This is a genomic window from Nocardia bovistercoris, from assembly GCF_015674855.1.
GTDB lineage: Bacteria > Actinomycetota > Actinomycetes > Mycobacteriales > Mycobacteriaceae > Nocardia > Nocardia bovistercoris.
The window spans coordinates 173,015-230,685 of sequence record NZ_JADMLG010000012.1 but is presented as its reverse complement, the minus strand read 5'-3'; the positions used below and the strand labels follow the sequence as shown (position 1 = coordinate 230,685).

General features: G+C 68.8%; 53 protein-coding genes (2 of these 53 running past the window's edge). 18 read left to right on the top strand and 35 right to left on the bottom strand.

Going from position 1 to position 57,671, the window contains the following annotated elements; all coding sequences use genetic code 11:
• From IT779_RS26700 to IT779_RS26680, 5 genes are all read right to left on the bottom strand, one after another.
• Positions 1 to 7,607, bottom strand: the 5' portion of a protein-coding gene (locus IT779_RS26700; RefSeq protein ID WP_196152176.1) for a non-ribosomal peptide synthetase. Its footprint begins 6,061 nt before the window's first position; the window shows 7,607 of its 13,668 coding nt (coding positions 1–7,607); its start codon is at positions 7,605 to 7,607; its stop codon lies off the left edge, out of view.
• 365 nt (positions 7,608 to 7,972) lie between these two features.
• The gene (gene lnt, locus IT779_RS26695) at positions 7,973 to 9,559 is read right to left on the bottom strand and encodes an apolipoprotein N-acyltransferase (protein ID WP_232542114.1); all 1,587 of its coding nucleotides are present in this window, start codon (positions 9,557 to 9,559) and stop codon (positions 7,973 to 7,975) included.
• A 367-nt stretch (positions 9,560 to 9,926) separates the two neighbouring features.
• Positions 9,927 to 11,525 (bottom strand): amidohydrolase, encoded by a 1,599-nt coding sequence (locus IT779_RS26690; protein ID WP_196152174.1) that lies wholly within the window; start codon positions 11,523 to 11,525, stop codon positions 9,927 to 9,929.
• A gap of 647 nt (positions 11,526 to 12,172) precedes the next feature.
• A complete protein-coding gene (locus IT779_RS26685) occupies positions 12,173 to 12,673 on the bottom strand; it encodes an FxsA family protein (protein WP_196152173.1) in 501 nt (166 codons plus the stop codon).
• A gap of 94 nt (positions 12,674 to 12,767) precedes the next feature.
• Positions 12,768 to 13,427: a response regulator gene (locus IT779_RS26680; RefSeq protein WP_196152172.1), complete on the bottom strand. Its 660-nt coding sequence runs from the start codon at positions 13,425 to 13,427 to the stop codon at positions 12,768 to 12,770.
• Between the two features lie 328 nt (positions 13,428 to 13,755).
• On the opposite strand from IT779_RS26680, the gene IT779_RS26675 reads away from it, so the two are divergent.
• Positions 13,756 to 14,601: a DUF4132 domain-containing protein gene (locus IT779_RS26675; protein ID WP_196152171.1), complete on the top strand. Its 846-nt coding sequence runs from the start codon at positions 13,756 to 13,758 to the stop codon at positions 14,599 to 14,601.
• Positions 14,602 to 14,612: 11 nt separating this feature from the next.
• On the opposite strand, the gene IT779_RS26670 is transcribed toward IT779_RS26675, so the two are convergent.
• Positions 14,613 to 15,785 (bottom strand): sensor histidine kinase, encoded by a 1,173-nt coding sequence (locus IT779_RS26670; RefSeq protein ID WP_332838975.1) that lies wholly within the window; start codon positions 15,783 to 15,785, stop codon positions 14,613 to 14,615.
• A gap of 77 nt (positions 15,786 to 15,862) precedes the next feature.
• Here IT779_RS26670 and IT779_RS26665 point away from each other — a divergent pair, with 77 nt between their 5' ends.
• Complete coding sequence (locus IT779_RS26665; RefSeq protein ID WP_196152169.1) at positions 15,863 to 16,630, top strand: sulfite exporter TauE/SafE family protein; 768 nt, start codon at positions 15,863 to 15,865, stop codon at positions 16,628 to 16,630.
• Positions 16,631 to 16,634: 4 nt separating this feature from the next.
• Here IT779_RS26665 and IT779_RS26660 read toward each other — a convergent pair whose 3' ends face one another.
• On the bottom strand, positions 16,635 to 17,270 hold the full coding sequence (locus tag IT779_RS26660) for a TetR/AcrR family transcriptional regulator (RefSeq protein ID WP_332838974.1): 636 nt from the start codon (positions 17,268 to 17,270) through the stop codon (positions 16,635 to 16,637).
• 102 nt (positions 17,271 to 17,372) lie between these two features.
• Here IT779_RS26660 and IT779_RS26655 point away from each other — a divergent pair, with 102 nt between their 5' ends.
• Together IT779_RS26655 and IT779_RS26650 are read left to right on the top strand one after the other, a co-directional pair.
• Positions 17,373 to 18,914: a TldD/PmbA family protein gene (locus IT779_RS26655; protein WP_196152167.1), complete on the top strand. Its 1,542-nt coding sequence runs from the start codon at positions 17,373 to 17,375 to the stop codon at positions 18,912 to 18,914.
• Positions 18,911 to 20,317: a metallopeptidase TldD-related protein gene (locus IT779_RS26650; RefSeq protein ID WP_408637797.1), complete on the top strand. Its 1,407-nt coding sequence runs from the start codon at positions 18,911 to 18,913 to the stop codon at positions 20,315 to 20,317. Before IT779_RS26655 ends, IT779_RS26650 begins: the two co-directional genes overlap by 4 nt.
• 19 nt (positions 20,318 to 20,336) lie before the next feature.
• On the opposite strand, the gene IT779_RS26645 is transcribed toward IT779_RS26650, so the two are convergent.
• From IT779_RS26645 to IT779_RS26635, 3 genes are all read right to left on the bottom strand, one after another.
• Entirely contained in the window at positions 20,337 to 20,852 is a 516-nt protein-coding gene (locus IT779_RS26645) for a DUF4333 domain-containing protein (RefSeq protein ID WP_196152166.1), read from the bottom strand.
• A gap of 166 nt (positions 20,853 to 21,018) precedes the next feature.
• The gene (locus tag IT779_RS26640) at positions 21,019 to 21,402 is read right to left on the bottom strand and encodes a PPOX class F420-dependent oxidoreductase (RefSeq protein ID WP_196152165.1); all 384 of its coding nucleotides are present in this window, start codon (positions 21,400 to 21,402) and stop codon (positions 21,019 to 21,021) included.
• A 34-nt stretch (positions 21,403 to 21,436) separates the two neighbouring features.
• Complete coding sequence (locus IT779_RS26635; protein ID WP_196152164.1) at positions 21,437 to 21,985, bottom strand: PadR family transcriptional regulator; 549 nt, start codon at positions 21,983 to 21,985, stop codon at positions 21,437 to 21,439.
• A gap of 115 nt (positions 21,986 to 22,100) precedes the next feature.
• Here IT779_RS26635 and IT779_RS26630 point away from each other — a divergent pair, with 115 nt between their 5' ends.
• Complete coding sequence (locus IT779_RS26630) at positions 22,101 to 22,832, top strand: VOC family protein (protein WP_196152163.1); 732 nt, start codon at positions 22,101 to 22,103, stop codon at positions 22,830 to 22,832.
• A gap of 80 nt (positions 22,833 to 22,912) precedes the next feature.
• Here the strand turns inward: IT779_RS26630 and map are convergent, their stop codons facing one another.
• On the bottom strand, positions 22,913 to 23,683 hold the full coding sequence (gene map / locus IT779_RS26625) for a type I methionyl aminopeptidase (RefSeq protein WP_196152162.1): 771 nt from the start codon (positions 23,681 to 23,683) through the stop codon (positions 22,913 to 22,915).
• Positions 23,684 to 23,758: 75 nt separating this feature from the next.
• Between map and IT779_RS26620 the strand changes: the two genes are divergently transcribed.
• Positions 23,759 to 24,022, top strand: a complete 264-nt coding sequence (locus tag IT779_RS26620; protein ID WP_196152161.1) for a helix-turn-helix transcriptional regulator — start codon at positions 23,759 to 23,761, stop codon at positions 24,020 to 24,022.
• 7 nt (positions 24,023 to 24,029) lie between these two features.
• Here IT779_RS26620 and IT779_RS26615 read toward each other — a convergent pair whose 3' ends face one another.
• From IT779_RS26615 to IT779_RS26585, 7 genes are all read right to left on the bottom strand, one after another.
• Complete coding sequence (locus tag IT779_RS26615) at positions 24,030 to 24,407, bottom strand: PPOX class F420-dependent oxidoreductase (RefSeq protein ID WP_196152160.1); 378 nt, start codon at positions 24,405 to 24,407, stop codon at positions 24,030 to 24,032.
• A 101-nt stretch (positions 24,408 to 24,508) separates the two neighbouring features.
• A complete protein-coding gene (locus IT779_RS26610; protein WP_196152159.1) occupies positions 24,509 to 24,865 on the bottom strand; it encodes a hypothetical protein in 357 nt (118 codons plus the stop codon).
• 341 nt (positions 24,866 to 25,206) lie between these two features.
• Positions 25,207 to 26,259, bottom strand: coding sequence for a hypothetical protein (locus tag IT779_RS26605; protein ID WP_196152158.1), 1,053 nt, complete (start codon positions 26,257 to 26,259; stop codon positions 25,207 to 25,209).
• Positions 26,256 to 27,425 carry a sensor histidine kinase gene (locus IT779_RS26600; RefSeq protein WP_196152157.1) on the bottom strand — a complete coding sequence of 390 codons (1,170 nt, stop codon included), beginning with the start codon at positions 27,423 to 27,425 and terminating at the stop codon, positions 26,256 to 26,258. The genes IT779_RS26605 and IT779_RS26600 overlap by 4 nt, the downstream gene beginning before the upstream one ends.
• Positions 27,426 to 27,440: 15 nt before the next feature.
• Positions 27,441 to 28,100 (bottom strand): LuxR C-terminal-related transcriptional regulator, encoded by a 660-nt coding sequence (locus tag IT779_RS26595; RefSeq protein WP_196152156.1) that lies wholly within the window; start codon positions 28,098 to 28,100, stop codon positions 27,441 to 27,443.
• 189 nt (positions 28,101 to 28,289) lie between these two features.
• Positions 28,290 to 30,542 carry a tetratricopeptide repeat protein gene (locus IT779_RS38905; RefSeq protein WP_196152155.1) on the bottom strand — a complete coding sequence of 751 codons (2,253 nt, stop codon included), beginning with the start codon at positions 30,540 to 30,542 and terminating at the stop codon, positions 28,290 to 28,292.
• Positions 30,497 to 31,012: a hypothetical protein gene (locus IT779_RS26585; protein WP_196152154.1), complete on the bottom strand. Its 516-nt coding sequence runs from the start codon at positions 31,010 to 31,012 to the stop codon at positions 30,497 to 30,499. Before IT779_RS26585 ends, IT779_RS38905 begins: the two co-directional genes overlap by 46 nt.
• 373 nt (positions 31,013 to 31,385) lie before the next feature.
• Between IT779_RS26585 and IT779_RS26580 the strand changes: the two genes are divergently transcribed.
• On the top strand, positions 31,386 to 31,730 hold the full coding sequence (locus tag IT779_RS26580; protein WP_196152153.1) for a lipase family protein: 345 nt from the start codon (positions 31,386 to 31,388) through the stop codon (positions 31,728 to 31,730).
• Between the two features lie 48 nt (positions 31,731 to 31,778).
• Complete coding sequence (locus IT779_RS26575) at positions 31,779 to 31,916, top strand: esterase/lipase family protein (protein WP_196152152.1); 138 nt, start codon at positions 31,779 to 31,781, stop codon at positions 31,914 to 31,916.
• 58 nt (positions 31,917 to 31,974) lie between these two features.
• Here IT779_RS26575 and IT779_RS26570 read toward each other — a convergent pair whose 3' ends face one another.
• The 12 genes from IT779_RS26570 to IT779_RS26515 form a co-directional block, all read right to left on the bottom strand.
• Entirely contained in the window at positions 31,975 to 33,204 is a 1,230-nt protein-coding gene (locus IT779_RS26570; RefSeq protein ID WP_196152151.1) for a PucR family transcriptional regulator, read from the bottom strand.
• A gap of 386 nt (positions 33,205 to 33,590) precedes the next feature.
• Positions 33,591 to 34,247, bottom strand: a complete 657-nt coding sequence (locus tag IT779_RS26565) for a DUF305 domain-containing protein (RefSeq protein WP_196152150.1) — start codon at positions 34,245 to 34,247, stop codon at positions 33,591 to 33,593.
• Complete coding sequence (locus tag IT779_RS26560) at positions 34,244 to 35,806, bottom strand: LVIVD repeat-containing protein (protein ID WP_232542113.1); 1,563 nt, start codon at positions 35,804 to 35,806, stop codon at positions 34,244 to 34,246. The genes IT779_RS26565 and IT779_RS26560 overlap by 4 nt, the downstream gene beginning before the upstream one ends.
• A 264-nt stretch (positions 35,807 to 36,070) precedes the next feature.
• A complete protein-coding gene (locus IT779_RS26555; RefSeq protein ID WP_196152149.1) occupies positions 36,071 to 36,865 on the bottom strand; it encodes an IclR family transcriptional regulator in 795 nt (264 codons plus the stop codon).
• Positions 36,866 to 37,001: 136 nt separating this feature from the next.
• Entirely contained in the window at positions 37,002 to 37,460 is a 459-nt protein-coding gene (locus IT779_RS26550) for a hypothetical protein (RefSeq protein ID WP_196152148.1), read from the bottom strand.
• Positions 37,457 to 39,055 (bottom strand): AMP-binding protein, encoded by a 1,599-nt coding sequence (locus IT779_RS26545; RefSeq protein ID WP_196152147.1) that lies wholly within the window; start codon positions 39,053 to 39,055, stop codon positions 37,457 to 37,459. The genes IT779_RS26550 and IT779_RS26545 overlap by 4 nt, the downstream gene beginning before the upstream one ends.
• Positions 39,056 to 39,087: 32 nt before the next feature.
• Complete coding sequence (gene hcaB, locus IT779_RS26540; RefSeq protein ID WP_196152146.1) at positions 39,088 to 39,921, bottom strand: 3-(cis-5,6-dihydroxycyclohexa-1,3-dien-1-yl)propanoate dehydrogenase; 834 nt, start codon at positions 39,919 to 39,921, stop codon at positions 39,088 to 39,090.
• Positions 39,918 to 40,781, bottom strand: coding sequence for an alpha/beta fold hydrolase (locus IT779_RS26535; RefSeq protein ID WP_196152238.1), 864 nt, complete (start codon positions 40,779 to 40,781; stop codon positions 39,918 to 39,920). Before IT779_RS26535 ends, hcaB begins: the two co-directional genes overlap by 4 nt.
• A gap of 46 nt (positions 40,782 to 40,827) precedes the next feature.
• Complete coding sequence (locus tag IT779_RS26530) at positions 40,828 to 41,394, bottom strand: 3-phenylpropionate/cinnamic acid dioxygenase subunit beta (protein ID WP_196152145.1); 567 nt, start codon at positions 41,392 to 41,394, stop codon at positions 40,828 to 40,830.
• Positions 41,395 to 41,434: 40 nt separating this feature from the next.
• Positions 41,435 to 42,646, bottom strand: a complete 1,212-nt coding sequence (locus IT779_RS26525; protein ID WP_196152237.1) for an NAD(P)/FAD-dependent oxidoreductase — start codon at positions 42,644 to 42,646, stop codon at positions 41,435 to 41,437.
• Complete coding sequence (locus tag IT779_RS26520; RefSeq protein WP_232542112.1) at positions 42,646 to 42,984, bottom strand: non-heme iron oxygenase ferredoxin subunit; 339 nt, start codon at positions 42,982 to 42,984, stop codon at positions 42,646 to 42,648. The genes IT779_RS26525 and IT779_RS26520 overlap by 1 nt, the downstream gene beginning before the upstream one ends.
• Positions 42,981 to 44,150 (bottom strand): aromatic ring-hydroxylating dioxygenase subunit alpha, encoded by a 1,170-nt coding sequence (locus tag IT779_RS26515; protein WP_196152236.1) that lies wholly within the window; start codon positions 44,148 to 44,150, stop codon positions 42,981 to 42,983. Before IT779_RS26515 ends, IT779_RS26520 begins: the two co-directional genes overlap by 4 nt.
• A gap of 287 nt (positions 44,151 to 44,437) precedes the next feature.
• Here IT779_RS26515 and IT779_RS26510 point away from each other — a divergent pair, with 287 nt between their 5' ends.
• The 7 genes from IT779_RS26510 (at position 44,438) to IT779_RS26480 (ending at position 50,174) form a co-directional block, all read left to right on the top strand.
• Entirely contained in the window at positions 44,438 to 45,421 is a 984-nt protein-coding gene (locus tag IT779_RS26510; RefSeq protein WP_196152144.1) for a zinc-binding dehydrogenase, read from the top strand.
• Positions 45,422 to 45,447: 26 nt separating this feature from the next.
• Positions 45,448 to 46,386: a 3-carboxyethylcatechol 2,3-dioxygenase gene (locus IT779_RS26505; RefSeq protein WP_196152143.1), complete on the top strand. Its 939-nt coding sequence runs from the start codon at positions 45,448 to 45,450 to the stop codon at positions 46,384 to 46,386.
• 19 nt (positions 46,387 to 46,405) lie between these two features.
• Entirely contained in the window at positions 46,406 to 47,218 is an 813-nt protein-coding gene (locus IT779_RS26500; RefSeq protein ID WP_196152142.1) for a 2-keto-4-pentenoate hydratase, read from the top strand.
• Positions 47,215 to 48,180: an acetaldehyde dehydrogenase (acetylating) gene (locus tag IT779_RS26495; protein WP_196152141.1), complete on the top strand. Its 966-nt coding sequence runs from the start codon at positions 47,215 to 47,217 to the stop codon at positions 48,178 to 48,180. Before IT779_RS26500 ends, IT779_RS26495 begins: the two co-directional genes overlap by 4 nt.
• Positions 48,177 to 49,223 (top strand): 4-hydroxy-2-oxovalerate aldolase, encoded by a 1,047-nt coding sequence (gene dmpG / locus IT779_RS26490; protein WP_196152140.1) that lies wholly within the window; start codon positions 48,177 to 48,179, stop codon positions 49,221 to 49,223. The genes IT779_RS26495 and dmpG overlap by 4 nt, the downstream gene beginning before the upstream one ends.
• A 55-nt stretch (positions 49,224 to 49,278) precedes the next feature.
• Complete coding sequence (locus tag IT779_RS26485) at positions 49,279 to 49,923, top strand: helix-turn-helix domain-containing protein (protein WP_196152139.1); 645 nt, start codon at positions 49,279 to 49,281, stop codon at positions 49,921 to 49,923.
• Between the two features lie 86 nt (positions 49,924 to 50,009).
• On the top strand, positions 50,010 to 50,174 hold the full coding sequence (locus IT779_RS26480; protein ID WP_232542111.1) for a hypothetical protein: 165 nt from the start codon (positions 50,010 to 50,012) through the stop codon (positions 50,172 to 50,174).
• Between the two features lie 65 nt (positions 50,175 to 50,239).
• On the opposite strand, the gene IT779_RS26475 is transcribed toward IT779_RS26480, so the two are convergent.
• Complete coding sequence (locus IT779_RS26475) at positions 50,240 to 51,109, bottom strand: alpha/beta fold hydrolase (RefSeq protein WP_196152138.1); 870 nt, start codon at positions 51,107 to 51,109, stop codon at positions 50,240 to 50,242.
• Between the two features lie 293 nt (positions 51,110 to 51,402).
• Here IT779_RS26475 and IT779_RS26470 point away from each other — a divergent pair, with 293 nt between their 5' ends.
• Positions 51,403 to 52,956 (top strand): class I adenylate-forming enzyme family protein, encoded by a 1,554-nt coding sequence (locus IT779_RS26470; RefSeq protein ID WP_196152137.1) that lies wholly within the window; start codon positions 51,403 to 51,405, stop codon positions 52,954 to 52,956.
• Positions 52,957 to 53,077: 121 nt separating this feature from the next.
• On the opposite strand, the gene IT779_RS38900 is transcribed toward IT779_RS26470, so the two are convergent.
• The 3 genes from IT779_RS38900 to IT779_RS26455 form a co-directional block, all read right to left on the bottom strand.
• Positions 53,078 to 53,698, bottom strand: coding sequence for a YdeI/OmpD-associated family protein (locus tag IT779_RS38900; protein ID WP_196152136.1), 621 nt, complete (start codon positions 53,696 to 53,698; stop codon positions 53,078 to 53,080).
• 163 nt (positions 53,699 to 53,861) lie between these two features.
• Complete coding sequence (locus tag IT779_RS26460) at positions 53,862 to 54,182, bottom strand: hypothetical protein (protein ID WP_196152135.1); 321 nt, start codon at positions 54,180 to 54,182, stop codon at positions 53,862 to 53,864.
• Positions 54,183 to 54,362: 180 nt separating this feature from the next.
• Entirely contained in the window at positions 54,363 to 54,521 is a 159-nt protein-coding gene (locus tag IT779_RS26455) for a hypothetical protein (RefSeq protein ID WP_196152134.1), read from the bottom strand.
• 136 nt (positions 54,522 to 54,657) lie between these two features.
• Here IT779_RS26455 and IT779_RS26450 point away from each other — a divergent pair, with 136 nt between their 5' ends.
• The gene (locus tag IT779_RS26450; protein ID WP_196152133.1) at positions 54,658 to 54,894 is read left to right on the top strand and encodes a hypothetical protein; all 237 of its coding nucleotides are present in this window, start codon (positions 54,658 to 54,660) and stop codon (positions 54,892 to 54,894) included.
• A 600-nt stretch (positions 54,895 to 55,494) separates the two neighbouring features.
• On the opposite strand, the gene IT779_RS26445 is transcribed toward IT779_RS26450, so the two are convergent.
• Positions 55,495 to 56,958, bottom strand: coding sequence for an MFS transporter (locus IT779_RS26445; protein ID WP_332838972.1), 1,464 nt, complete (start codon positions 56,956 to 56,958; stop codon positions 55,495 to 55,497).
• Positions 56,959 to 57,012: 54 nt separating this feature from the next.
• Here IT779_RS26445 and IT779_RS26440 point away from each other — a divergent pair, with 54 nt between their 5' ends.
• Positions 57,013 to 57,671: the 5' portion of a TetR/AcrR family transcriptional regulator gene (locus IT779_RS26440; RefSeq protein WP_196152132.1), read on the top strand. The gene runs 88 nt beyond the window's last position; 659 of the gene's 747 nt are visible here — the first part of the coding sequence; the start codon lies at positions 57,013 to 57,015; its stop codon lies beyond the right edge, outside the window.

Genomic DNA, 57,671 nt, shown 5'->3' with positions numbered 1-57,671 from the left:
GGCGCCGAGACCGCGCCCGAATTCGTCACGCGCAGTTCGAGATCGAACTTCGCCAGCGCGATATCCAGTTCCTCGGCGCGCAATTCGAGTCCGGGCAGGCGCAGCGCGGGAGCGGGCTCCTCCTGCACGGTCAGCGCCACCTGGAACAGCGGAGGGCGGTTGGCGCCGCGGCCGCGGTGGCCGAGTTCGTCCACGACGCGCTCGAAGGGCAGGTCGGCGTGGGCGAGCGCGGCCAGTTCGGTGTCGCGGTCGGCGCGCAGCAGCGTCGCGAAGGAGGCGTCGGGATCCACGTCCGACCGCAGGGCCAGCGTATTGACGAACATGCCGACCAATTCGTCGAGCTGGGTGTCCGAGCGGCCCGCCACCGGCGTGCCGATGACGATGTCGCGTCCGCCGGTGACCGCGCGCAACAGCACCGCCAGCGCCGAACGCAGCACCATGAACATGCTCACGCCATGCTCGCGCGCGAGCAGGCCGAGGGTGTCGCGTGTGTCGCCGGGCACCTCGAAGCGCACCGATGCCGCGGTGTGGGCCGGGTGTTCGGGGCGCGGCCGATCGAAGGGCAGCGGCAGTTCCTCGGGCGCGTCGGCCAGCGCCGCGCGCCAGTACTCGAGCTGGGTGGCCGCGACGCTCGTCGGATCGGATTCCGCGCCGAGGCAGGCCCGCTGCCACAGCCCGAAGTCGGCGTACTGCACCGGAAGCGGCGCCCACATCGGGGCCGCCCCCTCGTGCCGCGCGGCGTAGGCGACGGCGAGATCGCGGGTCAGCGGCGCCAGCGACCAGCCGTCCGCGGCGATGTGGTGCAGCACGATGCCGAGGCGGTAGTGGTCGGATCCGGTGCACAGCAACGAGATACGCAGCGGCGTCGATTTGGTGAGGTCGAATCCGCGGCGCGCCGTCACGCGCAGCGCCCGCTCGGCGCCCGCCTCGTCGGTCTCCACGACCGTGAGACCGGGCACGGCCGCCGCGGTGGGCAGCACCACCTGGCTCGGGCCGTCGGCGTCCTCGGGGAACACCGTGCGCAGCACCTCGTGCCGGTCGACCAGGTCGGTGATCGCGGCCGTGAGCGCCTCGACATCCAGATCGCCGTCGATTCGAATCGCGAAAGCGACGTTGTAGGCGCTCGATTCGGGTGACAATCGATTCAGGAACCACAGTCGCTGCTGCGGCAGCGACAAGGGGAGACGTCCCGGACGCGGGGTGTGCACCGCCAGCGCCACCCGCCGCGTCCGGGGCGCTTCCACTATCCGTTCGGCCACGCCCGCCACGGTCGGCGCCTCGAAGAGTTCCCGCACCGGCAGGTCGACGCCGAATTCGGCGTGCAGCGCCGCCGCGAGCCTGGTGGCGAGCAGGGAGTTGCCGCCGATGTCGAAGAAGCTGTCCTCCACGCCCGCGACCGGGCGACCGAGCACCTCGCCGAACACCGCGGCCACCCGCCGCTCGGCCTCCGACCGCGGCGCGCGGGACGCGGCGCGCGCGGTGAACACCGGTTCCGGCAACGCTTTCCGGTCGATCTTGCCCGCGGGCGTGACCGGCATCGTGTCCAGCACGGTGATCGAGGCGGGCACCATGTAGCCGGGCAGCCGCAGACGCGCCGATTCGGCGACCTCCGCCGGATCGATGTCGTGGTCGCCGGTGAGGTAGGCGGCCAGCCTCGGCTGACCGTGCTCGTCGGTGTGCACGACGGTCAGCGCGAAACTCACGCCGGGATGCGCGCGCAGCGCGTGGTCGATCTCGCTGAGTTCGATGCGGAAGCCGCGGATCTTCACCTGGTCGTCGGCGCGGCCGAGGAAACGCAGTCCGTGCACGCGGTCGAGGACCACGAGATCGCCGGTGCGGTACATGCGCTCGCCGCGCCTGCCGTGCGGATTGGCCGGGAAACGCTGCGCGGTCATGGCGTGCCTGCCGAGGTAGCCGCGCGCGACGCCGGGACCGGAGACGTACAGCTCGCCCGGAGTTCCCGGCGGCACCGGGCGTAAGCGCGAGTCGAGCACGAACAGCCGCATGCCGCGCACCGGAACGCCCAGCGGCACCGGACGTCCCGCCTGCATGGGATGGGAGGCGGTGATCGCGACCGTGGCCTCGGACGGACCGTACATATTGTGGATGCGGTGGCGCATCGACCAGGTGCGCACCAGTTCCGCCGAGCACGCCTCACCGCCGACGATCACGGTCTCGAGGTGGTCGAGTCCGACATCGGGCACGGTGGCCAGCGCGGCGGGGGTGATGAAGGCGTGGGTGACGCGCTCCTCGCGCAGGATGCGCGCGAGTTCGGCGCCGCCGTAGACGCCCGACGGCACGACGACCATGGTCGCGCCCGCCGCGAATCCGAGCAGCAGCTCGAGCACCGACGCGTCGAAGCTCGGCGACGAGAAGTGCAGGGTGCGCGCGGAATCGGTGACCCCGAACAGGTAGGTCTGCTCGTGTGCCAGGGAGATCAGTCCGCCGTGGGTCACCACAACGGCCTTGGGCTTGCCGGTCGATCCCGAGGTGTAGATCAGATACGCCGGGTGGCCGATACGCAGCGGATGGTGGCGTTCGGCGTCGGTGACCGGTCCGCTGCCGACACCGGCCAGTTCCGCGGCGAGTTCGCGGGTGCCGAGCACCAGCCAGTCGACCTGGCTCTTGCGGTGGCGGCCCTGGACGGCGGGCCAGGCGGGCATCGCGGTGAGGCAGTCGGGCACGGTCAGGCCGAGCATCGCGCCGGAGTCGGCGATCATGTGCCCGATCCGGTCGGAAGGGTAGCCGGGGTCGACGGGCACGTAGGCGGCGCCCGACTTGGCGACCGCCCAGATGGCGAGGACGGAGTCGAGTCCGCGCGGCAGCGCGACCGCGACCACGACTTCCGGCCCCGCACCGTGCTCGATCAGCACCCGCGCCAGCGCGTTGGACCGCTCGTCGAGCTCACGGTAGGTGGTGCCGCGGCCGCGGTAGCGCACGGCGATCGTGTCGGGCACGCGTTCGGCGGTGTCGGCGAGCATCCGGGCCAGGGTCAGTGGCGGTTCGGCGGGCGAGCCCGCGAACGGGACCAGCTTGCCGGATTCGCGCGCGTCGAGGATGTCGACATCGCCGACCGGGGTCTGCGGCGATGCCACCACCGCGTCCAGGATCGTCAGGAATCGGCGCGCGAAGGTCTCCACCGTCCGATGGTCGAAGACGTCACGGGCGTAACCGAATTCGGCGTGCATCGGGCCGCCGTCCGGATCGTCGTGCAGTTCCAGCTGGAGATCGAACTTCGCCTGCGCGGCGTTCAGGTCGATGACTTCGGTGCGCACGGCGGGCAGTGCGATCCTCAGCTCGGGGACGCGGTCGTAGGACAGCATCACCTGGAACAGCGGGTGGCGGGCGCCGGACCGTTCCGGGTTGACCGCCTCGACCAGGCGCTCGAACGGCACGTCGGCGTTGGCGAAGGCGTTCAGGTCGGTTTCGCGGATCGCGTCGAGCATCCGGTCGAAGCCCGAGGCCGGGTCGACCTCGGTGCGCAGGACGAGGGTGTTGACGAACATGCCGACCAGTTCGTCCAGTGCCGGATCGGAGCGCCCCGCGATGGGCGTGCCGATGGTGATATCGGTGGTTCCGCACAGGCGCGAGAGCAGCGCGGCCAGCGTCGCGTGCAGCACCATGAACATGCTGACGCCCTTGGCCGCGGCGAGTTCGGCCGCCGCGCGGCGGGTTTCGGCGGAGATCGCGAACTCGACACGGCCGCCGTCGGTACTGCGGCGCATCGGGCGCGGACGGTCGAGCGGCAGGTCGAGCTGATCGGGCAGGCCGGTCAACTCGGCGCGCCAGTAGGTCAACTGGCGACTCAGCGCGCTGGCCGGATCGGACTCCTCGCCCAGCAGCTCCCGCTGCCACAGCGCGAAATCCGCGTACTGCACCGGCAGCGGCACCCAGCGCGGCGCCGAACCCGCGGCGCGCGCCGTCACCGCCGTCATCAGATCGCGGGCCAGCGGGGCGATCGACCAGCCGTCGCCGACGATATGGTGCAGCACCACCGCGAACAGGTGGCTGTCGGGCCCGGTCCGGTACAGCGCCACCCGAATCGGCGCCTGCTTGCGCAGATCGAACTCGTAGCAGGCGAATTCGGTGGCCGCCGCGACCGCGTCGCCGCCCGCCACCTCGACCGGTTCCAAGGTCAGCGGGATCTCGGCGGCCGGGTGGATCAGCTGATACGGTCCCTCGGCCGTCTCCGGGAATGTGGTGCGCAGACTCTCGTGGCGGGCGATCACGTCGAAGAGCCCGGCGCGCAACGCCTCCAGGTCGAGCGGCCCCTCGAGACGCACCGCCAGCGGCATGTTGTAGGCGGCGGCGTGCTCGGCGAACCGGTTCAGGATCCACAGGCGCTGCTGGGCCAGCGACAGCGGTATCCGCTCCGGGCGCAGCGCGGGCGCGAGTCGCGGCGACGCGGTGTCGACGGCGAGGTCGGCGAAGCGCTCGGCCACCGTGGCCACATCGCCTGCTTCGAACAGGTCGCGGATGGTCAGGCCGGTCGCGAAGGTCGCGTTGACGCGCGCGACCGCGCGCGCCGCGATCAGCGAGTTGCCGCCGAGATCGAAGAAACTGTCGCCGATGCCGATTTCGGCTTCGGCCAGGTCGAGCACCTCGGCGAAGATCGCGACCAGCGCCCGCTCGATCTCGGTGCGCGGCGCCTCGGCGACCCGGTGCGAGCGCAGCACGCCCGTCGGGGCGGGCAGCGCCTTGCGGTCGATCTTGCCGTTGGAGCTCAGCGGCAGTTCGGCGAGTTCGATCAGCGCCGCGGGCACCATGTAGCCGGGCAGCGTCGCGCGCAGCGCGTTGAGCAGCGCGGCGGTGTCCACCGAGGCGGGCGCACCGGGAGCGGGCACCACGTAGGCGACCAGTTCGTCGCCCTTGCGGCCCGCGTGCGCCACGCAGACCGCGCGCGCCACCGATGGATCGGAGAGCAGCGCGGACTCGATTTCGCCGAGCTCGATGCGCAGGCCGCGGATCTTGACCTGGAAATCGGTGCGCCCCAAGTACTCCAGGACACCGCGCGCGCAATCCGCGCCGACCCGCCAGCGCGCCAGATCACCGGTGCGGTACATCCGGGCGCCGGGGGTGAACGGGTCGGCGACGAACCGGTCGGCGGTCAGGCGCGGCTGTCCGAGATAGCCGCGCGCCAACTGCACGCCGGACAGGTACAGCTCCCCCACCGCGCCGGGCGCCACCGGATGCAGCCGGGAGTCGAGCACGTAGGTCCTGGTGTTCCAGACCGGCGAGCCGATCGGGACGGTGAGGGCGTCGGGCGGGCACGGCCAGTAGGTGACGTCGACGGCGGCCTCGGTGGGACCGTACAGATTGTGCAGTTCGGCGCCGCCGAGAGCGGCGTGGAAGTCGCGCACGGTGATCGACGGCAGCGCCTCACCGCTGCAGAACACCCGGCGCAGCCGCAGGCAGGCGGCGGTGTCGGCGTCGTCGAGGAACATCGAGAGCATCGACGGCACGAAATGCGCGGTGGTGATGCCGCGTTCGGCGATCATGCAGGCCAGGTAGACCGGGTCGCGGTGGCCGTCGTGTTCGGCGACGACGAGCCTCGCCCCGACCTGCAGCGGCCAGAAGAACTCCCAGACCGACACGTCGAAGGTGGCGGGCGTTTTCTGGAGGACGGCGTCGGTGGCGTCGAGCGGATACTCGTGCTGCATCCAGCGCAGCCGGTTCACGATCGCGCGGTGGGTGACCCCGACCCCCTTGGGTCTGCCCGTCGACCCGGAGGTGAACAGCACGTAGGCCAGATTGTCGCCGTGCAGCGGCGCGCGGCGTTCGGCGTCGACGAGCGGCGACGGATCGAATCCGGTGAGGTCGAGGGTGTCCAGCGCCAGCGTGGCGGCGCGCGGCGGCGCCGTCGACCCGTCGCGCGCGGCGGTGAGTACGCAGACCGGGCGGGCCTGGGCCAGGATGCCGTCCACGCGGTCGGCCGGATGGTCGGTGTCCAACGGCAGATAGGCCGCGCCCGCCTTGACGATCGCGTACATGCCGACGACGAGTTCCACGCTGCGCCGCAGATACAGGCCGACGACGGCGTCCGGGCCCGCGCCGCGCGCGACGAGCAGGCGCGCGAGCCGGTTGGACCACTCGTCGAGTTCGCGATAGGTGAGCGCCTCGTCCTCGAATTCGAGGGCGATGGCGTCGGGGCATTCGACGGCGCGTTCGGCGAACAGCGAGACCAGGGTGGCCGGATCGACCGGCCGGTCGGTGGCGTTCCAGCGATGCAGGACCAGGGTGCGCTCGGCGTCGGTGATGGCGTCCATGGTCAGCGCCCGGGTATCGGGCGCGGCGCCGAGGAACCTGTGCAGGAAGTCGACGAAGCGGCCGTGGTGGACGTCGACCTCGGATTCGGTGTAGAGCGTCGGATTCGCCTCGAAGTCGACGTGGATGCGCCCGCCCTCGCCGTTGTAGATATTGACCGACAGATCCTCGACCGGGCCGGTGGCCAGCAGATGCAGCGAGCCGACGATGCTGCCGAACCGCACCTCGTTGTGGAACAGCATGATGTTGACCATCGGGCCGAAGAATCCGCGCGCGTCACGCGAGTAGCCGCAGTCGCGGCGGATGTCGTCGTGCCGGTAGCGCTGATGCCGCAGCGCGCCGGTGATCTGGAGTTCGGCGTGCCTGACCACGTCGGCGACGGTGGTGTGCTCGTCGAATCGCACCCGGATCGGCACCACATTGGAGACCACGCCCGCCGAGCGCCGCAGGGCCACCGTGGTGCGGGCGGAGACCGGAAGGCTGAGCACGACGTCGGACTCGCCGGTCACCGAACGCACGTAGCAGGCCAGCGCCGCGACGATCAGGGTCGAGGTGTGCGTGCCGTGCGCTGCGGTGACCTCGGACATGGCGGCGTCGAGCGTGTCGTCGAGGACGCCGCCGACGAGCCTGCGCCCGCTCTCGGCGCCGGTGGCGGGCGCGGTGACGCCCGCCAGCGACTTCGGCCCGCCCGCGCCGTCGAGTTGTTCCATCCAGTAGTCGCGGTCGCCGATGAAGCGCGTGGAATTCCGGTAGGTGGACTCGTTGGCGTAGATGTCGGCCAGCGGCGTGGCGCGCGAGACGGACGGTTCACGCCGGTCCTCGAGCGCGGTGTAGATCTCGGCGGTGCGATTCATCCCGTTCATCGCGGCGTAGCCGTCGAGCAGGATGTGGTGGGCGCGGCCGTACCAGATGTAGGCGGCGTCACCGATGCGCAGCACCACATTGGTGATGAGCGGATCGTGCTCGAGGTCGAACGGTGATCCGGCGTGCTCGTTCATCCAGCGCATCGCGGCGGCGCGCGGGTCGGGTTCGCCGCGCAGGTCGACGCGGCCCCAGCCGGGGCGCCGCGTCGGGTCGACGACCTGGTGCGGCACCCCGTCGATCTCGAGCAGCCGCAGGTGGCCGATCTGGGATTCGGCGCCGTAACGCTCGATGGCGTACAGCAGCCGCCCGACGTCGAGGGCGCCGTGGATCTCCACGTACTGGGCGATGGTCAGCGGCACGTCGGGACGGATCCGCTGGGCGTACCACAGGGCTGTCTGCGCGGGTGAGAGTGCGAAGGGCTGCGGGGTGAACTCATCGGGTGAGCATTGGTCTACACGATCGGTGGCCAATGAACTCATCTAGAAACTCCGTTCTGCCGCAGTCGACGCAACTCCCCGAGCACCACCACGACGGTGCGCACGCGCCAGCCGTAGGACCTGATCCACGCCCTATGATTCGGAGCCTCACTCACCGCGGATGGCCGGCGTTTTGGTTTTGTTTCACTTCGAACGGCATCGACAGAACGACAGATTCGACGGCAACATCTCTGCAAACAAAAGGTCAGCGGCAGGATGATGCCCGGAAGTGCGTCGATAGCGCAGAGTCAAGCAGGATCGAGAAGTAGCAACTATCTAGCGAACACTGTGTGGACGGGTAGTTACAGCCCGTTAGGGGGTGGACCCGGCGAAGAACAGACCGATGTTCGGTTGAATTGTGACGATTCCTACCGTGGGCCCGCAGTCGTGGCTTCGGGAGTGAATTCGGCGGCGCCTGCCCGGTCGCGCCGCCTTCGCCACCGTCGCGACAGCGCGAACACCAGTGCGGCGCCGGTCAGCATAACGGACACCACCTCCGGCGCCTGCCCGATCCTGGTCGCCACCGTCGTGTCGTGGCGCAGCGGCAATTCGGCGACCAGCGCGGCGGGCACGAACTGTGGGGTCTGCTGCCGGACCGCGCCGTCGGCGGTGATGATCGCGCTCACACCGGTGGTCGCGGCCACGACGAGCGCCCTGCCGTGCTCCACCGCGCGCACCCGCGACATCGCGAGCTGCTGATAGGTCATCTCGCTGTCGCCGAAGGTCGCGTTGTTGGTCGGCACGGTGAGCAACTGTGCGCCCGCCGCCATCGAATCCCGGAAGGCGCGATCGAAGGCCACCTCGTAACAGGTCGCGACGCCGATGTCGACGCCCGCCGCGCGGACCGTGCCGTCGCCGTCGCCCGGCACGAAATAGCCCGCTTTATCCGCGTAGTCGGAGAACAGCCGGAAGAAGCCGCGCATCGGCAGGTATTCGCCGAAGGGCTGGATGATCTTCTTGTCGTGGCGGTCCCCCGGACCCGCCGCGCCGTCCCACACGATCACCGAATTGGTCGTGGTCCGGTCCCCGTTCACCAACACCGCGCCGACCAGGATCGGCGCGCCGACACGCTGCGACGCCTCGGTGATCAGCGCCGCGGCGTCGGCATTGCGCAGCGGATCGATATCGGAGGAGTTCTCGGGCCAGATCACCACATCGGGCCGCTCCACCCGCCCCTCGGCCACCGCCCGCGCCAATTCCTCGGTGCGCCGGACATGGTTGTCGAGCACCGCCCGCCGCTGCGCGTTGAACTCGAGCCCGAGACGCGGCACGCTGCCCTGAATCGCGGCAACCCGAATCATCGACTCCCCCGCCCCCGGCTCGGGCAGCGCCGCGCGCAACAGCACACCGCTCACCGGCAGCGCGACCAGCGTGAGCGCGGCCGCAACGAGCACCGCTCTCCCGGTCCGCCACACCCCACGCACGGCGAGTCGCTCGACCAGCGCCGCCCCCGCGGTCCCGGTCAACGCGACCGTGAAACCGATCAGAACCGGACCGCCGAGCACCGCGTGCGACAGATACCAGCCATCGGCCTGCCCGAACGCCACCCGCCCCCAAGGAAATCCGCCGAACGGCACGCTGGAGCGCAGCCATTCGCCGGTGACCCAGGCCAGCGCGATCCACACCGGCCACCCCGGCAACCGCCCGACCAACCGGGCCAGCACACCGAAAAGCCCGATGAACACCGCACAGGCGGTGGACAGCGCGATCCACGGCAACGGCCCGACATAGATCCCGGTCCACGGCAGCAACGGCAGAAAGAACCCGAGCCCGGCCACCATCCCGTAACCGAAACCCCCACGCAGCCGATCACCCCCGCGCAACACCAACGTGAGCACCGCGATCCCGAGCGGAGCCAGGAACCAGTACGGACGCGGCGGAAAACTCCCGAACAACAACATCCCCGCCACCAGCGCCCCGACCAACCGCACCGACACCGGACGACGCTCGACCATCGCACGCCACCACGACACAGCGGAGTTCGACGCGGCCGGACTCGTCGCACCGGCGTTCGACGCAGCCGAATCCGAAGCAGTGGGATCCAGAGCCGACTTCGTCGCAACCGAGTCCGACGCAGCGGAACTCGACGTGACCGTATCCGACCCAGCGGAGGTCATCGCCGCGGGGCCCGACGCGGCAAGGTTCGACGCCGGCGAGTCCGACCCAGCGGAACCCACCACGGCAGAACCCGACACAGCCACGCCCGACACAGCCGAATCCGACCCAGCGGAACCCACCACAGCAGAACCCGACGCGGCGAGGTTCGACGCCGTCGTGGCCGATGCGGCGGAGTTGGTCGGGGCCGGGTTCGAGCCGGCGGAATCAGGCTTCATGGATGACGGCTCCGCGGTGGACGGTGCGCAGGCACTTCGGTAGGGGGGCGTCGTCCGACAGCGACGGCAGTCCCGGTACGCGGGAGCGCGGGTCGGTCGACCAGCGTTGGACGGCGTCGGCGGCCGCGGCCACGACCAGCTCGCCCGCGTCCCACACCGCGTAGGACGCGGGGGCGCCCGGGGTCAAGGTGCCCGACACGCCGTCGCGCACGCCGCCCGCGCGCCAACCGCCTCGGGTGGCGGCGGCGAAGGCGGCGCGCGGTGAGAGTCCGCTGCCCGCGCTGCGGTGCCGGACCGCCGCACGGATCGCCGCCCACGGATGCAGGGCGGTGACCGGGGCGTCCGAGCCGATGGCCAGGGGGATTCCCGCGGCCGCCATGGCCGCGAACGGGTTCATCGCGGCGGCCCGCTCGGCGCCCAGGCGCGCGGCGTACATGCCGTCCGCACCGCCCCACGCGGCGTCGAAACCGGGCTGCACGCTCGCGATGACGCCCAGCGCGGCGAGCCTCGCGATCTGCCCGCCGTCGAGCATTTCGGCGTGTTCGACCCGGTGACCGCGCGCGGCGACCGCGGGTCCGCCGAGTTCGGCGGCGGCGCGTTCGAATCCGGCCACGGCGGCGTCCATCGCCGCGTCGCCGATGACGTGGAACCCGGCCTGCACCCCGGCCTCGGTGCAGGCGCGGACGTGGGTGGCGATCGCATCGACGTCGAGATAGCCGAGTCCGCTGCCGGACCCGTCGACGTAGGGTTCGCGCAGCCACGCCGTGTGCGAGCCGAGGGAGCCGTCGACGAACAGGTCGCCCGCGAGGCCGTCGACGCCGAGTTCGGCGATCAGTTCCCGCGCCAGGTCGGCGGTGTGCACCGCCTCACCCCAGTAGGTCCGCACCTCGACCCCGTGTTCGAAGGCGCGCAGTTCGGCGAGGTCGACGCGGCCGGAGATGTCGGGTCCGGCGCACTCGTGCACCGCCGCGACCCCGTGCGCGGCGGCCGCGTCGAGTGCGGCGCGGCGCGCGCGGTCGCGCTGCCCGAGTCCGATGGCGGCCAGCGCGGCGGCGCGCACCAGGTGGTGCGCCGCCGCCCGCACCGGTTCCCCGCGCGTGTACCCGGTGGCCGCGCCGAGTTCGGGCACCGCGTCGAGCAGGGCCGAGGACGCCACCGCCGAATGCACGTCGACCCGCGCGAGGTAGACGTGCCGGTCCGGCCCGGCGGCCGCGTCGATCTCGTCGACCGTCGGCGGTCGGCCTTCCGGCCAGCGCGTCTCGTCCCATCCGTCGCCGAGGATCGCGCCGTCGGGGTGCGCGGCGGCGTAGGCGCGCACCGCGTCGAGGCAGTCGCGCAGGGATGTCGCCCGCGCCAGGTCTAGTCCGGTCAGCCGCAGCCCGAGCGCGGTCACGTGCACGTGCGGGTCGACGAACGCGGGGGCGACGAACGCGCCGTCCAGATCGATGATCTCGGCGCCGGGATGCAGCGCCCGTCCCGGCTTCTCGGCTCCCAGCCAGACCACCGTTCCGTCGGTGACCGCCATCGCGGTCGCATCGGGTGCGCTCGAACTGTAGAAGCGGCCGCCGATCAACAACTGGGTACCCACGGAGCACCAGTCTGCCGTATCGGTGCCCGCACCGGTTCGGCGCGGTGATCCGCTCCTTTCGTGCCGGAGGCGACGGCGCCGCTCCTGGCCTCGGCGATGTCGCAACCGAACTCGCCCGCGCTCGAACGCATGCGGGCGGACAGCACATGCATCGGCGCCCCGCTCGGCGGCAGCCAGTGCGCGTGACGTCAGGTGCGGCGGGTTCGACTTCGCCTTCAGGACAGGCATTCGGGACCCACTCGTGTCCATTCGCGACGCCGCCATCCGCTACTCCGAGATCGCGGCCCTGGGTATCCGCGGCAGCGTCGCAACGATCCGTCTCGCCTTCAGGACAGGCAGTCGGGACCCACCAGTGTCCATTCGCGACGCCGCCATCCGCTACTCCGAGATCGCGGCCCTGGGTATCCGCGGCAGCGTCGCAACGATCCGTCTCGCCTTCAGGACAGGCAGTCGGGACCCACCAGTGTCCATTCGCGACGCCGCCATCCGCTACTCCGAGATCGCGGCCCTGGTTTCCGCGGCAGCGTCGCAACGATCCGTCGACACCGGCGTACCAGCGGACCGGTCGCCCACGATGAGACGCCGCGAGCGACCCGTGCGCGCGGGCCGAGATCGTCCGATACGTGGCCGAGGTCTCGGCGGCGAGCTCAGGCCGATCCGATGGCCCGGCGTCCGGCGCCGTGACCGTCGTCATACCACTGGCGCACCACGACTCCGTCGACGACCTCGCCGCCGTCGATCACCTCACCACCGTCGATGACGATCCCGCGGTAGGGCCGGGCGGCGGTGTACTTCGCGAGGCGGCGCGCGGCGAGTGCGGTGACCAGCGGCCGGATCAGCACGCGGGTCGGGGGCAGCAGCATCAGCAGGCCGAGCACGCCGGTGACGAGTCCAGGGATGAACATGAGGAATCCGCCCACCGCGACCAGCGCGCCGTCGGCGACCGCTTTGCCCGGATCGACTCGTCCGCGCGTGACCTCGCGGAACTCTTCGAAGACCTTGCGCCCCTGCGATCCGATCAGCAGCACACCCGCCGCCGAACTCGCGATCAGCAACAGGATCGCGGCGACCGCGCCCAACAACTGACCGACCGCGAACAGCGCGGCGATCTCGACGACCACGTACAGCACGAACAGCAGGGCGGGCATGGCGTTCCTTCCGGACGATCTACTCGTTCCAACGCGCGCGTGTCCGATTTTTCTCCCGTCCCGGCCTGATAGCTTGCTGAGATCGCGCCGGGTCTCAGCCGCCGGGTCGCACGAGTCCGGTCTCGTAGGCGAGCACCACCGCCTGCACCCGGTCGCGCAGACCGAGTTTGGTGAGCACCCGGCCCACATGGGTCTTCACCGTGGCTTCCGACAGATACAGCTGTTCGGCGATCTCGGCGTTGGACCGGCCCGCCGCGATGTGTTCGAGGACTTCGCGTTCCCGCGCGGTGAGCACGTCGAGGACGCGCGGGTCGCGCATGCCGCCCGGATCCTCGGCGATGAGCCGGTCGAGCAGGCGCTTGGTGACCTTGGGCGAGACGACCGCGTCACCGGCGGCCACGCTGCGGATGGCCGAGACGAGGTCCTCGGGCGGGGTGTCCTTGAGCAGGAATCCGCCCGCGCCGGCCCGCAGCGCGCCGAGCGCGTGTTCGTCGAGGTCGAAGGTGGTCATGACGAGGACCTTGCAGCCGAGGCCCGCGTCGATGATCTGTCCGGTCGCGGTGACGCCGTCGACCACCGGCATCCGCACGTCCATCAGCACCACGTCGGGCCGGAGTTCCTTGGCTCTGGTCACCGCGGCGGCGCCGTTGTCCGCCTCGCCGATCACCTCGATGTCCGGGTGCGCGCCGAGGACCATTTTCAGTCCCATGCGCATGAGTTCCTGGTCGTCGACGACGAGAACGGAGATCGGCACCTCCCCAATCTATCGGCCGCGCGCGGCCCGCCACCGAGGTGCGCGGAATGGTTACCGTGTTCGATTGCCGCGACCGGAATTTCGATTGTCCGAGCGGTTTCGCACCGCGAGGCACTCCCCGCACACGTGTCGGCGTCTCGCGTTATCCTTCTCGGTTGGATTCAGCCGAAGCCGGGGGGACAACGTGTCCTATTGGGAAGCTCACACACACCTGTATGCCCATGCACGAATGGTCATCGCGATCGACCCGTCACGCGGTCGCGACCGTTTGCGACGTGCCGCTGATTCCATTGTCGCGCAACGAATTCGAAGAAGGATGCGGAGCCTGGTGCACGATCCGGTGACCGATCGGCACGCCGCGCCCGGATCGCACGTCCTCGCGAGCTCGCCCGTGTGGGCCGTCTCGGCGATCACGTCGGCGCCCGGCCCGAATTCCGTCCCGAACGAACCGGGCACGCCGAATGACGAATCGGCCCGCGCGACGACGGAATTGGAGGCCGCGATGGCGTCCGCGCATATCTGGAGCGCGAAAGAATTCCGAACGGAAATACTCGCCGACCCGGTGCGCCACGCGGTGGCCCGGCGATTGGTGTGGGTGCGACTCGATCGACGGGGACGGCCGACCGGTTCCTTCCGTCCCTGCCCGGACGGCGGCGCACACGACCTCCGCGGTCTACCGGCGAGCGTCGACGGTCCGCGCATCGCGGTGGCGCATCCACTGCACCTCGGCGCGGACATCCCGCACTGGGCGCGAAACCTCGCCGCCGACGGCCTCACCCAACCCTTCGACCAACTCCACCGCGCGATCTACCGACTCGCCCCCGACGAGGCGGAGTCGACCGCGCTGGCCCGCTTCGCCGACCGCATGGTCGCCACCGCCGCGCTGCTGCGGCTCGAGGATTCCGGCTGGCGACGCAGCGCGCCCGCCGACGGCGGCATGCACGACTACCTGTTCCGCCCGGTCGGCGCCGACCTGCAGGTGCTGATCGTGCTCGACGACGGCATCGACGCCACCGATCCGCTGCTGATCCCGGAGCAGGTGCTCGCCGCGGTCGAACTCACCGCCCGCCCGGCGCGCAGTTGGATGCACCGATGCGGCGACACCAGATTCGCGGTGCTCGACCCGATCACCGCCAGCGAGATCCTGCGCGATCTGGAGACCCTGCTCGACTGATCGGCGGCGGTTCACTCCACCGACTCGATGCTCAACGGAATGGTGGCGAGCACATGCCAGGCGCCGTCGTGGCGGCGGCCCGCGGACAGGGTCCCGCCGAGCACCGCGACGCGTTCGCGCATGCCGACCAGTCCGAGTCCGCTGCCTCGAATCGGGCCCGCGGGCACCGTGACCGGCACGCCGCCGCTGTCGGTGACCTCGACCAGCACATCGGTCACGCGCCGCTGCACCCGCACCCACGCCTTCGGATGCGCGCCCGCGTGGCGCAGCGTATTGGTCAGCGACTCCTGGACGATGCGGTGCACGCCGAGGCTGACCTCGGGTGCGATGGTGTCGAGTTCCCCGGTCAGTTCGAGTTCCACCGCGAGTCCGGTGCCGCGCATCATCTCCACCACCCTCGCGAGTCCGGCGGTGCCGTGCTGGGGCAGTTGGTCGGGCGCGTGTTCGGTGCGCAGCAGCGCGACCGTGCGGCGCAATTCGCGCAAAGCCTCCCGACCGGTGCTCGCGATGGTGTGGACGGCCTGTTCGGCGGCGTCGGGATCGCGCCGCAGCGCGTAGCCCGCGCCGTCGGCCTGCACGATGATGACGCTCACCGCGTGCGCGACCACATCGTGCAGTTCGCGGGCGATGCGGGTGCGTTCCAGCGCGACCGCCTCGTGGGTCCGACGTTCCCGGTCGTAGTCGGCCACCGCGAGGCGCGCGGCCACCTCGGCGTCGTAGGCGTGGCGCGCCCCGTTGAATTCGGCGAGGGTCCAGCACAGCGCGTAGAACAGCGCGCCGAAGGCGACCGTGGACAACACCGGCTGATCCAGCAGCGTCACCGACAGCGCGGAGTCGACGGCGAGTCCCAGTGCCAGCAGCAGGCCCTCGACCCGCCCGACGTAGGCGACCAGGGTGTAGAGCATGATGCCGAGCGCGAGCAGCGCCGGATGTATCGAGTGGTCGCCGAGCAGGTGGTTGACCAGTGTGGTGGTGATCGCGAACAGGAGCAGCAGCGCCGCCATGGCGCGCGGATAGGCGCGCCGGAAGGCGACGGGGAGCGGCAGGAGTCCGCCGATGACCAGGTAGACGACCTTTTCGTCGCTGTCGGCGAGTCCGGTCATGTCGAGCAGCAGCAAGCCGAACGCCAGCATGGAATCGGCTACGAGAGGCTTGCCGCGAAGCCACAGACTGAACCGGCGCACGACCATCAGACTAGGTCGGCGCGCCCGCGCCGGGTCCGCTCGGCACACCGACGGTCGAGCTCTGGTTGGCTGGAACGGTGGATCTCGCAGACTGGATGGTGCTCTTGGCGGCCGCGACCGCCGCGGGCTGGGTCGACGCGGTGGTCGGCGGCGGCGGACTGATCATCCTGCCGACCTTGTTGCTCACCGCGCCGACGATCTCGCCGCAGACCGCGCTCGGCACCAACAAGATGGCCGCGGTCGCGGGCACCGCCGCCGCGGTGGCGACCTTCTCGCGCAAGGTCCCGATCCAGTGGCGAATCCTGCTGCCCGCGGCCGGGATCGCGGCCTGCGCCGCGGCGGTGGGCGCGGCCGCGGTCTCGCTGATCGACCGGGAGTTGTTCATTCCCATCGTCATGGCGGTGCTGCTCGGCGTCGCGATCTTCGTGACGCTGCGGCCCTCGGTCGGCGTCACGATGGCCACCCATCCGCCGACCCGCCGCAAGGTGATCCTGGTGGTCGCGATCGCGGCGGGCCTGATCGGCCTCTACGACGGCCTGCTCGGACCGGGTACCGGCACCTTCCTGATCATCGCCTTCGCCACCCTGCTCGGCACCGAATTCGTGCGCGCGGCGGCCATGGCGAAGGTCGTCAACTGCGGATCCAATCTCGGCGCTCTCGCCTATTTCGGACTCACCGGCCACATCATGTTCGCACTCGGCGCGGGGATGGCGGTGGCCAATATCGCGGGCGCGGTGGTCGGTTCGCACATGGCCGTGCGCAGGGGCGCCGAATTCGTGCGCGTCGTGCTGTTGGTCGTTGTGGTCGCGATGGTGATCCGGCTCGGCTGGCAGCAGTTCGCTTGAGCGTTCAGGCGCGCGGCGCGGCGAGCCACGGCTGCAGGACCCGCGAGGTGGTCTCGTGGATTCTGCGTTGCAGCCGTTCGCCGTCGTCGGTTCCCGAAACCGGTTGCTGGAACAGCACCGTGAGCGCGCCGGAGACCGCGCCTACCACCGCACCGACCAGCGCCGCCGCACCGACCTCGTCGAATTCGTCGGGGAAGGCCACGTGCAACTGCCTGCCGATCTCGCGCTGGGCCACCAGCTGCGCGTGCGCGGCCCGCCCGCTCACCGCGGGCACGGTGCGCGAGACCCGCGCCCGCACCGCCGCGATCCTGGCGTGCAGATCATCGACGAGGTGGTCGCCGGGGTTGTCGCCGGCCGCCCGCAGCGCGCGCAGCAACACCTCGACCGGACGCTCCCCCGCCCGCCTGCTCGCCATGGCCGCGACGGCCGCGCGCACCCGGTCGTCGGGTTCGGGGAACAGCAGTTCTTCCTTGCTCGCGAAGTAGTTGAAGAAGGTGCGTGTGCCCACCTCGGCGGCGGCCGCGATATCGGCCACCGTCGTCTCCTCGTAACCTCTGTGCTCGAACAACTCGACGGCGGCCTCGAGCAAGGCACGGCGGGTACGTTCCCGTTTGCGGTCGCGGAGCGCGGATGGCGGCACGCGGGCACAGTACGGCATCGACCGCCACCGGCGCGGTAACCACGGGTTTCGCGCGCGCCGTGGCCGACTGCGCACCGGCAGGCGTGACGGTAGCGTGGCAGGGTGACCACTCCGACCACACGGGAATCGCGGGCGCGTATCGACGCCGAATTCCTCGCCCTGCCATTGGGTCCGCTCGCCGAGGCCGCGCTCACCGCGGCCGCGGCCGCGGGCGCCGAACACGCCGACGTGCGGGTGCACCGGCTGGTGACCCAGTCGATCCGAGTGCGCGACGGTGTGGTCGAATCCATCGCCGACTCCACCGATCTCGGTTTCGCGGTGCGCGTGATCGTGGACGGCACCTGGGGTTTCGCCTCGCATCCCGCGCTCACCGCGCAGACCGCGGTCGAGGTGGCGCGCCGCGCGGTGACGGTCGCGACCACGCTGCGCGCGCTCAATCGCGAACGCGTCACCCTGGCCGATGAGCCGGTGTACGCGGATGCGCGCTGGTCATCGGCCCACGAGGTCGACCCGTTCACGGTGCCGACCTCCGACAAGGTCGCGCTGCTCCAGGACTATTCGCAGCGCCTGTCGGCCTCCGACGGCGTCGACCACGTGAGCGCGTCGGTGCTCCAGGTCAAGGAACAGACCTTCTACGCCGACACCGCGGGCTCGCGCATCACCCAGCAGCGGGTCCGCGTGCATCCGCAGCTCGAGGCGACCACCGTGGATTCCGCGGCGGGCGTGTTCGAGTCCATGCGCACGCTGGCCGCACCCGCCGCGCGCGGCTGGGAGTACGTGACCGGCGCCGACGGAATCTGGGACTGGGACACCGAACTCGCCCGCATCCCGGAGTGGCTCGCCGAGAAGGTGAAGGCGCCGAGCGTCACCCCTGGCCCCACCGACCTGGTGATCGACCCGACCAACCTGTGGCTGACCATCCACGAATCCATCGGCCACGCCACCGAATACGACCGCGCCATCGGCTACGAATCCGCCTACGCCGGAACCTCGTTCGCCACCCCCGACCTGCTCGGCACGCTGCGCTACGGCACCCCGATCATGCATGTCACCGGCGACCGCACCGAAACGCACGGCCTGGCCACCATCGGCTACGACGACGAAGGCGTTGCGGGCCAGCGCTGGGATCTGGTGCGCGAGGGCACCCTGGTCGGCTACCAACTCGACCGGGTCTTCGCGCCCCGCCTCGGACTCGACCGCTCCAACGGCTGCTCCTACGCCGACTCCCCGCATCACGTCCCGATCCAGCGGATGGCGAACGTGTCGCTGCGTCCGGATCCCGATCGCGACACCAGCACCGAGGAATTGATCTCGCGGGTCGAGGACGGCCTCTACATCGTCGGCGACCGGTCCTGGTCGATCGACATGCAGCGCTACAACTTCCAGTTCACCGGCCAGCGCTTCTTCCGCATCCGCGACGGCAAGCTCGACGGCCAGGTGCGCGATGTCGCCTACCAGGCCACCACCACGGATTTCTGGGGCGCGATGGAGGCGGTGGGCGGTCCGTCCACCTGGTATCTGGGCGGCGCGTTCAACTGCGGCAAGGCCCAGCCGGGGCAAGCCGCCGCGGTCAGTCACGGCTGCCCGTCGATCCTGGTGCGCGGGGTCAATGTGCTCAACACACGGACGGAGGCGGGGCAGTGACGGAATTCGCACCGGGGGCGACGGAATTGCCGCACGCGAGCGAGGTCGTGGAACGCGCGCTCGCGCTGTCCAAGGCCGACGAGGCGATCGTGATCGTCTCCGACGGCTCGGAGGCGACGCTGCGCTGGGCCGGTAATTCGATGACCACCAACGGGTCGTCGACCTTCCGCGAGTGGTCGGTCGTTTCGGTGTTCCGCGACGGACCCCGCAGCGCGCGGGTCGGCAGCATCCGCTCGACCAGCGTCGACCCCGCCGACATCGAGGCCGTCGTGCGGGCGAGCGAGGCGGCCGCGCGCGGCGCCGAACCCGCGAAAGACGCCATGCCGCTGCTGGAAACGCCGGGCGAGGCCGCCGACTGGTCCGATGACCCGGCGCGCACCGGGGTCGAGATCTTCACCGGAGCCGCCCGCGACCTCGCCGCCGGTTTCGACGGCGCCGACCGGCTCTACGGATTCGCCGAGCACCGGCTCGTCACCACCTGGCTCGGCGCCTCCACCGGCATCCGCCGCCGGTTCGTGCAGCCCACCGGGTCGGTGGAGATCAACGGCAAACGCGGCGCGGGCGCCGACCTGGCCAGCGCGTGGGTCGGGGTCGGCACCGTCGACTTCGCCGATGTCGACGTGGCGGCGCTGCTCGCCGACCTGTCGCGGCGACTCGACTGGGCAGGCAAGCGATTCGAGTTGCCCGCCGGACGCTACGAGACGCTCATGCCGCCGTCGACCGTCGCGGACATGATGATCTACCTGGCCTGGTCCATGGAGGGCAGGGGCGCGCACGAAGGGCACACGGCCTTCGCGCGCGCGGGCGGCACCAGGGTCGGCGAGCGGCTCACCGACATCCCGCTGACCCTCTACTCCGATCCCGCCGCCCCCGGACTCGAGTACCGCCCGTTCGTGGCCACGAGCACGTCCTCGGAGGCGGTGTCGGTCTTCGACAACGGCCTGTCGGCCGAACGCGTCGACTGGCTGAGCGAGGGCGTCGTGCGATCGCTGGTCTATCCGCGCGCCACCGCGGCCGAATACGACGCGCCGGTGGCGATTCCGGGGGAGAATCTGCTGCTCACCGGCGGTTCGGAAGCCACGATCGACGAGATGATCGCCCGCACCGAACGCGGCCTGCTGCTCACCACCCTCTGGTACATCCGCGAGGTCGACCCGGCGTCGCTGCTGCTCACCGGACTCACCCGCGACGGGGTGTACCTGGTCGAGGACGGCGCGGTGGTCGGCGCGGTGAACAACTTCCGCTTCAACGAGAGCCCGCTCGACCTGCTGCGGCGGGCCACCGAGGCGGGCGCCACCGAGATCACGCTGCCCAGGGAGTGGAAGGACTGGTTCACCAGGACGGCCATGCCGCCGTTGCGGATTCCCGATTTCCACATGTCCTCGGTGAGCCGAGCGACCTAGCGGACGGGGGCGGGCCGCCTCAGTGCGGCCTGCTCACCTCGTAGGTGCCGTCGCGATCGGTGACGGTCACGGTGACGGTCTTGCGCAGGCCGTCGACCCTGGCCGTGCAGTCGAAGACGACGCCGATCTCGACCGGTTGCTCGCCGGGGCATTTCACCTCGCGCACATCCGCGACTCCGTAGGACTCGCCGAGCACCCGCACCACGCCGCGCTGCACCGCGAGCGGGTCGAGGTGGTCGACCACGGCGGTGTCGACCACGATGGGCGGCGCCTCGGTGAGCGGCGCGGCCGCCGGTATCGTCGCGGGCGATTGGGCCGCCGCGGGTTTGGGCGCTTGCGGCGCCGATTCCCGGATGTTGACCACGACGAGTCCCGCGATCACACCGGCGATCGCGATCACGAACGCGGCGACGACACCGGCGATGATCACCGGAACCCACCCGTTCGCGGTGTATTCCGATTCAGGCCCGCGCGCCGAATTATCGGCGACCGGATACGGACGAGAGGTGTTCGGTGGTCGTGTCGGTACCGTCATCACGTTCCTCCCCCCGGGGCAGGGCCGAAATATGAGGTCCGCCACTGGACTACCCCGGTGCGCGACGAGGATATCGGAGCCGCCGCACTCTTCGTCCCACACTCCCCCGAATCACTGTCGCCGACGGCGGAATTCTGTGCCGAACGACGATCGCGCCCGCGGTCGGTCAAGACTTCGGGGTGATTTCGATACCGATCGTTCCCGCTTTTCCCCTGCGCAGATTGCTGCCGATGATGGTCAGCGGGCCGAGGATGAAGTACTTGCGCTTCAACAATTTCCGCACCTTCTCGGTGCCATCGGCGTCCAGGATCACCCCCGTGCCATCGACCACCTCGCCGCTGGTCTTGCCGCGCACGTCGCAGGGCTGCACGGTGACCGCGGGATTGCGCCGCAGCCGCTTCACCTTCCAGCTGTCGGTGACGGTCCAGACGTAGAGTTTGTCGCCGTCGGCCACGGCCCACAGCGGTGTCCCGACCGGTGTGCCGTCCTTGCGGAACGTGGTGAGAAATACATAGTTCGCGTCGCCGAGGGCGCCGAGCGTATTGGCCATACGGCGAGCCTATCGCCGCGCGAGGGTGGCGCGCTCAGTCCGACATCGGATATTCGCCCGCCTCCAGCCGATCCAGCACCCGCCCGGTCCACGCGGACAGATTGTCGAAAACCCCGCTCCACAGTTCGAGCAGGTCGGTGGCGTGCGGCTGTTCGTAGCGGCCGGGGAATTCCGGGATCATGGCGGTGAGTTGGTCGCGCGTCGCGGCGCTGTTGCGGCGCTGCTCGCGCAATTTCGCCACCACGTGCGCCCGCGGCAGCGCGTCCATGAAGGCGATGCCTGCCCCGAGTTCCTCCATATCGATGCTGACCAGCGCGCGATCCATGAGCGCGCGGAATTCCGCCTCCCCCGCGTCGGTGAGCGCGAACAGCGTGCGGCCCGGGCCTTTATCGCTGCTCTCGGTGCCCTGCGCGCGCAACTTGCCCTCGGCGGCGAGCTGTTTGAGCGCGTGATAGATCGAGCCGGGTTTGACATTGGTCCAGGTCTCGGCCCGCCAGGACAGCAGTTCGGCGCGCACCGCGTAACCGTGCGCAGGCTGGCGCCTGCGGATCACGCCGAGCACGAGCAGCCGCACCGCCGACATCCCTCACCCTCTCGTCCGTAGTCGGAACCCTACGGTACTCAAATTTGACTTCCGCGAATCCGCAGCCCTAACCTCGAGTAGTCAAATTTGAATAGCAAGATCCGGGAGGAACTCCATGGGCGATTCACCCGTGCCGGTGCTCTGGACCACCGCACCCGACACCGCGCTCGACTTCTATCGCACCCTCGGCTACACCGTCACCCACGAACAGACCACGCCCTACGTCTATCTCGCCTTCGAACGCAACGGCTGCCCGATCCACATCACCGAAGCCCCCCACTCTCTGCCCGCGCCCGTGGAACACGTCGCCGCCCTCGTCATGGTCGAAGACGTCGCCGCCGCACACCGAGAATTCAGCACCGCGCTGCGCACCCTGCACGGCCGCGTCACCACCGAAGGCCACCCCCGAATCACCCGCTTCCGCACCGGCCAGAGCCGTTTCAGCCTGGTGGACCCCGACGGCAACGAGTTGGTGTTCATCCAGCCCGACATCCCGGAGAACGTCGAATACGGCGGCGCCTCGGAACTCGACGACCTCGCCCGCGTCCTCGACAACGCCCGCATCCTGCGCGACTTCAAGAACGACGACAAAGCCGCCGCCCGCGTCCTCGAGGTCGGCCTCGGGCGCTTCGCCCTGCTCGCGAGCCCCACCGAACGCGGCCTCGCCCTGGCCATGCTCGCCGAACTCGCCGTCGCCACCGACGACCTCGACGGCGCGCAACGCTACCGTGCCCGCATCACGGAACTGGAGCTCGACGAAGCGGGCCGCGCGAAGGTGGACGAGGAACTGCGCGCGGGCATCGCACTCCAGGAATGGCTGCGCCCCGTGGCCGAACCACGCGAATAGTTCCACACCGCAAGGCCACGCGATCGAGTACCGGGACACCGGGCGGTGTGGGCCGAGAGCTTCGACCACCCGGCCGAGCTCTATCGGGCCGGGACGGTGAGTACACGCGGGCCGTCGGCGGTGACGGCGATGGTGTGCTCGGAATGGGCCGTGCGGGAGCCGTCGGCGGAGCGGATGGTCCACCCGTCCTGGTCGGTGTAGATGCGGTCGGTGGTCCGGCAGAACCACGGTTCGATGGCGAGGGTGAGGCCGGGGCGCAGGATCATCCCGCGTCCCTTGCGGCCCACATTGGGGACGTGCGGGTCCTCGTGCATGGTCCGGCCGAGTCCGTGTCCGCCGAATTCGGTGTTCACCGGATAGCCGTCGGCGCGGGCGACCTCGCCGACGGCCGCGGAGATATCGCCGATCCTGTTGCCCGGCAAGGCGACCGCGATCGCGGCGGCCAGCGCCCGTTCGGTGGCGCGCACCAGGCGAACGTCTTCGGCGTCGGCGGTCCCGACGATGACGGTGGTCGCCGCGTCGGCCACCCACCCGTCGATGCCGACCGCGAGATCGATCGAGAGCACATCACCGTCGCACAGCGCGTAGTCGAACGGAAGCCCGTGCAGGACAGCGTCGTTCACCGAGAGGCAGACAGTGTTGCGGAAGGGACCGCGGCCGAACGATGGCGCGTAATCCCAGTAGCACGACTGCGCGCCGCGCTCGGAGATACGTTCGCGCACATGCGCTTCCAGCTCGAGCAGATTCACCCCCACCCGTGCGCGGACACGCAGGTCGGCGAGCACGTCGGCGACGAACGCGCCGGTCACCCCCATGCGCTCGATCTCCTCGGGCGTTTTCAATTCGACCACGACGACCTCCACTCGGTATTTTAATACCGAGCCTAGCGCCTTGCGGTATTTAAATACCACTCGTATCCTGACCGCATGGTCCGCCTCCCGCTCACCCCCGCCCAGATCGAAGCGGGCCGCCGCCTCGGCGCCCGACTGCGCGCGGCCCGCGCGAACCGCGACCTCACCGACGTCGCCACCAGCGCGGGCATCTCCCCCGAAACCCTCCGCAAGATCGAAACCGGCCGCCTCCCCTCCCCCGCCTTCGGCACCGTGGTCGCCCTCGCACAGGCGCTCGACCTGCCGATTCAGGAACTCGCCGAAACCTGGCGCGCGGCAGGTCTCGCCGAATCCGCCTGAGCCGCTCTCAGATCTCGGCGATGGCCACACCCACCGACCCGTCCGCGCCCTTGAACAGCCGATGCGCCCGAATCAACAGACGCCCGGAAATCGGATACTTCTTGATCACCGCCGCACGGACCCGCTCGGTCCCCTCGGCCCCCAACACCTCCGCATGCCCCCGCACCACCGGCCCGCTGGTCGTCTTCCCCCGCGCATCGCAGGTTTGCAGACTCACTTCGGGATTACGACGAATCCGTTTGACCTTCCCCGTACCGGGATTGGTCCACACCACCAGCCGATCCCCGTCGGGCGCCACCCAGACCGGCGTCGCGACCGGCGTCCCATCCTTGCGATAGGTGGTCAAAAGCGCGTATTTGCTCTCATCGATCCCGTTCCACGTCATAGCACAACGGTAGGCGCGACCAGGTCCGAATACATCCGATCGAGGACGAACAGCGCGACCACGCACCGGACACCCCGCACGAACGCACGAAGAAAGCCCGCTCAACTCGCCCCGACACCCCCACCAATCGACAAATACACCACCATGAGCACGAACAGAAACCACCCCGCCCCCTGCCAGACAGGCCAACTCCCCCCGTCCCGCCACACCAGATAGGTACGAACAAAAGCCCCGATCCCCCCGCCCAACAGCACCAAGGCGGGAACCAGAACCACCACGAGCGCCGAAGGGTTGTCGCAAAGCACCACCTCCGCCCCGGCACACGACTCACGCCGATCCGCCCACGAATAAGCGACCACCGCGACAACCCCCGCCACAGCGATCACCCCGAGCACATACATCCCCGCCCGCCGAAACGCCCCATCGTCGTTCCAACTCTTCCCGACATCGTCACCCATGACACCTCCCGAAGGCGGTCGCTGCACGAATTGCCACGAAACCACAGGCCGAGGCCGTCTCGACCCACCGTCCGGTCAGCGTCGGTGAGGGCAGGGATTCAGTTCGGCTCGACACCCGGCACAGGGTCTATCGATCGTGCTCGTCGGCCGGCACCCTGGTCGGCCGCGGTGGAAATCGTCGGCCGAGAACCCTCTCGGCCTTACGGCGACGCGCCTCGATGTGCTCGGGCGACAGAATCACCTCGACGCCGTGCAGCGTTACCTGCGTCAACGCGCTCATCGCTCGCCCTCCACAACCAGTGCTCGGACACGCCATATGCTACGCGCCGCGTCTATCGCGCTCACAAACTGTCGCGCACGCTTTCCCTGAGCAGTTCACCTTCCAAGCCGAATGTGGCACGACGTACGAAGCCGCTTCCCTGTGCGCGCACCGTGGCCAGCTCGGCGCGGCCCGCGGGCACGGTCCTGATGACGATTTCGCCGTTCTCGGCACGATCCAGTTCGACGGCGATTCCGCGCAGTAGTCGCGCGCGGACCTCGTCGTCGAGCATGTTCAGATCGCCGTCGTCGAACATCTTCACAGCGACACCACGATTGCGCGCGGCGTCGGCGGACGGATTGACGATGTCGTCCACCAAACCACTGCCGCGCAGAATCGCCGACAATTGTGACTCCAATGCCTCACAGGCGCGGATGTGTGCCGGATCGAATCCCGTGTCCGTGCCCACCCGTTCCACCAACGGCCTGGCCGCGGCCGCGAGCGCATGCAACCGATCATCGAGTGCTCTTCGGTTCTCCGCTGCCTTCTCTATCTGGCGCAGCGCGGCATCCTGTTCGGCCTTGGCGGCGAAGATCTTCGCGGCCGCAGGGCGAATCGTGTACGCGAACATCGTGGACATGGCCAGCGGGCCGAGATTGGGTAACGCGAGGAGAATGCCGGGTAGCGGCCCGCCCTGACCGGTGATAGTCGACCACACGGCGATCACCGCGAAAGTCAGCCCTATCGATGACAATGCGAATCCGGTCCTGCCGCGGACACAGAGAAACGTCTGCATCACTATGTAGACGTTGGCGGGCCAGATCGCGTGTACGTAGTCGCTCCAGGGCGGCGTCAGTACGACCAGAGCGGTCATGACCGGCGCGGCGAGACAGATCAACATGCTCGAGGTAATCGGCAGCGGATCCCGGCGAATTGTCAAAAGGGCGACCCCGACGCACCAGTACACGACCACGGTGACGGCCGATTGCCAATAGTGACCGCCGGTGCTGTGGACCCCGATGACCGCCGGTGCCGCGACACCCGCGAGATAGAACGCGAGGATCGCTCCCGCCGCGGGGGTGTTCATACCCAGCAGCGCCCGGATATCGCTGGGCTGCTTCTCGGTTCCGATCATCCCGCGACCCACAACATTTCGATGACGGTGCCATGCCCCCTGGTCGACGAGATCTGCAGTTTTCCGCCGACACGTTCGACCTGCCTCGGCAACCTTCGAAGACCCCACCGGTTGCTGATCTGCGCGGTGTCGAATCCGCAGCCGTCGTCGGCGATGATTACTCTCAACAAGCCGGGATCCATCCGAACGGTAGCGGTCTGTGTCACCTCCGGTCCGGCATGTCTGGCACTGTTCGTCATCGCCTCTTTCACAACGATTCCCGCGGTCCGAACCACCGCGGCGGCGAATCTGGCTTCAGCTCCCGCGCCATTCTCGACCACCAGGGTCGAGGTCTCCTCGACCTCGTCGAGCGACTGCAGTTTTTCGCGCAAGTAGTCGATCACCTCGTCGCCGCTGAACGGCTCGTCGCCCGATTTGGCGCCGATGTCGTCCAATGCGCGCAGCGCCTCGCCCGCGTCTCTGGCACTGAATTTTCCGGCCATACCGATGCGCAGGCAGTGCATGACGTTGTCGTGGACGACGTTGGCGAATTGCTCGCGATCGTCGTTGTAGACCAGAACCGCCTCGGCCTCGGCGCTCAACCTGACCGCTTCCGCGCGTGCGTCATCGAGCGTCTGACCGGTCCGCACCGCCCGCAGCGTGGCGGCGACGTAGACAACACAGAAACTGGTCGCGTAAATCCAACCCATCCAGAACGGCTCGTTGACCTCGGGAGCGCGCGTGATGCCCAACACCTGCACCTCGGAAACGACCACGACCGTGTAGATCATGACCCAGGACGGGCGCCATACCAGCGCCGCGGCCATGGCGGCGAGCCCCGGAACGGTCGAGACGAACGGCCATTCCGGCATCGACTCCCCCTGCCATGCCAGCGGCCAGGTGAAGGCTGCCACGAAATAGCAGAGCGCCACCGCGCCCGCCGTACGTCGGAGTGTGCGCAATTCGGCGAAGAACGCGGTCGAACACAGGAGGAGCGGCGGGCCGTACACCAGCGTCAGACCGAACGGCAGCCACCAGCTGTCGAGGCGGGCCGCTTCGTCGGCCAGGCGCGGATACAGCAGGACGAAATAGATCAGATATCCACAGGCGACAAATATCGCGAACAACCTGAGTACCCGGTCGCTGTAACCGGAACTGCCGAGTGTCAGTGGATTCTCGCGCCGCATCACCGGCCCCCGCGGCTATTCATCGATATATCCGTCACGGCGGGCGATTCTGCGCATCTCACTCTTCTTGTGGATTTCAAGTCCGACCTCGGTATATTTGTCCTTGATTTTCATGACGTACTTGCGGACAGTTTCGGGAGCGAGATAGAGTTGCGCGGCGATATCCTTCGCGGTATCTCCGGACGCGTACATGGCGAGCACCTCACGCTCGCGCGGAGTGAGCTGCGGAATCAATTCCCGATCCGCGTCGAGCGCTGCGGCCCAGTCCACGGAAGGGGCGGGCTGACCATCGGCGGCAAGGCGGATGGCTTCGACCACGGTCGCCTCCGAGTCGGTCTTCATGACCACCCCGAGCACGCCCGCCTTGCCTGCCTCTTGCACGAGGTAGCGCCGGTCCCGGGACGTGTAGACGAGAATATTTTCGATACCGGCGGATTTGAGGGCCTTGATATTCTTGCGAGGTGTGGATTTATCGGGCAATCCCTGGAGATCGAGAATCACCAGATCGAGCCGGTCGGTCTGCGCAAGCAATTCGGGCACGGTGCTCGCCGCCGCGACGAGTTCCAGATCCGGGTGCGGCCGAAAGAATCCACACAGCGCGCTGCGCATGGCATCGAGGTGGTCCTCCACCAGCCCTATACGGCGCGGCGCCGACGCCGGTTCGGGTGTCGTCATCGCTGACCTTTCGAAACATGGCCGCCACTTCGATGACGACCGGTTGGATTTCTTTGCGAGCATCCGTAGCGGTGTCGGATGAACAACTTCGGACAAACCGAGTGATCCGAACACCGTCGGATCATCGTAGGAAACGCGAGGAGAATTCTTGTACCCCAATTTTTGGTATAGCGGTCGGATGGGAGGCGCTCAGCGCGCGGGTCCTCGGTCGGACTCCTCTTCCGTGGCACCGAAGTCGGCGGGCCTGGCGCCCGCGGCCAGTCGGAACCATTCGTCGGCTTCCGGGGCGTCGCCCCGATCCCGCAACAGCGTGCCGAGCAAGGCCATCGCATCGGTGTCGCCGGACGCGGCGGCCCGCCGGTACAAGGATTCGGCCTCTACGACCGCACCGCGGTTCTGCAACACCATCCCCAGCCAACGCGTGGCGTCGGTATCGCCCGCCTCAACCCCGCGGCGATACCAGATCTCGGCTTGCTCCTTGTCGCCGCGGTCGTGTAGGAAACTTCCGAGCAGGGCCATCGCATTCGTATCACCCATACCGATACCTTTTCGGTAGAACGCCTCGGCGCCTGCCTCGTCACCGCGCTCCTGCAACAGGATGCCGAGCAGAGCCATCGCCCTGATATCCCCCGCCTCCGCCGCCCGCCGATACCATGCCTCGGCCTCGGCGTCCTCACCACGCTCCTGCGACAGGATCCCGAGCAGATTCATCGCACGAGTACTGCCCGCCGCCACGGCTCGCCGGTACCACGCTTCGGCCTCGGCGTCCTCACCACGCTCCTGTGACAGGATGCCGAGCAGGTCCATCGCACGAGTACTGCCCGCCAGAGCGGCGCGGCGCAGCCAGATCTCGGCTTCGGCATCATCGCCACGTTCCCGCAGCAGACTGCCGAGCAAACGCATCGCGCTCGAATGGTCGCCCTCCGCGGCGCGGCGCAACCATGTTTCGGCCTCGGCGTCATCGCCGTGCTCCTGCAACGAGATACCGAGCAGAGCCATCGCCCTGATATCCCCCGCCTCCGCCGCCCGCCGATACCATGCCTCGGCCTCGACCTCGGCGCCACGCCGATACAGTGCGCTGCCCAGCCACCCCATGGCATCGACGTCACCGGCGTCCGCCGCTCGGCGATACCAGATTCCGGCCTCGGCCTCCGAACCACGCTCGTGCAAGAAGAGCCCGAGCAGCGACATCGCGTCACCCGCGCCCATTTCGGCCGCACGCCGTACCAATGCTTCCGACGCGTCCCGATTCTCACGGCTGCGCGCGGTGATACCGACCGAAAGCAAGGTATTGGAGTCGGCGTCGCGGGTCGCGCCGTCCCAGAAGTCGGGCGGGATGTCCCGGTGGGAATGGTGCCGGACAGCGCCGTCGTCCGCGGCGACGAGATAGTCGAAGGGGCGGTAGGCGCGGGATCGGTCCGGTAACCGATGGGTCACCAGCGCAGCGACGCTTCCGGCATCTCGGGTGGGCAGGCGTGCGACGCCGATCGCCTCACGTACCTGTTCCACCGTGACATCGAGTTCGGGACGCTGATCCTCGATGGTGCGCATGGTGAGTTCGATCAGCAGATCCTCCGGCACCGGCCGGGGATGCCCGATCCGAGCCCAGTCGATCGCTACCTGCAAGACAGCATGCAGGGCGGGGTTTCCGAATCGTGCGACATCATATCGCCGGAGCTGCTCGGGAGCGCCCGCGAGAATCTCCGCCAGTCCGTGTCGACCGAGACTCAGCATCGGATAGGCGATCATGGCAGCCGCGTGCTCGAACGAATCGTCGCTGGTGGGAGCAAGTTCGATTGCTACGGCACGGTCCAGGACCGAGCGGATCTCGTATGCGAGATCTTCACCGCCCGCGCTCAGCCGATCGCGAGCTTCACTGCGCATCGTGGCCGCGACGACCGTCCGGGCCCGACGTGCGGTGAGACGGTTGAGCAGTCCGAGCGTGAGCGGTCGCCGTCGGACCAGGAACCTGTCGAGGTTTTCCAGCCAGATCACGATCGGTTCCTCGCTGCCGACGAATTCGTCGCAGTTGGCCAAGTGCGGCAGCGAATCGGGATTGGGCACCAGGATTCTCGCATCCGGCAGCTCGAGCCGCACGGCCTCGAAGAGGCTGCGCGTCTTTCCCGCTTTCGACTGTCCGACCAGTAACACCAGTCGCTCTCGTCGCAGTGCGCTTGCCAAACGCTCATCGACATCGTTGTGCGTGCGCCGCACATAGGGGTCATCGGATCCGGATCGGCCCGGCGCACCGAATTCCGAAGGTGTAGCCCCCAGTTGATAGCAATCCAGATCGGCTACGGCAGGGAGCCCGCCGTCGCTGCCGATGACCTCGATCAGTTCGATGAGAGGAGGTGGGGGCGGCGTGACGGCCGGATTGACCACGGCGGTGATAGCGGTCAGATCCCCACCGACATCGACGGCGTTGAAAGTCGAGCCTGACACCGCGGGATGCCCGGTTGCCGCCGGGCCACGGGAGGGTGGATCGGTTCTCCTCCCGCCCTGGCGCCGTCGATCCTCAAACGCCCCGTGAGGGAGAGGTCTTCGGCGGCCACGGCGGGCCCGTCGGATACCACGTCGGTGATCTCGACTTCCCCCGCCTGAATTCGGGTGAGCTGTATGCCCGCCGTCGACGATTCCCGGTCCTCGATCAGCCGCAACAGATGGCGGGCCGCCGTCAGAAGTTCCCCGTCCGCACCGGCGCCGATCCGTTGAAGTTCTTCGGCGAGAACCAGTCTGCGGGATTCCGATTCCGGCCTCGTCTCGACGACGGTCAGATCCACCGATCCGTAGCGGCTCACGATGATTTCCGTCAGCCGCCGATACGCGTCGTCCAGCTCTCGTTTCGGCGGCTCGGTCAGCCGTGCCGCCGCGCCCGCGGCAACCGCCGCCGCGACCAGCATCACCGGATCCACGCTACGAACCTCCCACCGTGAACAGCATGTGCAGGCCACTCTAACCAGGCGTTCCTCGTGCCCGGCTGTCAAATCCCATTGCACCGAGGAGGACTGTGCGAGTCGGCACGACCTGCGCCGTTCGTCTCGGGCGGACTGGTCGGTCGCATCCCAGTAGAGGCGTAACCCGTTGCCGCTGTGGAATTTTCGAGAAGTCGATCGCGCGAGTGTCCCGAGGAGTCCCGCGGTGATCGAACAGCCGCTACGGATCGTGACGTGGCGGGAACACGCGCTGCGACGCTCGCACTGTGTCGTGCCATACCGAGGTGTGTGAACAATCCGAAATGTCCGGAAGCGTCGTGGTCCCGCTCGCGGCCTCTCGCATAGTTCGGGCATGAAGAATTCCACCGGGAAACGCCGTCACCGCTGGGGCGTGGCGGCTGTCGCGGCCCTCGCCGCGGTGCTGCACGGCGGGCTCGCCGCGACCGTGCACGCCGACCCGCCGCCCGCGACACCGTATCCCGTGCCCCAGCATTTCCTCATCGATGCCATCCAGGGCGCGTTGCAGGGTGGAGCCGCAAGCCCGCCCGGCACGAACGACTGGTCGTGCAGGCCGACGCCCGAGCATCCGGAACCGGTGATCCTGATCCATGGTTTCCTCGCCAACCGCAACGACAACTGGCAGACCTACGGACCGTTGCCGGCCAACAACGGATACTGCGTCTTCGCACTCACCTAGGGCTCCCCCGACGGGAACCCGGACGCGTTCGTCGGCGGCATCACCTCGATGCGGATCAGCGCCGCGACGTTGGACGCCTTCGTCGACCGGGTCCGGCAGGCGACCGGTGCGCCGAAGGTCGCCCTCGTCGGGCACTCCGAAGGCGCGACGATGGCCTACTGGTACATCAAACTCGGGGCACGATGACGCGCACCATCGAGCGATGAGAGCCCGCGGCAATCGGATCCTTGCCCGACACGGCCTCTCAGTCGCCCCGACGACCCGCGGAAAGCGATTCCGCGGGTGGAAGGGCGGGTCGGGGCGAATCCGGTGGCCGATAGGTATCCGCGATCAGTGCCGAACGCAGTTTCCACGCGCCGTCACCGGAGGCCGGATCCAATCCGGTGAGGCGCGCGATTCGCTTGAATCGGTTGTCGACGGTGTTCGGATGGATGCCGAAGCGTTCGGAAAGGCCATGCCGATCCAGTCCGGTGATCATGTGGGCATGCAGGAAATCCATGAGGTCGCCGTGGTCGCGGAGCGGGGAAAGCATCGCGACGAGGCTGTCGCGGCCCGGCCCCGGCCGGGAGAGTTGCACCTCCATCGGCATGTGCTCGTAGCGGTAGAGGCCGCGGGGATAGCCGATCCGAGTGACCATGTCCAACAACCGGTGCGCTTCCTCCGCGGCCTCCGGAATATCGCGCGTATCGGCGGCGAGCGCGCATACGGTCAGATCCGCGTCGGCCGCCGAGGTCAGGTTGCCGACCAACTGGTCGAGATCGCCGACCCTGTTGCCGGGCAACAGAATCGTGCCTCCGATCGCACTGAGCAGTGCCATGTGGTGACGGTCGCAGCGGCGCGCCAGTTCCGTCCTGATCCGGCGGACCCGGTCGGCGCCCGTCGTCACGGCGTCTCCGGTCGTGGCGCTCGCGTCGGAACCGGCGGCGATGTGCACGGCGAGGATCACGTAGCGGGAAGCGAGGCGATATCCGTGTTCTCGTACCGCCGCCGCGGTCGCGCCGCCGCTGAGCAGTGCCACCGCGACCGCCTCGGGGCGTTGGCGCGTGGCCGCGATCGCGTCGCGTTCGGCGCGGATGTACGCGAGGGTCACGGCGGTGATGACGGCCCGGAGCAGATCTGTCGTGTGCGCGAACACGGCGCCGACGTCGACCGTCGGCGGCGGCGCCGACGGTGATCTCAGCATTCGGTCCCACTTCGAGCCGAAGGCGCTGTGCACGGCGTGCACGCTCGAGTCCAGCGGCACGGACGCCCGCGCGCACCGGGTGGCGATGTAGTCGAGGTGCGCCAGTCGGGCCGGTGCTCGACGATCGCGAAGACCGTCCTCGGGGAGTTCGAGACAGTATCGGGTGAGCGCGGCGAGAGTCGCGCGCTCTTCGCCGTCGGAGGACGGCAGCGCGAGCGAGTTGTGTTCGACGGACCCGATACCGCCGCGTCCGACGGCGCGGGCGCAGCGGGGAGATTCGGAGCGGGCCATCTCATGTCCGCGCGGCACGAGTCGACCGACGAATCACGGTGGCGGTCGGTGGTGGCATCGGAGAACCTCCTGGAGAGGGCGGTGTTTCGGCGGGATCGCCGGGTCAGCGGGTGCGGGGCGCTTGATGCGGATGCACCAGGAAGAAGTCCCACATGATCTAGTTGGCGCTGATCGCGGTGGTGGTCGCGCCGACGATCCGCGGTGGGAGCACGCCGGATCGGCCGCCGGGCCAGGTGTGGCCGCCACCGGCGATCGAATACAGCCACACGTCACCGTTGTCCGGGCACCGGTAGGAGTCGAGGGCGACGTCCGCCGCTGGTCGGGTGTGGACCGCGGGTTGGGCGGAACATCGTTGTCCTCGGGTCGATTTCGGGCGCGCGGCCCGTTCAGCGGCGTTGGCTGAGCGAGTCGAGCAGTACCCCCATGAGTCCGGCTTCCCGGCCTTGGCTGCTCATCATGTCGCGTGCGGTCTGTTCGATGACGCCGCCGTCGAGGAGCAGGTCGGCGGCTCGGGCCATCTCGATGCCGCCGTAGTGGTGGCGTTGCATCAGGCGCAGGAACAACACACTCGCCTCCTGACCGCGCGCGGCGGCGAGGGCGTCGAGTTCTTGCCAGGTCGCCATGCCGGGCATGGCGGTGTCGTGGACCGTGACATCGGTGGACTTCGCGTCGTGGTGATGGTCGGCCGCGGTCGGATCGGGCCGGTGCATCCACGACATGGGCGTCGGGTTGACCGAAGGCCGACCCGCCAGGCGCAGCCAACCGGTCAGCTGGCCGATCTCGCCGCGCTGCACCGTCTCGATCTGGCGAGCGATGGCAAGCACCGCGGAATCGGCGCCGGGGTCCAGCCGCGAGATCATGATCAGCGCCTGGTTGTGGTGGGCGAGCATGTCCTGGGCGAAGCCGGTCTCGGTGGGGTTGAGCACCGGCTCGGCGGGGGTTCGGTCATCGGTGACCAGCGGCCGCGCGGCCGCGCCGAGGACAAGCAGCAGCACGGCAAGGCCGGTGAGTCCGGCGGCGGTCACCATGGCGCGCGCGGTCATGAGCCGATGGCGGTCTGCTGGTTCGACGGCGGGGCGTAGACGGCCGGGTCGAGCGCGAGCACGTTGTAGGTGTTGTCGTTGCAGCTGACCCACAGCTGGTCCGCGCGCCAGTGCGGCGGTGAGGTGCACCAGTCGGTGGACATGTCGCCGAAGACGACCTGGCCCGTGCGTGAACTCAACGCCTGAGCGGGGTCGAAGACGCCTGCGGCGATGGCCTGCATGATCGCGCCGGTGCCGAGGATCGGCGCACCGATGACCGACATGGTCTTGTGCGCCGAGTTGACGATCGCGTCGGCGTCGTTCTTGCGCGCGGGCGGGTTGTAGTAGGCGATCTCCTTGACGTGGAAGGGGTCTCGGACGTCGAAGACGCGGATGCCCGAACCGAACCAGCCGCAGGCCAGCGCGGTGGGGTCGGCGGGTCGGTCGGCCGAGCAGTAGTGCGGGTCGTAGGAGAAGATCGAGCCGCCCATACTGGATGCCAGTGCGGTGTCCAGGTTTTCGGGCAGGTTGATCTCGAGTTTGATGGAGTTGACCACGCGCGGACGGGCTTCGTTCGAGACGTCGACGAGTTTGACGCCGCCGCTGCCCGCTTCGTCGGGGGCGAACAGATACGGTGTGCCGCCGTAGGTCACGGGGATGGCGTGCTGGGTGGCCCAGCCGTCGGTCCACGTGGTCTCCGACAGGATCGGCACCGAGGGATCGGGGTCGCGGCGCTGCACGGCGGAGATGTCCATGATGGTGACCCCGCCCAGGTTGTTGGTGAGGTACATGCGGTTGCCGTCGGGGCTGAAACCCATCCCGTGCATGGAAGGTCCCGGCATGCCCTGCCAGACGACCTTCGGTTGGGTGGGATCACGCAGGTCGACGGCGCTGACCAGGCCGGGCGCGGTGCCCGATGACCAGTAGGTGTTGCCGTCGGGCGAGAAGCCGCCTTCGTGGGCGGTGATCGGCAGCGGCAGCGACAGCGAGGAGCCCGCGCCGGTGTTGAGCAGTCGCGGGTTGCGGCAGTCGGAGATGTCGTAGACCGACATCAGTCCCGCGCCGGTGAGGAACGGCGCACCGGCGGCGACGAGGAGTTTGCGGCCGGTGTGGACCTTGAGCGATTCCCACGTGCCCGCGAGCATCGCCGGTTCGGTCAGCGCGCCCGCGAGGACGGGGTCGGCGGGGTCGGCGATGTCGAGCACCTGGACGCCGACGGCGGGGCCGTGGAAGCTGCCGGGAATGAAGCTGCCGATGTAGGCGCAGGTGTCGAACACCCCGGAGACCACGCCGCCGCCGTAGCCGCCGTAGCTTCCGACGCGGGTGATGTTGCAGGTGTAGCCCTTGGTGCTGCGACCGTTGTCGCGGTCGGCGACGGGCACGTCGCCCTGCAGCCCGGTTTCGGGGCTCGAGCCCGGCGCGCAGGTGGCGCGGGCCGCGGTCGAGCGGGACAGGTCGTGCAGCACCTGGACATCGGCGGCGGCGTGACCTGCGGGGCCGAGCACGGTCAACGTGGGGAACAGAGTTGCGGCGATGCCGAGCGTGGCTACTCGGCGGACACGCGTGAAGAGTGACGTCATTGCCTCCCTCACCGCTGAGGGACCCTTCCTGATCCGCTACCGGCGGCCCAACGCCGTCGGTATCCGTGGTGTCCGCGGATCCGTACCGTGCCGATCCCGTGTTCTCCCGGCGGTCGAGCCGCCCGGTCGCTGCGCGGGGACGTGGTGTCGCGGACGAGCGATGCGCAGCGCATCTGCTGTGAACACTGTCACTCGGCCGCGGGTTTGTGGCGTAGCTCGCGTTCCGTCAGGCGGAACGGCGGCATCGGCCCGCAGGCAGCGGGTTCAGCGCCCGCCGACCGCCGCGGGTTCGAGTCGCAGCAGCGCTCTGGCGGCGGCGGTGCACGTCCGGCGCAGGCGCGGCTCGAGCGCGGCGGTGTCGAGATGTCCGGCGGGAGCGGCGATCGACAGCGCCGCGAGCGGCCGTCCGCGACGGTCGAGGATCGGGGCCGCCATACACGTCAGTCCCGCTCGACTCTCCTGGTGATCCAGGGCGATCCCGCGGCGGCGGATCTCGCCGAGGTCCCGCTCGAGGTGCGCGGTTTCGGTGATGGTCCATTCGGTGAGCGCGGCCAAGGGTTCGGTCCCGGCTCGGGTGGCGGCGACGGGGTGATAGGCCAGCATCGCTTTGCCGACGGCGGTGGCGTGGGCGGGCAGTCGGCCGCCGATGCGGGAGGGGGCGGCGACGCTGCGATGGCCGTAGAGCTTGGCGAGGTAGACGACCTCGGTGCCATGGAGCGCGGCCAGATGCACGGTGTGGTGGGTGGATTCGTAGAGGTCGGTCAGGTACGGCAGCAGCAGATCCCGAGTGCGCTCGTTCTCGGGGGTGTAGGCGGCCTGCCCGAGTCGGTGCAGGCGGGCGCCGAGGCGGTAACCGGTGCCGACCCGCTCGACCACGTCGTTGCGCTCGAGCAGGGCCAGCACGCGGAAGGCGGTCGACTTGCTGAGCTGGGCTCGCCGAGCCAGTTCGCTGACCCCGATGCCGGTGTGGGACTGGTAGTCGAAGGCCGCGAGCAGGCTGATGGCCTTGTCGACGGCGGCGCGGTCGTCGCGAAGTGGTTCGGCAGTAGACGTCGGCATAACGGCTTCCTCTTGCTCGAAGCCGTACTGTCACTTTCAGTGCACCAGTACGGCACTTATATGTGACATATGATGGTCGCCACTCGCACCAATGGTCAAGAGTGACGAACCGTCAAATATAAGTGACATACGAGTATCAAGCCCCCGGTACGCGGTCCGCCTCCTCGTCGCCGGCGCGCACCCACGCCGGTACGGCGACGAGCAGCGCCAACTCGCCACCGGGAACATCGACCTCCACCACCGGATGCAACCCGACCTCCCGCGCGGCGGCGATATCGTCGGCCGCGGCCGCCGGAAAGGGGACGACGACCCGCCGACAGCGCGGGTCGGCGGAGTGGATCGCGGCGATCACCGCGCCGAGCAGTTCCGCCCGCACGGCCGCGGAGTCGACATCGGTGATCTCGAGGTCCACGTCGTTGGCCGCGACCGGGTAGGCGTCGCGCAACCGCCCGACCGTGCAGCGCTGGAGCCGCACGGTCGCCGTGTGTCCGTCGTCGTCGCGCACGGCGAGCTCGACGCGGCTCGGGGTGCGGGAGAGCGCCTCACCGTGCCAGGGCGACGGCAGTTCGGGGACAGGCAGCGGCGGGGTTCTCACGCCTGCCCGCTCCCGCCTTCGGCGATCATGGCGCGGATGGCGCGCTTGTCGAGTTTGCCCGAGGCATTGCGCGGCACGGTGGCGACCTGCTCGAGGCGGGTGGGCAATTTGTAGCGCGCCAGCGTGGCGGCCGCGTGATCGCGCACGAGTTCGAGGGTGAGTGCGGTGTCCTCGCCCGCGCTGACGACCGCGACGACCGTCTCGCCCCACCGCGGGTCCTCGGCGCCGACGACCGCGACGTCGACGAGGCCGGGCAGGTCGGCCAAGGCGCGCTCGACCTCGGCGGGGTAGATGTTCTCCCCGCCGCTGATGATCATGTCCTTGAGCCGGTCGACGATGAACAGGTAGCCGTCGGCATCGAGATAGCCGATGTCGCCGGAATGGAACCAGCCCTCGTCGTCGAAGGCCGCTGCGGTGGCGGCGGGGTTGTTCCAGTAGCCGGGGGTGACGTTGGGGCCGCGCACGACGATCTCACCGCTGACGCCCTCGGGCACGACCGCACCCGTGCCGGGTTCGATGACGCGGACTTCGGTGTGGGCCATGGGGATTCCGGCCGAGCCGAGCTTGTCGACGGTGCGCTCGACGGGCAGGTGGGTGGCGAACGGCGCGGTCTCGGTCAGGCCCCACGCCTGTTGCAGGGTGACGCCGTGTTCGGCGTAGAGCTCGATCAGCGACGGCGGCACCGGCGCCGCGGCCACGACGACGGTGCGCAGCGCGGGCAGCGGACGGTCGAAGACGCCGGGCACCCGCGCGAGGGCGGCGAGCATCGCGGGCACCGCGAACAGCGAGTTGACGCCGAATTCGAGCAGATCCCGCAGTAATCCGGCGGGATCGAAGCCGCGGCGCAGTACCACCGTGCCGCCGCGGACCAGGGTGCGCAGGGCAAGGGCGTTGAGTCCGCCGATGTGGAACAGCGGTGCGACGGCATGGGTGATGTCGCCGCGGCGGGTGTCCAAACGGGCGTCGACATTGATCCCGTTCCACCACAGGTTGCCGTAGGTGAGGATCACGCCCTTGGGCTGTCCGGTGGTTCCCGAGGTGAACATGATCATGGCCGGGTCGTCGAATCCGCGCGCGGGCGCGGCGTCCGCCGGTTTCGCCGCGTCCAGTAGCGCGGACCACGCCCGCCACGGCCCGGCGACGCGGGCGGCGGGCGTCTCCGGATCGTCGTCGACGAGCAGGAATCCTTTCAGCGGTGTCCGGTCGGCGACGCCGTCGAGGATTTCGCGGTGGCCTTCCTCGCACACGATGATCGTGGCGCCGCTGCGCTCGAGCACGGCGACCAGCTCGGGACCGGCGAGGCGGAAGTTGAGCGGGACGTAGATCGCGCCGCGCCGCATGGCGGCGAACATGGTGATCAGGAAGGCCGGACTGTTGAGTCCGAGGTAGGCGACGCGGTCGCCGTCGCCGATGCCGTGCTCGGCGAGCACGGTGGTCAGGCGCGCCACGCGGTCGTTCAGTGCGGCGTAGGTGAGGTCGCCGCCCGCGTAGTGCACGGCGGTGACCTCGGGCTGGTAGCGGGCGTTGGTGCGGATCGCGTGGGTAGGGTTGGTATCCGTCGCGGCGCCGGAATTGGCCGGATGGGCCGTGATCATCGTTCTCCTCGAACTCCGGGTGTGCGTGTCGATTACAGGTGGTCGCCGCCCGCCGCGCTCCCGAAGCCGCGGACACCGATACCGCCGTCTACCGAGATCGCCTGGCCGGTGATGGGGCCGCTCTGCGCACGGGAGGCGAGCAGGACGTAGGAGCCGGTGAAGTCGCGGGGATCAGTGCTCGAGTCGTGCAACGGAATCGGCGGCGGGGGCAGGTCGTCGGGACGCTTGTCGAACGAGGCGGCCAGTGACCGGCCCTGCATCTCCAATGACTCCGGCCCGCGCAGATCGGTCTTCATGCCACCGCACGCCACGCCGTTGACGCGGACCTTCGGTGCGAGTTCGAAGGCCAATTCGCGCATGAGCCCGAGGCAGGCGTGTTTGCTCGCGGTGTAGATCGGGCCGCCGCCGTTGACGTAGAACGAGGCATTGGACAGGGTCATGACGATGCTGCCCCTGGTCTTCACCAGTTCGCGCCACGAGGCTTCGGCGGCAAGCAGGTACCCCCTCACGTTGACGGCGAACAGTTCGTCGAAGGTGGTCGACAGTTCGGCGGCGTCCAAGCGGGTGAGGGCACGTTTGTAATCCCAGATTCCGGCGTTGGCGACCAGGGTGTCCAGCTTGCCGAACCGGGCGACCGTGTCGGCGACCGCGGCGTGCAGCGCGTCGGCGTCACGGACATCGGCGCGGACGGCGAACACGCGGTCCGGGTCCGGGCTGTCGGCGACGACCTTCTCGAGTTGCTCGAGGTTCCTGCCGAGGATGGCGACCGAGGCGCCTTCGGCGACGAAACGTTCGGCGACCGCACGGCCGATGCCCGAGCCGCCGCCGGTGACCAGTGCGACGTAGCCGTCGAGCCAGCCGGTCACGACAACTCGCCGAGGAAGTCGGTGACGAGGCGCTCGAATTCGCGAGCGCGTTCGAGCTGGACCCAGTGCCCACAGTTGCCGAAGATGTGCATCTGCACGTCGCGGATGTTCCTGAGCATGATCTGCGCGCCGTCCAGGGTGATGGTGCGATCGTCACGCCCCCACAGCAACAGGGTCGGCGCCGTGATCTTGTGCAGTTCGCGCCACAGCGGGTCCATGCCGTGACGTTTGCCGAAGGCGGCGTTGTAGCGGTGGTAGAACGCGATGTGGCTCTCGTCGAGGGAGGCTTCGTAGCGGGCGCGCACGACCTCGGCGCCGAACTGCTCGTGGTCGAACACCATCGTGCGGATGAAGTTCGCCATCTTCTTCTCGGTCGGGCCGCCGCCGTTGTAGTAGCGGAACATCTCCTTCTGGCCCTCGGTCGGGGTCGGCCCGAACGACAGCCAGCCCCCGCCGGGCGCCATCAGCACCAGGCCGGAGACCCGGGCGGGCCGGGTCTGGGCCATGCCGATCGCGGCCGCGCCGCCGAGGCTGTTGCCGAGCAGGTGGAACCGGTCGACATCGAGCGCGTCGAGGGTCTGGAACAGGGCGTCGACGGTGATCTCGGTGATGGAGCGCGCGTCGAGGTCGGCTTCGGTCGGCCGGTAGCTGCCGCCGAATCCGGGCTGGTCGGGCAGGATCACGCGGAACCGCTGCGCGAGCGCGGGCAGGTTCTGGTGATAGTTGGAGACCCCGGACGCGCCGGGGCCGCCGCCGTGCAGCATGACCAATGTCGGGCCGGTGCCGATCTCGGCGACGGCGATCGGACCGTTGTCGGTCTCGACGCTGCGTCGGGTGAGTTCGAGTTCATGCCACTGCAACAAGACGTCGGTGTCGGTGTCGGACACAGGCTTCCGCCTTTCGGGGTCAGAAGAAGGTGGAGATGTTCTTGGCCTGCAGGATGTTCTGATCGAGCAGGATGGTGCGGCGGGCGAGGAGAAACGATGCCCCGGCGGGCCGCAGGATGTCGGTGCGCCCGCCCGCGAAGACGTTCTCCTCGCGTTCGAGTCGGTTGCGGTAGACCAGGAAGGCCGAGCGGACCACCAGATCCTCGGCGCCGAATTCGGGGTGCTCGGCCGGATCGACATGGTGGACGGCGACATTGGTCACGAGGTGCCGTGTGCGCGACGGCGGGTCCTCGGCCCATGCCATGCCGGAGTCGAAGCGGCGGATGCGCCAGGCCAGACTCTCCTTGGTCTCGTCGTAGTAGGCGGCGTCACCGCGCGCGGCGATGGCGAGGGCCTGCTGGCGGCGCAGCCGGTTGGTGCGCGTGGGCATCCAGTACTCGAGGTCGTCGGCGAGCAGGTCGAGCCAGTCGGTGAAGCGGCCGTCGTCGAGCAGTTCGGCCTCGAGGTAGTAGAACTGCTCGACCTCGAAGTGGGTGTCCCGGTCGGCGCGGACGCCGGTGCAGGCGTATGCGGCGGATGTGCTCACGGTCTGGGGTATCCCTTCTCCAGGACTGCGCCGGGCGTCGTCACCCGCGCACCAGCTTCTTCAGGTCGACCGACGGGTCGGTCAGCCGTTCCCGGTCGACGGCGATGCCGCGGTCGATCAGCCTGCGCGCGGCCCGTACCGCGCCGGAGTCGCCCACCGCCGCCGCGGCGACCACCCGGTCGCCGACGAGTCCGAATACCGAGAACGGCTCGGGACCGAATTCCCCTCGCACCACGACGGATTCGGCGACGCCCAGGTACCCGACCACTTCGACGTGCACGCCGTGGCGGTCGGTCCAGAACCAGGACGCGCCATCGGCGGGCGGCGCCGTGCCGAGGATGGCGGCCGCGGCCCGGCCGCCGTCGCGCTGCGCCGCCTCCCAGTGCTCGGTGCGCGCGAGCACTTCACCGCCGCGCCGCACCCGCGCGCTGTCACCGACGGCGAGGACAGCGGGATTGCTGGTGACCTGCGCGTCGTCGACGAGGATGCCGCGATCGACGTCGAGGCCCGCGGCCCGCGCCAATGCGGTGTCCGGCGCCATGCCGACCCCGAGGAGCACCGCGTCGAAGGCGTGTTCGCCGGTGCCGTCGCCGAATTCGGCGTGCACGATCGGGCCGGACTCGCGCAGCGAACGCACGGTGGTCGCCTCGGTGCGGATACCTCGGATCGCGTGTTGTTCGTGCAGCCAGCGCGCGAGATCGGCGCCGACGGCGGCGGCCAGCGGCGGCGAGACCGGGTCGACCATGACCACTTCGCAACCCAGATCCCTTGCGGTGGAGGCGACTTCGGCGCCGATAAGACCCGCACCGACCACCAGAGCCCGTGCGCCCGGGGTCAACCGCGCCCGCAGCGCGTCCGCGTCCCGCGCGGTGCGCAGCAGATGCACGCGCGCGCCGTCGGCGCCGGGGATCGGCGGTCGAAGGGCGTGCCCGCCGGTGGCGAGCACCACCCGGTCCGCGGTCACGGCGGTGCCGTCGGACAGTTCGACCTGTCCGGTTCCCGGCCGCAGCGCGGTCGCGGTGCGCCCGGACAGCAGCCGCACCTTGTTGCGGTCGTACCAGTCGTCGGGCTGCAAGGCGATGTCGGACAACGACTTACGGCCGGACAGGAAGTCCTTGGACAGCGGCGGCCGGTCGTAGGGGAATTCCCCGGCGTCGACGAGGGTGATCTCGCCGGTGAACCCGCCCGACCGCAACGCGGCCGCGGCGCTCACCCCGGCGATGCCGCCCCCGACGATCGCCACATTCGCGATCACGGCGCCTGATTCGGGAACAGGAACACCTCGTCCTCGCGGACCTCGACCCGATGCGGGCGGGTGTTCTCGGTGGCGGGCAGGCACTGCACCGCACCGCTTTTCAAGCAGAACTTGCTCGAATGCAGCGGACATTCGACGTAGCCGTCCTCGACCCACCCCTCGGCCAGTGACGCGACCTCGTGCGGGCAGGTGTCGTCCAGGGCGTAGACGGCGCCGTCGTCGTCGCGCAGCAGCGCCACATTGTCCTCGGTGCCGGTGATCGACTTGTCGATCGCGATACCCTCGCCGACCGGGATGTCCTCGAGTGCGGCGACTCGTATTCCGGTGGTGTTCAACGGTTCCGCTCCTCGTGCCAGGCCGGGGTGTTCATCAGATCGCGCCAGTGCGCGTAGAAGGCGCGGCCCGCGGCGTCGCTGTAGAGTTCGCTGGTCAGGCCGGGATAGCGGCCGTCCTCGCGTTCGGATCCCAGCCCCATCTGGTAGTTCAGTGGCACGGTATTGGTGATGAATCCGTGCGAGATGGCCTGTACCTCACTCCAGTTCTCCCCGTCGTCCTGCTCGAAGATGCCGCTGGGACCGAAGGTCCGCAGATTGTAGAGCCGTTGTGCCTCACGCACTTCCGGCGGCATGGACTTGTCGACCACGGTCCACGACCACACCTCCATGCGGTCGGGGCCCTTCGGATGCCAGACCCGGATGGTGCCGATCACCGGCAGATACGAGAAGTTCGGGAACACGGTGGCGTGACCGTCGGTGAGCGGGCCCTCCACGCGCGCGTCGCCGAGCCGTTCGCGCAGCGCCGCGTAGTCGGTCCAGTCGTGCACGGTCCTGGCGTTGAACCGGTTCTTCGGGTGCACGGGGAATCCCGCGCCGTGACCGTTGCCGACATACTGGCGACCGGCACGGTGCACGATCTCGGTCTTGGGATTCTTGCTCGGCGAGAGCACCATCAGCGCCGAGGCGTGACTCATGTTGACGTGGTACCAGTCGGTGGCGAACTGTTCGGCGGCCAGCTTCCAGTTACCGTCGAGCACCCACTTGTGCACCCCGCCGACCACGACCGTGCCCTCGTCGTCGTGATCGAACATGGCGTCCATGTACCAGGCCATATCGCCGAGATAGTCGCGCAGCCCGACCGGCTCGGGATTCCAGGTGCCGAAGATCAGGCCGCGGTAGGAGTCCACGTTCGGCACCTCGACCAGACCCCAGTCGGCGGTGTCGAAGGAGTCCGGATAGCCCTCGCGGTTGGGCACCGAGACGAGTTTGCCCTCGAGGTCGTAGGCCCAGCCGTGGTAGGTGCAGGTGAAGTTGCGGGTCGCGCCGACATCGGCGCGGCACACGCGCGCCCCGCGATGGCGGCACGAGTTGAGGAAGGCGCGCACCCGGCGGCTCTTGTCCATCACCACGATCACCGGATCCGCACCCATGTAGGTGGTGAAGAAGTCCCCCGGCTTGTGGAATTGATCCGCATGCGCGAGGAACAGCCAACTCGGCGCGAACACCCGGCGCAGTTCCTGGCGGTACAGCTGTTCGTCGGTGAAGATCGCGCGGTCCAGCAAACCACCGTGTGCGTCGACCAGCCCGGACACATCGATGGACCGGACCAGTTCGGCGGGACGCCGTAACGCCCCGCACGGCGTCGCGCAGGCTGGGTCGCGACCGGAAACGGGTTCGACGGTGGAGGTCATGCCATCAAGCAAGCCGGACCCGGCGCACCGATTCCAGCTACCGTGCCGCAGGACGGAACGGCCACTGTCCGAGTGCCCGCGTCGCGGGGGACGGTGAGTCCATGCTCGCAGCACAGGCCCTCTCCCAGAACGCCGACGACCCGCTCTCGGGTCTGGTGGTGCACGACGTCGACCTGCCGCGTACGGAACCGGGCTGGACCCTGGTCCGGGTCGTGGCCTCTTCCCTGAACATGCACGACCTGTGGACCCTGCGCGGGGTCGGCCATCCCGCCGACCGGCTGCCCATCGTGCTCGGCTGCGACGCAACGGGTTACGACAGCGAAGGCAACCCGGTCATCGTGCACCCGGTCATCGCCGACCCCGACGCCGGCGGCGGCGACGAGACCCTCGATCCCGGCCGCGCGCTCATGTCGGAGCAGTACGACGGCACCTTCGCCGAATACGTCGCGGTCCCGCGCCGCAATCTGGTGCCCAAGCCGGACTGGCTGTCCTTCGACGAGGCCGCCTGCCTGCCGGTGGCCTGGACCACCGCCTACCGAATGCTGTTCACCAAGGCCGAGATCCGCCCCGGCGACCGCGTCCTGGTGCAGGGTGCGGGCGGCGGCGTCGCCTCGGCGGCCATCAAGCTCGCCGCCGCCGCGGGCGCCGTCGTCTACGCCACCAGTCGCAGCGCCGACAAGCGCGACGCCGCGGTGGCCTGGGGCGCGCGCGCCGCGCTGCCCACCGGCGAACGACTACCGGAACGCGTCGACATCGTCATCGAGACCGTCGGCGCGGCGACCTGGGAGCACTCCCTGAAGTCGCTGCGCCCCGGCGGCGCGATCGTGGTGGCGGGCGCGACCAGCGGCGGCGACCCGTCGGCGGCGCTGAACCGGATCTTCTACCTGCAGCAGCGCATTCTCGGCTCCACCGGCTGCACGCGCGGCGAACTGGTCGCCATGCTGCGGATGATGGAGGCCACCGGCGTGCGCCCGGTCATCGACCGCACCCTGCCGCTGAGCGATATCCACAAGGGATTCCAGCTGATGATCGACGGCTCGCTGACCGGCAAGATCGTCATCCACCCGCCCGCCCCGCAGTCGTGACCCGCGACGAGCATCAGGAGGCATCTGTGTCCACCGCGGCCGTCGGCCTGTCCCACTCCCCACTCATCGGCAAGAACGATCCCGCGCCCGAGGTGCTGAAACGCGTGGACGAGGCCGTCGCGACGGCGCGGGAGTTCATCGCGCGGTTCGACCCGCAACTGGTCGTGCTGTTCGCGCCCGATCACTACAACGGGTTCTTCTACAAGGAGATGCCGCCGTTCTGCCTGGCCACCGCGGCGCACGCGGTCGGCGACTTCGGTTCGTCGGCGGGGCCGCTGTCGGTGGACACCGCCGCCGCCGAGCGACTCGCGGCGGGCGTGCTCGCGCGCGGCATCGATCTCACGGTGTCCTCGCGCATGACCGTCGACCACGGCTTCGCCCAGCCGCTGGAGATGCTGTTCGACGGCATCGACAAGGTTCCGGTGGTGCCGGTCTTCATCAACGGCGTCGCCACTCCCCTCGGCCCGGTCGCCCGGATTCGGGCGTTGGGCACCGCGATCGGCCAGGCCGCCGCGGACCTGGACCGCCGCGTGCTGTTCCTCGGCTCGGGCGGACTCTCGCACGACCCGCCGGTCCCGGTACTGGCAGGCGCGCCGCCCCGGGTCGCCGACGCCCTGATCGAAGGCCATCCGCCGACCCCCGAACAGCGGGCAAAGGGCGAACAGCGGGTGGTGCAGGCCGGACGCGACTACGCCGCGGGCGCCGCGACCATGACCCCGATCAATCCCGACTGGGACAACCACCTGCTCGACCTGCTGCGCGACAACGCGCTCGCCGACTTCGACGACTGGACCGTGGACTGGATGACCCGCGAGGGCGGCGGCTCGGCCCACGAGGTGCGCACCTGGATCGCGGCATACGCGGCGCTCGCCGCGGGCGGGGACTACGAGCTCGAATACCGCTTCTACGAGGCGATTCCGGAATGGATCGCCGGATTCGCGGTGACCACCGCCGCCCGTCGATGAGAAGAGGAGCCGAAACATCGTGAACACCAGCGCAATCGACACCCCGACGGTCCTGCGGGCCGCCGAGCACCTGCGCGCGGCGACGCTCTCGGGCATCCCGGTCACCCCGATCCGTGACCTGTTCGCCCCCGACGACCTCGCCGCCGCCTACGCCGTGCAGGCCGAACTGACCCGGGGCCGCCTCGCCGACGGCGCGCGGATCGTCGGCCGCAAGATCGGCCTCACCTCCCCGGCGGTGCAGCGCCAACTCGGCGTCGACCGGCCCGATTTCGGCGTCCTGTTCGCCGACATGGACCTCACCGGCGCCGCCGAGATCCCCTCCGAGCGGCTGTTGCAACCGAAGGCCGAAGCCGAGATCGCCTTCGTCCTGGGCGCCGACCTCGCCGAAGGTGACCTGGAACCCGACCGGATCCGCGCCTCGGTGGACTACGCCGTCGCCGCGCTCGAGATCGTGGACAGCCGGGTCGCCGACTGGAATATCACCATCACCGACACCATCGCCGACAATGCATCCAGCGGCCTGTTCGTGCTGGCCGACACCCGCCTCACGCTCGACGAGGTCGAGCCGCGCGAGGTCACCATGCGGATGACGGTGGACGGCGTCGAGGTGTCGACCGGCGACGGCGCCGCCTGCCTCGGCGACCCCCTCAACGCGCTGGCCTGGCTGGCGCGCACCGCCCGCGAATACGGCGACCCGCTGCGCGCCGGTCAGATCATCCTCTCCGGCGCACTCGGCCCGATGGCGCCGACCCCGCCGGGCACGCACGTCGAAGCCTTCATCGAACCGTTCGGCTCGGTATCGGCGACCTTCTCCCGAAAGGAGCGCGCATGACCGGCAAGACCGCGGTCGCCATCATCGGCACCGGCAATATCGGCACCGATCTCATGTTCAAGGTGCTGCGGCTGTCCGAGACCCTGGAAGTGGGCGCGATGGTGGGCATCGATCCCGAATCCGACGGACTGGCCCGTGCCCGCCGCCTCGGCATCCCGACCACCTCCGATGGCGTGGACGGACTGATCGCACTGCCGAATTTCGATGCCATCGACATCGTGTTCGACGCGACCTCCGCCAAGGCGCACCTGGTCAACGCGGAGAAGCTGCGCCCGCACGGCAAGAAGCTCATCGACCTGACCCCCGCCGCCATCGGCCCGTTCGTGGTGCCGCCGGTCAACCTCGACCACCATCTCGACCTCGGCGCCGACAATCTCAACATGGTCACCTGCGGCGGGCAGGCCACCATCCCGATCGTCGCCGCCGTCAGCGCGGTCACCCCGGTGCACTACGCCGAGATCGTGGCCTCCATCGCCTCGAAGTCGGCGGGCCCAGGCACCCGCGCCAACATCGATGAATTCACCGAGACCACTTCGCACGCCATCGAATCGGTCGGCGGCGCGGCGCGCGGCAAGGCGATCATCATCCTCAACCCGGCCGAACCGGCGCTCATCATGCGCGACACCGTGTTCTGCCTCGTCGGCGACGCCGACCACGACGCGATCCGCGCCTCGATCACCGAGATGGTCGAGCGCGTGGCCCGCTACGTGCCCGGCTACCGGCTCAAGCAGCAGGTCCAGTTCGCCGAGGTCGGCAGCGACGAACCCGTGCACACCCTGACCGGCGCGCACGGCGGCCCGGTGACCACCCGCGTTTCGGTCTTCCTCGAAGTCGAGGGCGCCGCGCACTACCTGCCCTCCTACGCGGGCAATCTCGACATCATGACCTCCGCGGCGCTGCGCGTGGCCGAATCCGTCGCCGCGCGCACCGCCGCCCGACAGATCGCGCAGGTGCGGCCATGAACCGGCAGCTCTACATCCAGGACGTCACGCTGCGTGACGGCATGCACGCCATCCGGCACCGCATCGAACCCGCCGACGTCGGCGCCATCGTCGCCGCGCTGGCCGCGGCGGGTGTCGACGCCATCGAGGTCGCCCACGGCGACGGACTCGCGGGCGGTTCGGTCAACTACGGTCCCGGCAGCCACAGCGACTGGGAATGGCTCGAGGCCGCCGCGGCGACCATCGGCGACGCCGTGCTCACCACCCTGCTGCTACCCGGCATCGGCACCATCGCCGACCTGCGCCGCGCCTTCGACCTCGGCGTGCGCTCGGTGCGAATCGCGACCCACTGCACCGAGGCCGACATCTCCGCCCAGCACATCGCCACCGCGCACGAACTCGGCATGGACGTGTCCGGCTTCCTGATGATGAGCCACATGGCCGAACCGGCGAAGCTGGCCGAACAGGCCGCGCTCATGGAGTCCTACGGGGCGCACTGCGTCTACGTCACCGATTCCGGTGGCCGCCTGACGATGGACGGTGTGCGCGAACGGATTCGGGCCTACCGCGACGTACTCGACGCCGACACCGCGATCGGCATCCACGCCCACGAGAACCTGTCGCTGTCGGTGGCCAACAGCGTCGTCGCCGTCGAGGAGGGCGTCACCCGCGTCGACGCCTCCCTCGCGGGTCAGGGTGCGGGCGCGGGCAATTGCCCGATCGAGCCGTTCATCGCGGTGGCCGACCTGAACGGCTGGAAGCACAACTGCGACGTCTTCGCCCTCCAGGACGCCGCCGACGACCTGGTCCGGCCGTTGCGCGACCGCCCGGTGCAGGTCGACCGCGAAACCCTGACCCTCGGCTACGCGGGCGTGTACTCCTCGTTCCTGCGCCATGCCGAGAACGCGGCCGCCCGCTACGGTGTCGACGCGCGCACGCTGCTGCTCGAAGTGGGACGCCGCGGTCTGGTCGGCGGACAGGAGGACATGATCGTCGACATCGCCCTCGACATCGTCGGAGCACAGCGGGCTCCGACGGACGGCGCCCCGACGCGGCCCGCGTGAGCACGACGGGAACGCCGTGAGTCTCGTGCACCGGGTGTTCGTCGATAATGACGACATGCGTACCGGAAGCGACGGACCGACCAGCGACAACGAACTCGTCGCCCGCAACGTGCGCCGCTACCGCATGGAGCGCGCCATGTCCCTCGGGGACCTGGCGCGCCGCTCCGGGCTGTCCAAACAGACCCTGTCCAAGATCGAACAGGGCATCGGCAACCCGACCGTGGAAACCCTGTCGCAACTCGGCGCCGCGCTCGACGTCTCCACCCGGCGGCTGCTCACCGAATGGGGCACCCCCGTCTACGTCCAGCGCGGCGCCGACAGCATCTGGACCGACATCGACGGACGCGCCGAACGCATGCTCGACGACACCTACGGCTCGGGGCACGTCCGAACACTGGTGCTGCGGATCGAGCGCACCACCGAGCAGCCCCCGATCATCGAGCCCCATCCGCCCGGCACCCTGCACCACATCTACGTCATCACCGGCAAACTGCGGACCGGCCCGCTCGATGACGCCGTCGACCTCGCCGCCGGGGATTTCGTCCGCTTCCCCGGCGACGTCGCCCACCGCCACATCTGCCTGACCGAACGCGTTGTGGCCCATATGGTCACCACCATCCCCCAGGTCCGCCAGTTCGGTTCCACCGTGGTCGAGGTCGTCCCGGGATCGCCGCAACCGCCTCCCGCGCCGAATATCTGAAACCTCCCGCAGGCCATAGCTTCTCCGCCTCGGCGCCGGGTCCGAATCACCACCTCCGCTCGGTACTCGGCGCGGACACGGCGCCGTTGATCGCCAACTGGCTCTTCCTCGCGGACGAGACCGGCACTACCAATATCGCGTGCTACTTCATCGCCCTGACCCTCGTCTCCGCGCTCGCGGTGTACCTGTCGAAGGAAAGAACCACCGCGCACCGACCCTCGTCACAGCTGGTCGACGTTCCCGTCGACTGAACTTTCGCGGGTGGTGCGCCGTCGAGCGCGCCACCCACGAGTCGATCAGAACGGGGCTCCGCGCGTCAGGAGAAGAAATCGATGAGCGCGGCCGAGGTCTCTCGCGGAGCCTGTTCACACGGGAAATGCCCCGAGGGCAGCGCGGCCCCTTCGACCCGATCCGCGACCACGCGCCACGCGGCGAGCGGGTCGTAGTAGTTCCCGACGAAACCTGAAGCGCCCCAGAGAACCAAGAGCGGACACGAGAGCTTGCGCTCGGCATCGGCGGCGTCGTGTTCGAGATCGATACCGGCCGCCGCGCGGTAATCCGCACAGGACGCGCGAATGGTGTCCCGATCACGGAAACACCGCCGGTACTCCGCGAGCGCGGCGGGATCGAAGTATCCCTGCTGGACACCGAGCATGCGCTCCAACCACAGATCCGGCTCGGCGCCGATCAGCCGCTCGGCCAGACCACCGGGCTGCGCCAGGAAGAACCAGTGGAAATACGACGAAGCCATCTCCCGTCCCACCGTCGCGTAGGCGTGGCGTGTCGGCACGATATCGAGGACGGCGGCGGCCGACACCGCCTCGGGATGGTCCAGGCACAGCCGGTGCACCACCCTGCCGCCACGATCGTGTCCGGCGACGGCGAAACGCGAAAACCCCAGCGCCCGCATCACTTCGACCTGGTCGAGAGCCATCGCCCGCTTCGAATACGCCGAAGCGGTCGAATCGTCGTCCGGCTTGCCGCTGTCGCCGTACCCGCGCAGATCGGGAATCACCACGGTGAAGGAACGAGCCAAGGCGGGCGCGACCTTGTGCCACGCGACATGCGTCTGCGGATAGCCGTGCAACAGGAGCAGGGGCGGGCCGCCACCGGCGGTGCGCACATTGATCTCGACGCCGTCGCCGGTCGGCACCCGCCGCTGATCGAAACCTTCGAACAGATCCATGTCGCGCCATCATCGGCGGTGTACCGGCACGTCGCACCGAGCCGTTCCGCCCAGCGGAACGTCCGACACCAGAGCGAGGATCGCGGCCTGCGCCCGCCGTTTTCCGGCGTTCCGCTCGATGGAACGCGACCTTGCTCCGCCGCCGTCCGTGCCCGACATTCGCGGTGGTAGGCACCGTCGCGGCGTCCGGCTCGACCGGTCGGGATATCTCAGGGCGGCCGCCCACACGGGTGGTGCGCCCGCATCGGAGCACTTCTCACCTACTTCGAACGGCAGACACACGAGGACAGTCGATGGACACATCTTCGAACGGCGCTGATTTTCCCGAACTCCGGAAATATCGGTCCTCCCATCCGGCGACCTGGATCGAGTACCAGGCGCGACGAACGCCCGGAAAGATCGCCCTCGAGGAACTCGCCACGGGCATACGACGCTCCTACGCCGAGTTCTACGACCGCATAGCGCGTCTCACCACCTGGCTGCTCGACCATGGCATCCGCCGCGGCGACCGAGTGGCCGTACTCGCCCACAACAGCGCCGACAATTTCGAGATCCTCTACGCCTGCGCCGCCGCGGGCGCGATCATGGTCCCCCTCAACTGGCGACTGACACCGCACGAACTCGCGGCGATCATCGCCGACTGCACCCCGGTCCTGCTCTGCCACGACGCCGACAACGCCGCCACCGCCCGCGCCCTGCTCACCGACCGCCCCATGGCGACACTGCACTGGGGCTGCGACCCCGACACCTACGAGGTGGCGATCCGCGACTCGACGCCCGGCGCGCCGCGCGAGGACTTCGACGACGACACGCCCTGGATCATCATCTACACCTCCGGCACCACCGGCAGGCCGAAGGGAGCGGTGCACACCTTCCGCTCCACCCTCGCCAATATCGACAACTCCGCGCTCACCGCCGCGATCGGCCCCGACTCGGTCGTCCTCACGGTCCTACCCACTTTCCATGTCGCCGGACTGCACCTCTACGCGACCCCCGCCCTCACCCACGGGGGAACGGTCCTGCTCATGAAAACCTTCGACGCAGCCGAAACCCTGCGACTGTTCACCGACCACCGCCTCGGCGTCACGCACTTCTGCGGCGTGCCCACGATGTTCCAATTCATGTCCGCTCTACCCGAGTTCGCCGATGTCGACCTGCGGCCGGTCCACGTGGCGGTGGGCGGCTCGCCCGTCCCGCCCGCCATGATTACCACCTGGCGCGGCCGCGGCATCGCCATGATGCCCGTCTACGGCGCCACCGAGGCCGGTTCCACGCTGCTGTTCATGCCGCCGCGCGCGAACCCCGGCGCGGGTGTCGGTGTGCCGGTACTACACGCGCGCGCGAGCATCCGCGACGCCGACGGCAACGAGGTCACCGCCGGAACCACCGGAGAACTGTGGATCCGCGGCCCCATGACGATGGCCCGCTACTGGGACAAGCCGAAACAGACCGCGGCCGCCCTCACCCTCGACGGCTGGCTGCGCACCGGCGACGCCGCCCTGGTCGACGCGAACGGGATCTTCCACATCGTGGACCGCTGGAAGGACATGTACATCTCCGGCGGCGAGAACGTCTACCCGGCCGAGGTGGAGAACGTCCTCTACCGACACCCCGAGATCGTCCTCGCCGCGGTCATCGGAACACCGCACCCACACTGGGGCGAGGTCGGCGCCGCCTACATTGTCCGCACCACCGACAGCACGCTCACCGGCGAACGGATCCGCACCTGGTGCCGAGAACGACTCGCCGCCTTCAAGATTCCCGCCCACATCCACTTCCGCGACGACCTCCCCCGCAACGCCACCGGCAAGATCATGAAGAACCAGCTTCGAGATCCGGGCGCATGAAATCGTCACCGACGCCCCATCCGGAGGCGCACGGGACGAACTGCGACAGCCGCGGTTGTGGAGCCACGCCTGGAGCTATGGTGACCGCGCCGGGCGATGACACCTACACCATCTGCAATGGTCACCCGCGGGCGCGTCGACCGTCCCGAGCCTCGGCGACGACCTGCGCGATCCGATCCGCGCGTGTTGCTTCTCGGGCGGCGCTGACGATCCACCACAGCATCATCTTGCGCGCGCTGGGCGGGAATCGGTCCCAGGTGGCGCGAGCAGGCGGGTCCAGGTCCAGTGCCGCCGCGAGTTCGGGCGGCTCCCGCAGGTCTTCGACCTGGTCGGAGATGGTCCACCAACCGTTGGCCTGCGCCGCCGCTATGGCGCGGCGGCCCGCGTCGGTCATGAGGCCACGGCTCTCCATATCCGCCGCGCGGCTGCGGTTGAGCCGGGTCCACGCGCTCTTGGCGCGACGTGGTGTGAACAATTGCAAGCCGCGCTCGTCGTCGAACACGGTGGTGGTGGAGTCGATCCATCCGAAGCAGATGGCCTCTTCGACCGCCTCGGGGTACGGGCAGCGTGGGCGTTCGACACCGGTACGCCACGAGCACAACCACACACCGCGAACGGACGCGTGGTTGTGCTCGAGCCAGGTCCGCCACTGCGCCCGGGTCTCGGCGTGGAAGATCGGGTAGTCGAACTTCCAGGTCGAGACGTGCGCGGACGCCGACCGCGGCGATTCCGACGAGGTCACGCGCCCCTCCTCGAGGCGAGTGGCGAAGTGCCGGGCAGTGTCTGCGCCATGAGATCGTTCCGCATGTCGTCAGTCTGCCCGACTTACAGGACAGATCCTGTCCGCATTGTTCGGGAACTGATCGAACCGGACCCGCCGCTGACCATGACGCCGCCGAGCGACGCTATCCCCGCCGCAGATCACGGTAGTAGGTATGCGCCTTTTGCGATAGCGAAGAAACGGTTTCCGCGACCGGAATATCCACTGCGTATCCTTTCACGAATCCGTCGATCGAGTAGTATTCGAACAACCAATTTTCCAAGTCGTCTCGCGACTGGTCCGGCAACCTCTTCACAAACTCGATCGCACGGTCGAGGTGGTTGGGGTCAATGGTTTGAACTTGACGCTGAGAACGTAACCAACGAATACGTCCGAAATCGTCGGCCCGTTCCGCGAGAACGATATGCACAGCCATTTCCAAGATGAACGGTTGGTTACTATTCATACCGCTTGCGATCTCCTAGACGCTGGCTTTCGCAGGATCCGCGATCCTGTCCCCCGTGCCGGGCTTCACAGAACACCGTACAGCAGGTGTGGATCGAAAACCTGCGACAAGAAGGTCGCCGGATTCGCTGACCGACAGCCCAATTGATCGCCACACACCGGCGTCCCGAAGGCGCTTCGTTCAAACTGCCTCGATCTCGACGTCCGCATCGACGGGGACGGGTGTGGGTGGACGGGTGCGCAGGAGCGCGAGACCGAGCAGGGCGGCGGCGCTGAAGCCCGCGCTGATCCAGACGCCCGCAGACATGGCGGCGGTGACCGAGCCGTTCCGCGCCACCATGGGATCTCGACGATAGTTGAGGTCAAGGGTGCGTGATCACCTACGCGCCGGAACTTTTCGGCGTCACCACGAGAAGTGTTGGTGCCGGATTCGGGGCGGATTGCAGCGGAGGTGTGAACCCCGTAGCCTCCGTCGTATGCAGACTGAGGGGGTTCACACTGCGCGCGGCAAGATTTGGCGCTGGAATAGGAAGCGCGCCACCGGGATCGTAGAATCCACGACCGGCTATCAAATCTGGTTCGGCCTGGATTCCCTGCGCGGGAGAAAACTCGACGACATCAATCTAGGGGATGTTGTGGACGTCGAGTACGAATTCGCCCAGCAAGACTCGCACGATCGACGTGCGGTGCTGATAACCTGGGTCGAATCTTAAACAGAATACACACGGGGGAACAAGTGAATAAGCTTCTTTGGCGTTGATTGTCAGCGACAACCGCACTATCGATTATTGCCGCGCCAGCGACCGTGGAACCTAATCCTGCGAACCTCGAGTTCACACGGAGCAAGCCGTACAAAGAGTATCAGAACAACGTCGCTCGGTTCACAGGCCAGATGGACTATAGTACAGACACTCTCGCCTGGTCTCTGAAGCTCACGCCCTCGACGCAGAATGTTGCCTACGGGTCGATGAGCTGCCGCACGACAATAAACGGCATCTCGGGATACTCGGACAGTCATCTCGACATTCCGCGTGACTATCTGCTCCACTCGAGCGTTCGGATCGACAGAGGACGCTGGTACGGCCTACGGAGCCGGTGCGATTTCAAGGTCTTGACCGATACCGGAATGCAGCCTGGCAATGTCGAGACTTTCGTGGACTTCATAGCGCGGTAGGTATATTCGACACCAAGCGTGCCAGTTGTTCCAGTCTTGACAGCGAGTCGCTGCCGTCCGAGTGTCAGCCGGAACCGTGCGGTAGCGCCCGACCGTCTGGCAGGGTTCACATCTTGTCAGCCCGACCATCGACGCCGATTCAGACTGCCTCGATCTCGACTTCTTCATCGGCGGGGGCGGGTTCGGGTCGGCGGGTGCGCAGTAGGGCGAGACCGAGGAGGGCGGCGGCGACGCTGAAGCCCGCGCTGATCCAGGCGCCCGCGGACATGGCGGCGGTGAACGCCTCCTTGGCGGGTTCCATGTAGCCGAGAGCGAACGCCGCGCCGATGGATTCGCGTGCCGCGGAGGGGATGTCGGTGGGCATGTTGTCGGTGAAGACGCCCGCGAGCACGCTGCCGAGGACGGCGATGCTGATCGCCATGCCCACCTGTTGGAGGGTGTCGTTCATGGCGGAGCCTACGCCCGCGTGTTCGAGGGGGATGGCGTTCATGATGGAGGCGTAGGCGGCGGGCCCGGCCAGGCCGCCGCCCGCGCCCATGATGAGCATGCTCGCCAGGATCCACGGGTAGCTTTCGCCGATGGCGAGGACGGCGAATGCGGCGGCCATTACCAGTAGGCCGGACACGATCAGGGCTTTGTTGCTGATCTTCTTGCCGAGGGTGGCGCCGAGTCCGTTGCAGATGGCGGCCGCGATCGCGTATGGGAGCAGGGCGAGGCCTGCGCGCATGGGGCTGTAGCCGAGGACGAATTGGAGGTATTGGGTGAGGATCAGCATGACCGCGCCCATGCCGAAGACCATGAGCAGGAGGGTGAGGGCGGTGCCGGTGAAGTCGCGGTGGGCGAAGACGCCGAGCGGGAGCATGGGGTGGTCGGAGCGGGCCTCCCAGACCACGAAGCCGAGGGCGGCGGCGATGGCGAGCGCGATCATGGCGATGTTCCATTCGCGTTCGATGATGACGAAGACGGTGGCGCCGAGGGCGAGGATCGACAGGGTGACGCCGATGATGTCGACGGGGCGCTGTTCGCCGGTGGTTTCGGGCATGAGGACGAGCGCGGCGGCGATGGCCAGTGCGGCGACCGGGATGTTGAGCAGGAACACCGAACCCCACCAGTAGTGTTCGAGCAGGAATCCGCCGAGGGTGGGGCCCGCGACTATGCCGACCATGGAGACCGTGGCCCAGGCGGCCATGGCGGTGCGGCGTTCGTCCTCGGCGAAGGTGGTCATGAGGATCGACAGTGTCGAGGGCATGATGAGTGATCCGCCGACGCCCATGGCGGCGCGCGCGGCGACCACCTGCCACGGTTCGGTGGCGAGCACGGCGGCGAGGGAGGCCGCGCCGAAGACGGCGAGGCCGATGATCAGGACGCGGCGTCTGCCGAAGCGGTCGGAGAGGCTGCCCGCGGTCAACAGGAGACCGGCGAAGACGAGGACGTAGGCGTCCAGGATCCACTGGATGTCGGCGGGGGTCGCGCCGAGTTCGGTGATGAGGGACGGGATGGCCAGATTCAGGATCGTTCCGTCGATCATCAGAACCAGCAGGGACAGGCACAGCACCACCAGGATCCACCAGCGGCGCGGGTCTCGTACAGCGTTCGAGGTCACTCGCACACTGTACGATAATCTCGAACGGCGTGCGAGCGAATTAGGATCGGTGACGTGAGCAAGCAGTTCTCCTCGGTATGGACCCGCGAACCCCGTCAGGCGAGGGCCTCAGGACTCGACCGCGAGCAGATCGTGGCCGCGGCCATGGAGATACTCGACGCCGAGGGCCTGGCCGCGCTGAGCATGCGCAAACTCGGCGCCGCGCTCGACGCGGGCGCCACCAGCCTGTACTGGCACGTCGCCACAAAGGACGAACTCTTGGAACTGGTACTCGACGAGTTCTGGGGCACCCTCGACATCCTCGAACCCGAACAGGCGTCCTGGCGCGAGGTGGTCACCTCGTTCGCGCACGGCCTGCGCCACGCGATGATCGCCCACCCCTGGTCGGCCTCGCTGGTCGGGCACCTGCCGAGTATGGGTCCGAATTCGTTGCGCCTCACCGATCGGCTGCGCCGCACCTTCGTGCGCGCGGGCTTCACCGGGATCGACGTCTACCTGGCCAGCGGCACCGTCATGTGCTTCGTCCTCGGCCAGGTCATCCCCGAAATCGCCTGGCGCACAACCCTCGGCGGCGATGACGACGCCCGCGACGCGCTCATCGAGCAGACCCTCGAACTCGCGGGCGACTACCCGGAGATGGTCGCCGAATACCGCGCCGCGCCGCCCATCCACGACGCGACGGCACGTGAGATCGCCTTCGACTTCGGATTGGT

What these genes read in the sequence shown, in the direction of transcription:
- IT779_RS26560 (WP_232542113.1), bottom strand. Translation starts at nt 35,806, where the DNA reads ATGACGTCACTCTTCACGCGTGTCCGCCGAGTAGCCACGCTCGGCATC.
- lnt (WP_232542114.1), bottom strand. Translation starts at nt 9,559, where the DNA reads ATGGTCGAGCGTCGTCCGGTGTCGGTGCGGTTGGTCGGGGCGCTGGTG.
- IT779_RS26460 (WP_196152135.1), bottom strand. Translation starts at nt 54,182, where the DNA reads ATGAATAGTAACCAACCGTTCATCTTGGAAATGGCTGTGCATATCGTT.
- IT779_RS26545 (WP_196152147.1), bottom strand. Translation starts at nt 39,055, where the DNA reads ATGATCACGGCCCATCCGGCCAATTCCGGCGCCGCGACGGATACCAAC.
- IT779_RS26615 (WP_196152160.1), bottom strand. Translation starts at nt 24,407, where the DNA reads ATGACGTGGAACGGGATCGATGAGAGCAAATACGCGCTTTTGACCACC.
- IT779_RS26630 (WP_196152163.1), top strand. Translation starts at nt 22,101, where the DNA reads ATGGGCGATTCACCCGTGCCGGTGCTCTGGACCACCGCACCCGACACC.
- IT779_RS26450 (WP_196152133.1), top strand. Translation starts at nt 54,658, where the DNA reads ATGCAGACTGAGGGGGTTCACACTGCGCGCGGCAAGATTTGGCGCTGG.
- IT779_RS26555 (WP_196152149.1), bottom strand. Translation starts at nt 36,865, where the DNA reads ATGCCGACGTCTACTGCCGAACCACTTCGCGACGACCGCGCCGCCGTC.
- IT779_RS26620 (WP_196152161.1), top strand. Translation starts at nt 23,759, where the DNA reads ATGGTCCGCCTCCCGCTCACCCCCGCCCAGATCGAAGCGGGCCGCCGC.
- IT779_RS26635 (WP_196152164.1), bottom strand. Translation starts at nt 21,985, where the DNA reads ATGTCGGCGGTGCGGCTGCTCGTGCTCGGCGTGATCCGCAGGCGCCAG.
- IT779_RS26565 (WP_196152150.1), bottom strand. Translation starts at nt 34,247, where the DNA reads ATGACCGCGCGCGCCATGGTGACCGCCGCCGGACTCACCGGCCTTGCC.
- IT779_RS26600 (WP_196152157.1), bottom strand. Translation starts at nt 27,425, where the DNA reads ATGCGGCGCGAGAATCCACTGACACTCGGCAGTTCCGGTTACAGCGAC.
- IT779_RS26580 (WP_196152153.1), top strand. Translation starts at nt 31,386, where the DNA reads ATGAAGAATTCCACCGGGAAACGCCGTCACCGCTGGGGCGTGGCGGCT.
- IT779_RS26685 (WP_196152173.1), bottom strand. Translation starts at nt 12,673, where the DNA reads ATGCCCGCCCTGCTGTTCGTGCTGTACGTGGTCGTCGAGATCGCCGCG.
- IT779_RS26510 (WP_196152144.1), top strand. Translation starts at nt 44,438, where the DNA reads ATGCTCGCAGCACAGGCCCTCTCCCAGAACGCCGACGACCCGCTCTCG.
- IT779_RS26575 (WP_196152152.1), top strand. Translation starts at nt 31,779, where the DNA reads ATGCGGATCAGCGCCGCGACGTTGGACGCCTTCGTCGACCGGGTCCGG.
- IT779_RS26610 (WP_196152159.1), bottom strand. Translation starts at nt 24,865, where the DNA reads ATGGGTGACGATGTCGGGAAGAGTTGGAACGACGATGGGGCGTTTCGG.
- IT779_RS26455 (WP_196152134.1), bottom strand. Translation starts at nt 54,521, where the DNA reads ATGGTGGCGCGGAACGGCTCGGTCACCGCCGCCATGTCTGCGGGCGTC.
- IT779_RS26495 (WP_196152141.1), top strand. Translation starts at nt 47,215, where the DNA reads ATGACCGGCAAGACCGCGGTCGCCATCATCGGCACCGGCAATATCGGC.
- IT779_RS26485 (WP_196152139.1), top strand. Translation starts at nt 49,279, where the DNA reads ATGCGTACCGGAAGCGACGGACCGACCAGCGACAACGAACTCGTCGCC.
- IT779_RS26645 (WP_196152166.1), bottom strand. Translation starts at nt 20,852, where the DNA reads ATGACGGTACCGACACGACCACCGAACACCTCTCGTCCGTATCCGGTC.
- IT779_RS26475 (WP_196152138.1), bottom strand. Translation starts at nt 51,109, where the DNA reads ATGGATCTGTTCGAAGGTTTCGATCAGCGGCGGGTGCCGACCGGCGAC.
- IT779_RS26595 (WP_196152156.1), bottom strand. Translation starts at nt 28,100, where the DNA reads ATGACGACACCCGAACCGGCGTCGGCGCCGCGCCGTATAGGGCTGGTG.
- IT779_RS26570 (WP_196152151.1), bottom strand. Translation starts at nt 33,204, where the DNA reads ATGGCCCGCTCCGAATCTCCCCGCTGCGCCCGCGCCGTCGGACGCGGC.
- IT779_RS26605 (WP_196152158.1), bottom strand. Translation starts at nt 26,259, where the DNA reads ATGATCGGAACCGAGAAGCAGCCCAGCGATATCCGGGCGCTGCTGGGT.
- dmpG (WP_196152140.1), top strand. Translation starts at nt 48,177, where the DNA reads ATGAACCGGCAGCTCTACATCCAGGACGTCACGCTGCGTGACGGCATG.
- IT779_RS26640 (WP_196152165.1), bottom strand. Translation starts at nt 21,402, where the DNA reads ATGGCCAATACGCTCGGCGCCCTCGGCGACGCGAACTATGTATTTCTC.
- IT779_RS26470 (WP_196152137.1), top strand. Translation starts at nt 51,403, where the DNA reads ATGGACACATCTTCGAACGGCGCTGATTTTCCCGAACTCCGGAAATAT.